The sequence below is a fragment of the Marinococcus sp. LNHM5E3-2.1 genome, assembly GCF_056034365.1.
Genome location: NZ_JBQLIB010000009.1, coordinates 55,141 through 112,811 on the forward strand (window position 1 = coordinate 55,141; position 57,671 = coordinate 112,811).

55 protein-coding genes and 2 riboswitches (2 of these 57 only partly in view) are annotated in these 57,671 nt (G+C 48.6%); of the genes, 43 read left to right on the plus strand and 12 right to left on the minus strand.

Translation table 11 applies throughout. From position 1 onward, the window contains the following. The 4 genes from ACTRXH_RS11220 to ACTRXH_RS11235 form a co-directional block, all read left to right on the plus strand. Positions 1-349, plus strand: the end of a protein-coding gene (locus ACTRXH_RS11220) for a glycosyltransferase family 4 protein (protein WP_474261450.1). Its footprint begins 812 nt before the window's first position; 349 of the gene's 1,161 nt are visible here — the last part of the coding sequence; its start codon lies beyond the left edge, outside the window; its stop codon occupies positions 347-349. 31 nt (positions 350-380) lie between these two features. Then, complete coding sequence (locus ACTRXH_RS11225) at positions 381-863, plus strand: GtrA family protein (RefSeq protein ID WP_474261449.1); 483 nt, start codon at positions 381-383, stop codon at positions 861-863. Positions 864-959: 96 nt separating this feature from the next. Continuing rightward, positions 960-1,409: a hypothetical protein gene (locus tag ACTRXH_RS11230; RefSeq protein ID WP_474261447.1), complete on the plus strand. Its 450-nt coding sequence runs from the start codon at positions 960-962 to the stop codon at positions 1,407-1,409. A gap of 21 nt (positions 1,410-1,430) precedes the next feature. After that, positions 1,431-2,564, plus strand: a complete 1,134-nt coding sequence (locus ACTRXH_RS11235) for a glycerate kinase family protein (protein WP_474261446.1) — start codon at positions 1,431-1,433, stop codon at positions 2,562-2,564. Between the two features lie 45 nt (positions 2,565-2,609). On the opposite strand, the gene cls is transcribed toward ACTRXH_RS11235, so the two are convergent. Then, positions 2,610-4,067 (minus strand): cardiolipin synthase, encoded by a 1,458-nt coding sequence (gene cls, locus ACTRXH_RS11240; protein ID WP_474261445.1) that lies wholly within the window; start codon positions 4,065-4,067, stop codon positions 2,610-2,612. 244 nt (positions 4,068-4,311) lie between these two features. On the opposite strand from cls, the gene coaW reads away from it, so the two are divergent. The 6 genes from coaW (at position 4,312) to thiE (ending at position 11,665) form a co-directional block, all read left to right on the plus strand. Then, positions 4,312-5,172, plus strand: a complete 861-nt coding sequence (coaW, locus tag ACTRXH_RS11245; protein WP_474261444.1) for a type II pantothenate kinase — start codon at positions 4,312-4,314, stop codon at positions 5,170-5,172. 5 nt (positions 5,173-5,177) lie between these two features. Further along, entirely contained in the window at positions 5,178-5,636 is a 459-nt protein-coding gene (locus ACTRXH_RS11250) for a MarR family winged helix-turn-helix transcriptional regulator (RefSeq protein ID WP_474282152.1), read from the plus strand. Between the two features lie 131 nt (positions 5,637-5,767). After that, positions 5,768-9,127, plus strand: coding sequence for an efflux RND transporter permease subunit (locus ACTRXH_RS11255; RefSeq protein WP_474261442.1), 3,360 nt, complete (start codon positions 5,768-5,770; stop codon positions 9,125-9,127). 41 nt (positions 9,128-9,168) lie between these two features. Further along, positions 9,169-9,268, plus strand: a riboswitch (TPP riboswitch). Between the two features lie 100 nt (positions 9,269-9,368). Beyond that, the gene (thiD, locus tag ACTRXH_RS11260; protein WP_474282154.1) at positions 9,369-10,181 is read left to right on the plus strand and encodes a bifunctional hydroxymethylpyrimidine kinase/phosphomethylpyrimidine kinase; all 813 of its coding nucleotides are present in this window, start codon (positions 9,369-9,371) and stop codon (positions 10,179-10,181) included. 17 nt (positions 10,182-10,198) lie between these two features. Next, on the plus strand, positions 10,199-11,002 hold the full coding sequence (gene thiM, locus ACTRXH_RS11265) for a hydroxyethylthiazole kinase (protein ID WP_474261440.1): 804 nt from the start codon (positions 10,199-10,201) through the stop codon (positions 11,000-11,002). 12 nt (positions 11,003-11,014) lie between these two features. Continuing rightward, a complete protein-coding gene (thiE, locus tag ACTRXH_RS11270) occupies positions 11,015-11,665 on the plus strand; it encodes a thiamine phosphate synthase (protein ID WP_474282156.1) in 651 nt (216 codons plus the stop codon). A gap of 52 nt (positions 11,666-11,717) precedes the next feature. Here thiE and ACTRXH_RS11275 read toward each other — a convergent pair whose 3' ends face one another. Together ACTRXH_RS11275 and ACTRXH_RS11280 are read right to left on the minus strand one after the other, a co-directional pair. Further along, positions 11,718-13,145 carry a four-carbon acid sugar kinase family protein gene (locus ACTRXH_RS11275; protein WP_474282158.1) on the minus strand — a complete coding sequence of 476 codons (1,428 nt, stop codon included), beginning with the start codon at positions 13,143-13,145 and terminating at the stop codon, positions 11,718-11,720. Then, on the minus strand, positions 13,142-14,035 hold the full coding sequence (locus ACTRXH_RS11280) for an NAD(P)-binding domain-containing protein (protein ID WP_474282160.1): 894 nt from the start codon (positions 14,033-14,035) through the stop codon (positions 13,142-13,144). Before ACTRXH_RS11280 ends, ACTRXH_RS11275 begins: the two co-directional genes overlap by 4 nt. A gap of 193 nt (positions 14,036-14,228) precedes the next feature. Between ACTRXH_RS11280 and ACTRXH_RS11285 the strand changes: the two genes are divergently transcribed. After that, positions 14,229-14,834, plus strand: a complete 606-nt coding sequence (locus ACTRXH_RS11285; protein WP_474261436.1) for a GntR family transcriptional regulator — start codon at positions 14,229-14,231, stop codon at positions 14,832-14,834. A gap of 106 nt (positions 14,835-14,940) precedes the next feature. Here ACTRXH_RS11285 and ACTRXH_RS11290 read toward each other — a convergent pair whose 3' ends face one another. Together ACTRXH_RS11290 and thiT are read right to left on the minus strand one after the other, a co-directional pair. Beyond that, a complete protein-coding gene (locus tag ACTRXH_RS11290; protein ID WP_474261435.1) occupies positions 14,941-15,984 on the minus strand; it encodes an oxidoreductase in 1,044 nt (347 codons plus the stop codon). Between the two features lie 122 nt (positions 15,985-16,106). Further along, positions 16,107-16,667, minus strand: coding sequence for an energy-coupled thiamine transporter ThiT (gene thiT / locus ACTRXH_RS11295; RefSeq protein ID WP_244897352.1), 561 nt, complete (start codon positions 16,665-16,667; stop codon positions 16,107-16,109). Between the two features lie 124 nt (positions 16,668-16,791). Here thiT and ACTRXH_RS11300 point away from each other — a divergent pair, with 124 nt between their 5' ends. The 7 genes from ACTRXH_RS11300 (at position 16,792) to ACTRXH_RS11330 (ending at position 24,458) form a co-directional block, all read left to right on the plus strand. Continuing rightward, the gene (locus ACTRXH_RS11300; protein WP_474261434.1) at positions 16,792-17,247 is read left to right on the plus strand and encodes a hypothetical protein; all 456 of its coding nucleotides are present in this window, start codon (positions 16,792-16,794) and stop codon (positions 17,245-17,247) included. A gap of 13 nt (positions 17,248-17,260) precedes the next feature. Beyond that, a complete protein-coding gene (locus ACTRXH_RS11305) occupies positions 17,261-17,611 on the plus strand; it encodes an avidin-fold protein (protein ID WP_474261433.1) in 351 nt (116 codons plus the stop codon). A gap of 60 nt (positions 17,612-17,671) precedes the next feature. Beyond that, positions 17,672-18,658, plus strand: coding sequence for an aldo/keto reductase (locus ACTRXH_RS11310; protein WP_474261432.1), 987 nt, complete (start codon positions 17,672-17,674; stop codon positions 18,656-18,658). 313 nt (positions 18,659-18,971) lie between these two features. Next, positions 18,972-20,753 (plus strand): PTS mannitol transporter subunit IIBC, encoded by a 1,782-nt coding sequence (locus tag ACTRXH_RS11315; protein WP_474261431.1) that lies wholly within the window; start codon positions 18,972-18,974, stop codon positions 20,751-20,753. 12 nt (positions 20,754-20,765) lie between these two features. Next, positions 20,766-22,856: a BglG family transcription antiterminator gene (locus ACTRXH_RS11320; RefSeq protein WP_474261430.1), complete on the plus strand. Its 2,091-nt coding sequence runs from the start codon at positions 20,766-20,768 to the stop codon at positions 22,854-22,856. Positions 22,857-22,875: 19 nt separating this feature from the next. Continuing rightward, the gene (locus tag ACTRXH_RS11325) at positions 22,876-23,316 is read left to right on the plus strand and encodes a PTS mannitol transporter subunit IIA (protein WP_322527037.1); all 441 of its coding nucleotides are present in this window, start codon (positions 22,876-22,878) and stop codon (positions 23,314-23,316) included. Then, the gene (locus ACTRXH_RS11330; protein ID WP_474261429.1) at positions 23,313-24,458 is read left to right on the plus strand and encodes a mannitol-1-phosphate 5-dehydrogenase; all 1,146 of its coding nucleotides are present in this window, start codon (positions 23,313-23,315) and stop codon (positions 24,456-24,458) included. The genes ACTRXH_RS11325 and ACTRXH_RS11330 overlap by 4 nt, the downstream gene beginning before the upstream one ends. Before the next feature lie 89 nt (positions 24,459-24,547). On the opposite strand, the gene ACTRXH_RS11335 is transcribed toward ACTRXH_RS11330, so the two are convergent. Then, positions 24,548-27,781, minus strand: coding sequence for a DEAD/DEAH box helicase (locus tag ACTRXH_RS11335; RefSeq protein ID WP_474261428.1), 3,234 nt, complete (start codon positions 27,779-27,781; stop codon positions 24,548-24,550). 159 nt (positions 27,782-27,940) lie between these two features. Here ACTRXH_RS11335 and ACTRXH_RS11340 point away from each other — a divergent pair, with 159 nt between their 5' ends. Then, the gene (locus tag ACTRXH_RS11340; RefSeq protein WP_474261427.1) at positions 27,941-28,561 is read left to right on the plus strand and encodes an HD domain-containing protein; all 621 of its coding nucleotides are present in this window, start codon (positions 27,941-27,943) and stop codon (positions 28,559-28,561) included. 43 nt (positions 28,562-28,604) lie between these two features. Here the strand turns inward: ACTRXH_RS11340 and ACTRXH_RS11345 are convergent, their stop codons facing one another. After that, the gene (locus ACTRXH_RS11345; protein ID WP_474261426.1) at positions 28,605-29,246 is read right to left on the minus strand and encodes an HAD family hydrolase; all 642 of its coding nucleotides are present in this window, start codon (positions 29,244-29,246) and stop codon (positions 28,605-28,607) included. A gap of 277 nt (positions 29,247-29,523) precedes the next feature. Here ACTRXH_RS11345 and ACTRXH_RS11350 point away from each other — a divergent pair, with 277 nt between their 5' ends. Continuing rightward, complete coding sequence (locus ACTRXH_RS11350) at positions 29,524-30,975, plus strand: SulP family inorganic anion transporter (RefSeq protein WP_474261425.1); 1,452 nt, start codon at positions 29,524-29,526, stop codon at positions 30,973-30,975. 40 nt (positions 30,976-31,015) lie between these two features. Next, positions 31,016-31,441: a universal stress protein gene (locus ACTRXH_RS11355; RefSeq protein WP_474278623.1), complete on the plus strand. Its 426-nt coding sequence runs from the start codon at positions 31,016-31,018 to the stop codon at positions 31,439-31,441. Between the two features lie 52 nt (positions 31,442-31,493). Here ACTRXH_RS11355 and ACTRXH_RS11360 read toward each other — a convergent pair whose 3' ends face one another. Beyond that, positions 31,494-32,384, minus strand: a complete 891-nt coding sequence (locus ACTRXH_RS11360) for a Cof-type HAD-IIB family hydrolase (protein WP_474261424.1) — start codon at positions 32,382-32,384, stop codon at positions 31,494-31,496. A 129-nt stretch (positions 32,385-32,513) separates the two neighbouring features. Continuing rightward, positions 32,514-32,611: riboswitch (purine riboswitch) on the plus strand. A 61-nt stretch (positions 32,612-32,672) separates the two neighbouring features. On the opposite strand from ACTRXH_RS11360, the gene ACTRXH_RS11365 reads away from it, so the two are divergent. The 12 genes from ACTRXH_RS11365 (at position 32,673) to ACTRXH_RS11420 (ending at position 44,774) form a co-directional block, all read left to right on the plus strand. After that, positions 32,673-33,950 (plus strand): NCS2 family permease, encoded by a 1,278-nt coding sequence (locus ACTRXH_RS11365; protein ID WP_474261422.1) that lies wholly within the window; start codon positions 32,673-32,675, stop codon positions 33,948-33,950. 188 nt (positions 33,951-34,138) lie between these two features. Next, positions 34,139-34,702, plus strand: coding sequence for an RNA polymerase sigma factor (locus tag ACTRXH_RS11370; protein ID WP_474261421.1), 564 nt, complete (start codon positions 34,139-34,141; stop codon positions 34,700-34,702). Next, positions 34,692-35,465: an anti-sigma factor gene (locus ACTRXH_RS11375; RefSeq protein ID WP_474261420.1), complete on the plus strand. Its 774-nt coding sequence runs from the start codon at positions 34,692-34,694 to the stop codon at positions 35,463-35,465. The genes ACTRXH_RS11370 and ACTRXH_RS11375 overlap by 11 nt, the downstream gene beginning before the upstream one ends. Before the next feature lie 175 nt (positions 35,466-35,640). After that, positions 35,641-37,032 (plus strand): copper amine oxidase, encoded by a 1,392-nt coding sequence (locus ACTRXH_RS11380; protein ID WP_474261419.1) that lies wholly within the window; start codon positions 35,641-35,643, stop codon positions 37,030-37,032. Positions 37,033-37,170: 138 nt separating this feature from the next. Continuing rightward, positions 37,171-38,397 (plus strand): ABC transporter substrate-binding protein, encoded by a 1,227-nt coding sequence (locus tag ACTRXH_RS11385; protein WP_474261418.1) that lies wholly within the window; start codon positions 37,171-37,173, stop codon positions 38,395-38,397. Further along, entirely contained in the window at positions 38,378-39,232 is an 855-nt protein-coding gene (locus ACTRXH_RS11390) for an ABC transporter permease subunit (protein ID WP_474282162.1), read from the plus strand. The genes ACTRXH_RS11385 and ACTRXH_RS11390 overlap by 20 nt, the downstream gene beginning before the upstream one ends. Position 39,233: 1 nt before the next feature. Beyond that, positions 39,234-40,016, plus strand: a complete 783-nt coding sequence (locus ACTRXH_RS11395) for an ABC transporter permease (protein WP_474278636.1) — start codon at positions 39,234-39,236, stop codon at positions 40,014-40,016. A gap of 12 nt (positions 40,017-40,028) precedes the next feature. Then, positions 40,029-40,949 (plus strand): ABC transporter ATP-binding protein, encoded by a 921-nt coding sequence (locus ACTRXH_RS11400; RefSeq protein WP_474282164.1) that lies wholly within the window; start codon positions 40,029-40,031, stop codon positions 40,947-40,949. A gap of 14 nt (positions 40,950-40,963) precedes the next feature. Continuing rightward, positions 40,964-41,629 (plus strand): TVP38/TMEM64 family protein, encoded by a 666-nt coding sequence (locus ACTRXH_RS11405; protein ID WP_474282166.1) that lies wholly within the window; start codon positions 40,964-40,966, stop codon positions 41,627-41,629. Further along, positions 41,626-42,231, plus strand: a complete 606-nt coding sequence (locus tag ACTRXH_RS11410; protein WP_474261413.1) for a CDP-alcohol phosphatidyltransferase family protein — start codon at positions 41,626-41,628, stop codon at positions 42,229-42,231. Before ACTRXH_RS11405 ends, ACTRXH_RS11410 begins: the two co-directional genes overlap by 4 nt. Further along, complete coding sequence (locus ACTRXH_RS11415; RefSeq protein ID WP_474282168.1) at positions 42,218-43,651, plus strand: dihydrolipoyl dehydrogenase family protein; 1,434 nt, start codon at positions 42,218-42,220, stop codon at positions 43,649-43,651. Before ACTRXH_RS11410 ends, ACTRXH_RS11415 begins: the two co-directional genes overlap by 14 nt. Positions 43,652-43,676: 25 nt before the next feature. Next, positions 43,677-44,774, plus strand: coding sequence for an NAD(P)/FAD-dependent oxidoreductase (locus ACTRXH_RS11420; RefSeq protein WP_474282172.1), 1,098 nt, complete (start codon positions 43,677-43,679; stop codon positions 44,772-44,774). 339 nt (positions 44,775-45,113) lie between these two features. On the opposite strand, the gene ACTRXH_RS11425 is transcribed toward ACTRXH_RS11420, so the two are convergent. Next, positions 45,114-46,712 (minus strand): peptide chain release factor 3, encoded by a 1,599-nt coding sequence (locus tag ACTRXH_RS11425; protein ID WP_474261410.1) that lies wholly within the window; start codon positions 46,710-46,712, stop codon positions 45,114-45,116. Positions 46,713-47,007: 295 nt separating this feature from the next. Here ACTRXH_RS11425 and ACTRXH_RS11430 point away from each other — a divergent pair, with 295 nt between their 5' ends. Continuing rightward, positions 47,008-47,679 (plus strand): CAP domain-containing protein, encoded by a 672-nt coding sequence (locus ACTRXH_RS11430; protein ID WP_474261409.1) that lies wholly within the window; start codon positions 47,008-47,010, stop codon positions 47,677-47,679. A gap of 98 nt (positions 47,680-47,777) precedes the next feature. On the opposite strand, the gene ACTRXH_RS11435 is transcribed toward ACTRXH_RS11430, so the two are convergent. Continuing rightward, the gene (locus ACTRXH_RS11435; RefSeq protein ID WP_474261408.1) at positions 47,778-48,086 is read right to left on the minus strand and encodes a winged helix-turn-helix transcriptional regulator; all 309 of its coding nucleotides are present in this window, start codon (positions 48,084-48,086) and stop codon (positions 47,778-47,780) included. A gap of 158 nt (positions 48,087-48,244) precedes the next feature. Between ACTRXH_RS11435 and wrbA the strand changes: the two genes are divergently transcribed. Next, a complete protein-coding gene (gene wrbA / locus ACTRXH_RS11440) occupies positions 48,245-48,862 on the plus strand; it encodes an NAD(P)H:quinone oxidoreductase (protein ID WP_474261407.1) in 618 nt (205 codons plus the stop codon). 54 nt (positions 48,863-48,916) lie between these two features. Here wrbA and ACTRXH_RS11445 read toward each other — a convergent pair whose 3' ends face one another. Beyond that, positions 48,917-49,843 carry a hypothetical protein gene (locus ACTRXH_RS11445; RefSeq protein ID WP_474282174.1) on the minus strand — a complete coding sequence of 309 codons (927 nt, stop codon included), beginning with the start codon at positions 49,841-49,843 and terminating at the stop codon, positions 48,917-48,919. 361 nt (positions 49,844-50,204) lie between these two features. Here ACTRXH_RS11445 and ACTRXH_RS11450 point away from each other — a divergent pair, with 361 nt between their 5' ends. From ACTRXH_RS11450 to ACTRXH_RS11460, 3 genes are all read left to right on the plus strand, one after another. Further along, on the plus strand, positions 50,205-50,744 hold the full coding sequence (locus ACTRXH_RS11450) for an RNA polymerase sigma factor SigX (protein WP_474261405.1): 540 nt from the start codon (positions 50,205-50,207) through the stop codon (positions 50,742-50,744). Next, positions 50,741-51,997, plus strand: coding sequence for a hypothetical protein (locus tag ACTRXH_RS11455; RefSeq protein WP_474282176.1), 1,257 nt, complete (start codon positions 50,741-50,743; stop codon positions 51,995-51,997). Before ACTRXH_RS11450 ends, ACTRXH_RS11455 begins: the two co-directional genes overlap by 4 nt. 91 nt (positions 51,998-52,088) lie before the next feature. Continuing rightward, positions 52,089-52,349, plus strand: coding sequence for a metal-sensitive transcriptional regulator (locus ACTRXH_RS11460; protein WP_462867255.1), 261 nt, complete (start codon positions 52,089-52,091; stop codon positions 52,347-52,349). 215 nt (positions 52,350-52,564) lie between these two features. On the opposite strand, the gene ACTRXH_RS11465 is transcribed toward ACTRXH_RS11460, so the two are convergent. After that, positions 52,565-53,266, minus strand: a complete 702-nt coding sequence (locus tag ACTRXH_RS11465) for a rhomboid family intramembrane serine protease (protein ID WP_474282178.1) — start codon at positions 53,264-53,266, stop codon at positions 52,565-52,567. Positions 53,267-53,462: 196 nt separating this feature from the next. On the opposite strand from ACTRXH_RS11465, the gene acpS reads away from it, so the two are divergent. From acpS to ACTRXH_RS11490, 5 genes are all read left to right on the plus strand, one after another. Continuing rightward, on the plus strand, positions 53,463-53,828 hold the full coding sequence (gene acpS, locus ACTRXH_RS11470) for a holo-ACP synthase (protein WP_474282180.1): 366 nt from the start codon (positions 53,463-53,465) through the stop codon (positions 53,826-53,828). 1 nt (position 53,829) lies between these two features. Further along, a complete protein-coding gene (locus ACTRXH_RS11475) occupies positions 53,830-55,371 on the plus strand; it encodes an NAD(P)H-hydrate dehydratase (protein ID WP_474282182.1) in 1,542 nt (513 codons plus the stop codon). A 15-nt stretch (positions 55,372-55,386) separates the two neighbouring features. Next, the gene (alr, locus tag ACTRXH_RS11480) at positions 55,387-56,538 is read left to right on the plus strand and encodes an alanine racemase (RefSeq protein ID WP_474282184.1); all 1,152 of its coding nucleotides are present in this window, start codon (positions 55,387-55,389) and stop codon (positions 56,536-56,538) included. Positions 56,539-56,643: 105 nt separating this feature from the next. Continuing rightward, positions 56,644-56,931: a CopG family ribbon-helix-helix protein gene (locus ACTRXH_RS11485; protein WP_322527004.1), complete on the plus strand. Its 288-nt coding sequence runs from the start codon at positions 56,644-56,646 to the stop codon at positions 56,929-56,931. Between the two features lie 316 nt (positions 56,932-57,247). Further along, positions 57,248-57,671, plus strand: partial view of an STAS domain-containing protein gene (locus tag ACTRXH_RS11490; protein WP_474282186.1) — the 5' portion only. 422 nt of this gene lie beyond the right edge of the window; the window shows 424 of its 846 coding nt (coding positions 1-424); its start codon is at positions 57,248-57,250; its stop codon lies off the right edge, out of view.

Consider the following 57,671-nt stretch of genomic DNA (forward strand, 5'->3'; position numbering starts at 1 on the left):
TGTCTTTCCTTCCACGACGGAGACGCTGGGGCTTGTGATTATGGAGGCAATGGCCTCCGGCCTGCCTCTTGTTGCTGCAGAAAGCGGGCCCACAAAGGAACAGCTGACCTCGGAACGAAATGGCCTTTTGTATGATCCGCATACGAAAGATGACTTTAAAAACACGGTCTGCCGTTTCGAAGATGAAACCCTCCGTAAACGTCTGGCCGACCAGGCCTTTACAGATGTTGCTACCTTTGGATGGGAAGCGGCAGCAGAGCAGATCCGGGATTTATACAAAGAAGCAGCCGGTGTGAAGGTTTCAAAATCGGCGGAAGATAGTGACACAGTTTCAGAAGAACGCCAGTAAGCGTAGATTTCATCAAGAACAGAGGGGTTCTATGGGTAAGAATCAAAAGCGGCGTGGTCCTCTTCAGGCGCTTCAGTTTAGTGCGATTGGTGTAACGAATGCTGTAGTCGATATAGGGGCGTTGAATCTGCTTCTATTTCTTTTTCCAAGTGAAGAGCGGATGACTTTAACGCTTTTTAATACGATCGCTTACGCGCTGGCGGTAACAAACAGCTACATCTGGAACGTGTTTATTACGTTCCGGGATTCTGCGAAAGGAAGTACCCGCCAGCGGTTAGTGTTTATTATTCAGGGACTGATCAGTCTCGGTATTAATAACGCTGTATTTTTAGGATTTAATGCTTTGTTTCAGGCACTTGGAGTACCGACTTGGATCCGCCAGAACCTGGCTAAGGGACTGGCCATGCTGGCTTCGTTCACGGCGAGTTTCTTTATGATGAAATACTTTGTGTTTAAAGACTTTAACCGCCGGTATCCCAACCGTGAACAATCTTCACGGGAAGAAAACCAGTAGAAGAACATCTCAGAGCCGCTGCTGTAGCGGAGCGGGGTGTTCTTTTATTATGTCAAAAGAATACGCATGCTATACTGAAAAAAGGGGGGAGACGAATTGGAGCCTATCCATTTGTATTTATCGAGATATAAGGAGCATATGAACTACCTGCGTCAGACAGGACAGGAGACCCCGTCCTTCCGGGAGCTGCGGGAAAATGAAATTCCCCGCCTGCTTCAGGTGTCGGATTCCTACGTACAGATGGCAGCTGCAGACGGAGAAGAAGGGGAGAAAGCGTACAAGCTTCTTGCTTCTGTCCAGTTAGCCGATGGAACCGGCTGGAATATGAGCGGCGAATTTGTGCCTTCGGCAAACGACTGGTTCCCGGATGAGCAGCCGCTGACTCACCAAACATCCTATTGCGGTTTTTGCCAGGGGACGCTCGGTTTTTTTAAAAACGAAGATATGACAAACTTTGACTGCATGCTGCCGCTGCCGGAAAAAAAGTGGCTGTTTGAAAAAATGCTGGAGCAGCACGCATCTTCTATTTATCCCAACCAGTCGTAGAGCGTAAAGGAGGAGAAACAATTGAAAGTAGTGATCGCACCGGATTCATTCAAGGAAAGCATGACAGCTATGGAGGCCGCCCAGGCAATCGAAAGGGGATTCCGCCAGGGTATTGGAAACTCGGAGGGTCTTGTTACAGAGCTGATACCGATGGCCGATGGGGGTGAAGGAACCACGCAGTCGCTACGCGACGGCCTTGGCGGAGAGCTTCATACAGTGGACGTACTCGGGCCGGACGGAAGTACCGTGAAGGCTGAATTTGTTTACATTGAGCAATCCCGCACAGCTGTTATTGAAATGGCCGAAGCTTCAGGAATTGGCCTCGTGGCTAAAGAGAGCAGGGACCCGCTGACGGCTACCTCCTACGGTACAGGACAGATGATTTTGAAAGCGCTCAACCATGGAGCGGAGCGGATTATTTTAGGGCTTGGCGGCAGTGCCACAAATGACGGCGGGGCCGGGATGGCTGCTGCGCTGGGCGTTCGTTTTCTGGACCGGAATGGAAATGATCTTGAGTCCGGCGGAAGGGCACTTAAGCATCTGGACCGCATTGATACGGCTGGGCTCGACAAAAGAGTTCATGAAGTAACCGTGCGTGCTGCCTGCGATGTCACGAATCCACTGACGGGGCCGGAGGGAGCAAGTGCTGTCTATGGCCCGCAGAAGGGGGCAGGGACTGAAGCTGTTCAGGAGCTGGACGAAGCGCTGCGTGTGCTTGGAGAAGTAATTGAACGGGATCTGGATAAACCAGTGCTTCAGGAAAAGGGAGCTGGGGCAGCGGGAGGCCTGGGGGCCGGTGCGATAGCTTTTTTAAATGCTGCGCTTGAGCCGGGCATAGACATTGTGCTTGAAGAGAGCCGCTTCGCTGAACGAAGTGCCGGGGCGTCGCTTGTTATTACCGGCGAAGGAAAAATCGATGCTCAGACCGTATTTGGCAAAACGCCGGTTGGAGTAGCGAAAGCATCCCCTCAAGGAAGTACGGTCGTTGCGGTTGCCGGCCAGCTCGGCGATGGTTATGAAAAGGTGTATGAAGCGGGCATTGATGCTGCTTTCAGTATGGTGCCGGGCATCGTTTCCCTGGAGCAGGCAATGCAGGAAAGCACCCGTTACATCGAAAACTGGGCCCGGAGTCTCGCCGGTTTGTGGAAAACATAAAAAATCCGCTGCTTCTTAACGAGAAGCAGCGGATTTTTGCATCGTTTATAAAATCGGGGATAGAAGGTGGGATACTGCTTCCTTGATACGGATCCAGAGCGAGCGCTGCCGGTACGCCTCAAGGGTGAGCTCGGAGGAGTGCGTATTCATATCGTACAAGAAGGTATCGGTCAACTGTTTCGTCGTTTCCGCATGGTAGATAAAAGCGTTCACTTCGAAGTTCAGCCGGAAGCTGCGCACGTCGATATTGGCTGTGCCCACCGAACTGATTTCATCATCCACCATAATCGTTTTGGCATGAATAAAGCCGTTGTTGTAAATATAAACACGGGCGCCGGCACGAAGAACAATGCCCACGTGAGAATACGTGGCCCAGTAAACAAACGGATGATCGGGCATGCTCGGGATCATGATGCGGACGTCGACCCCCGATAAAGAAGCGATCCGGATGGCATCCATCAGACTCTCGTCCGGAATAAAATAGGGAGTCTGGATATACACTGAATGCTTGGCGGAGTTGATCATTTTTATATATCCATTTTTAATTTGCTCCCATTCGGAGTCCGGGCCGCTTGAGACAATCTGCATGCTGCATTCCCCGGGCTCGGCAAGAGTGGGAAAATAACGTTCTTCGTAATGGATGGGATTTCTGGAATTAGCCTGGTTCCAGTCGAGAATGAACCGTGTCTGCGCTGTTTTGACAGACTGCCCTTCCAGACGCAGGTGGGTGTCCCGCCAGTAACCGAACTTTTTGCTGAGACCAAGGTATTCATCGCCAATATTAAATCCGCCAACATAGGAGGTTTTTCCGTCTATCACAACAATTTTCCGGTGGTTGCGGTAATTGAGGCGTAAATTAATAATCGGCAAACGCTTCGGGAAGAAGACCGCTGCTTCTCCGCCGGCTGCCTCAAGGCCCTGGAGTGCTTTTTTACGCATCTTTCTTGAGCCCATGTCATCGTAGAGCAGCCGGACGACCACTCCCTCTTCTGCTTTTTTCCTTAGTGCTTCGATAACCCGTCGTCCGAGGTTGTCGCTTCGAAGAATGTAGTACTGCAGGTGAATATGATCCTGAGCCTTCTCGATATCCTTAATCAGATTATCGAACTTTTCGTGGCCGTCCGTATACACCCGGACATCGTTTTCCTTCGTAAGCACCGACCCGTCGTTTGCAAGCTGCATATAGATTAGGTCCCGGTGCTTGGAGGAAACGGAATCTGAAAACTGAAAAGTGCCATTACGCAGTGTATGCATCTGCTCCTGAATCAGCTCTTCAATTCCGATTTTTTCGATATCCGCCCAGTCAAACAGCCGTTTTCTAGTCAGGTTCTGCCCGAAAATTAAATAAAGCACGAATCCCAGAAAAGGGATAAAAAACAGCACCATAATCCAGGCCCAGATGGCGGTGGCGTTTCTTTTTTCAATAAAGATAATGACAAAGGCGAAAAATAAATTAAAAATCGATAATATTGCTAAGAAAATGGATAATATCTCGAAGCCCATCTGCTTTCCCCATTCTTCCTCTATGTTGAAACGGAGGACCTTGTTAAATTTATAGATACCTGCGTATTAGGCAGTAGTATTATTTTAACAAAATTTAAGCCGTTGCGAAGCAGGAAACCTATAATTTTGAGAAAAACAGGAAGAAGCGGCGTGCTGCATCGTTTTCAATTATTCAGGAAGTAGGATAAAATACGAAGAGACGACAGAAGATATAACTATTTGAACGCGGGACAGGGGGAAAAGAATGAAAAATGAAGTAGTCGGTATTGATGCAGGCGGTACGCTGATTAAAATTGCTTACCGTGTGAACGATGAATGGGAGCTGAAAAAAATACCCCTCACCGACATGGAGCAGGTGCAGACATGGATTGAAGAGCGGGTCGATAATCCAGTTATTCATATTACGGGAGGGAAGGCGGAAACGCTGAGGAAGTCCCTGCCCTGGGCTGCAGAGCCTATCAGTGAGTTTGAAGCCACATGTAGGGGCGTTTCGTATTTGCGGAAACGTTTTAATGAAGACGATACCTACGGGGACACGTATATTATTACAAACGTCGGGACCGGGACCTCAATACACTTCGCTGGCCCGGAAGAATACGAACGCGTTGGCGGCAGCGGGATGGGAGGGGGAACGCTTATCGGTCTTTCCTACCTTCTCACCGGCATTGAAGCGTATGAAGAAATACTGCGTCTTGGAAAAGAAGGGGACGGACGGTCGCTGAACGTCAAGGTAAAGGATATTTATACTGATGAAGAGCCGCCGATTTCCGGGGATCTTACGGCCAGCAACTTCGGAAATATTATGAATATGAAAAACAATGAGTATGAAAATAAAGACTACATTGCTGCTGTTGTACGGATGATCGGTGAAACGATTACGACGATGAGCGTTCAGATGGCCGACCGGCTGAACACCGATTCCATAGTATATATTGGTTCAACCTTTGATAAGCACGACAATTTAAAAGAAATTATTGGCGGCTACACGAAGCTCCGGGGAAAAGAACCATGCTTTCTTCCTTACGGAGAATTCAGTGGAGCTGTAGGGGCTTATATGCACGAACAGCCGCAGATTGCTGCAAAGAAAGCTGAAGGAAAAGGATGAATAAGATGAGCGAAATGGAACCATATACACACAGAGAGCTGTTTGAACAGGCGGTAAATACACTTGAAAATATTAGTACACTGCTGCAGCCGGAGGTTCCGATGCTTGGGGAGCTGCAATTAACGACCCGCCAGGAAGCGCTGTTCTTTATGAACCTGCGGCACGAGGGTCTGACGCTCACAGAGATGGCTCACCGGCTGCGCATTTCAAAAAGTGCGGTAAGCCAGGCGATGAAGCGTCTCGAAGAAGAAGATCTTCTTTACCGCGCTTCCAATAAAGAAAACAAAAGAGAAACCCAGCTTGTATATGGGGTGAAAGGCCGGAGGCTGAAAGAAGAATTGACAATTTTTCAACAAAATATTGTGGATCAGTATATTGCCAAAATACCGCTTGAAGAATTAAAGCAGGCAACCCAGGTTATACACCGGCTTGAGGAAGAAATTAATAACGCGTATAAAAAATAAAAGAAGCAGGCCGCCCATGCATCTTCATTGACGGAAGCCATCCAGTCGTTTAAGGTTGTTTGTGTAGTTAAGTTACTTAACAGTTTAGACGATGAACTATCGAAATATACATACCAATGGAGGAACGATGCATGAAAATTACCCGCACATCTATCCGGCGGCCGAAACTGACCATTGTCGGCATGATTTTATTTATCATGATGGGTTTCGTATCGCTGACGAATCTGCCTTTGCAGCTGTTTCCAGAGATTGAACCACCGGTCGCAGCTGTAGCGACAAACTATGAGGGCGCCGGCCCGGAAGAAATTGAAAGCAGCGTTACAGAACCGATGGAAGAGCAGCTCTCTACTATCGAAGGACTGGACCGCATGACCTCCCAGTCAGAGGAAGGCACAAGCCTTGTACTGCTTGAACTATCATGGAGCACTTCAGTGGAGGATGTGCAGCAGGAAATCAACAATGCCATGAACAATGCCAACCTGCCGGATGATGCGGGAGATCCTTCGTTTATCGAGTTTGATCCGGATGCGCAGGGTATGATTCAAATGGCTGCTTATTCCGAAGGAAACGGCCTGGCTGAAACCCAGAGCCAGGTGGATGACATCATAACCGAGCTTGAACGCACTGAAGGAGTTGCAAGTGTTGATACAAGCGGTGGACTGGACGAAGTATTCGAAATTTCGCTGGACCAGGAATCGCTTGAAGACAACAACGTGACCCAGTCTGACGTCACTAATGCCGTTCAGGCAAACAATATTACGCAGCCGGGGGGAACGATTACCTCCGGAGAACAAACGTTGACGACCCGTACGGTCAATGAACTTGGCGGAGTCGAGGATTTGGAAGAAGTGGCGGTCGGCCAGGATGAATCCGGGGATACGGTTACTGTCAGTGATGTAGGAGAAGTGGAGCGTACCACTGAGGAACAGACAGCCTACACTGAAGTGAACCAGGAGCCCGGTATTCAAATGACCGTGCTGAAGGAGTCAGATGCCAATACGGCCCAGGTCTCCACGGACTTTAACGATACGCTGGACGATCTGCTTGAGGAAGATCAGTACAATGATCTCGACACGACGATTATTTACGATGAAGGGGATTACGTTCAGCAGTCCATTAACAGCGTAGCTCTTGCATTAATTGCCGGCGGTGTTTTCGCCATGGTTGTTCTTTTCTTCTTCTTAAGAAACTTAACGACACCGCTCATTATTGGTATTGCGATACCATTTTCGGTAATTGTGACATTTGCATTTCTTTACTTTACCGATGTGAGTTTAAACTTAATGACGATGGGCGGTCTGGCTCTTGGGATCGGGATGCTTGTCGATAATGCGATTGTTGTTATTGAAAATATATACAGGCACCTGTCGATGAAAAAACTCCCTAAGCGGGCAGCTCTAGACGGTACAAAGGAAGTGGCCGGAGCGATTACAGCTTCGACCTTGACGACAGTAGCTGTCTTTCTGCCAATCGTCTTTATTTCCGGTATTGTCGGCGAGATTTTCCAGGCCTTTGCTTTATCAGTAGCCTTCAGTCTGCTTGCTTCTCTGCTTGTAGCTGTCACGGTTGTGCCGATGATTGCAAGCCGTGTGCTGAAGCCGCTGCCGGAAGACAGGGAAGTAAAGCGTGAAAAATCCAGGCCGATGAGATTTCTGGACCGTTCGATCCGCTGGGTCCTCGGTCACCGCGCTGTCGCTCTGCTGTTAACACTGCTCCTGCTGCTTGGCGGAGCCGGCGGCATTGCCCAGACCGGGGTGAACTTTATCCCGACGACAGATCAGGGCTTTTTCACGATCAATGTTGAAAAAGAAAATGGCACAAATCTGGAAACGACCGGAGAAACGGTCGACGAAATTGAAAGCGTGCTTGAAAACCAGGATGAGATTGCAAGCTATATGGCGGTAGTCGGCTCGGGCGGCAGTGGAGTTGCAGCCGGAGGCGGTGGAAGCTCGGGATCCAATGAAGCTTCTATTACAGTTACAATGGAGGATCTCGAAGACCGGGACATATCGACCGAGGAAATGATTGAAGAAATTGAGTCCGATGTGGAAAACACGGACGAGCAGGCAGATATTTCGTTATCGTCTTCTGCAGCCATCGGCGGCGGAGAAGCAAATTCCGTGGAATTTACGCTCTCAAACGAAAATGAAGAGCGACTCGCTGAAGATGCAGACGCAGTACAGTCGGAGCTTGAAAGTGAAAACACGATTCGGAATGTAGAAACGTCAGATGAAGAGACTGCTCCGGAAATTCAGGTGCAGATTAACGAAGACGATGCGCAGGATAATGGCCTGACGCCGGCTGAAATCGCGCAGACGGTAAACAGTACTACAAGCGGGGAAGTGGCGTCGACAATCCAGACGGATAATGAAGGCCCGCTGAATGTGAACGTGCAGTATGCAGAGGATTCCCTTGAAAACCAGGAGGACCTTGAAAGTCTGCAGCTCGCTACTCCGGAAGGAGAATACGTCAGCTTAAGCGACGTGGCTGATATTGAAGAAGGAGAGGGGCCGGCGGTTATTAACCGGCTTGACCAGGAGCGGAGTACTGAGTTTACAGTCACATACGGCTCCGGAACGAGTCTGAACGAAACCTCTACGTTAATTGAGGATACGATTGACGATGTAGATACCGGAGCGGCGACTACATTGAACTTCTCCGGCGAACAGGAGCTTCTCGATGACAGCATTCAGAGTCTGGTGTTTGCCTTCCTGCTGGCGGTAGTGTTCATTTATCTCGTAATGGCTGGACAGTTTGAATCATTCAAATATCCGTTTGTGGTAATGTTCAGCGTACCGCTGGTCGTGATCGGTGTTATGCTTGCCTTGTTTGCGACCCAGACACCACTAAGTATCACAGTGTTTATCGGCTTGATTGTACTTGCGGGTATTGTTGTTAACAACGCGATTGTGCTTGTTGATTATACGAATCAGCTGGTGGAACGGGGGCTGCCGGTAAGAGAAGCCGTTATTGAATCTGTGAAAAAGCGGGCACGCCCTATCCTGATGACAGCTTCTACGACTATCCTTGGGGTGCTGCCGCTTGCCCTCGGATTTGGGGAAGGAGCAGAAATTCAGCAGCCGATGGGTATTGCAGTCATCGGCGGTCTCATCAGCAGTACGTTCCTGACGCTGTTTATTATTCCAACGCTCTATACCTTGTTTACCAAAGAAACAAGAAGCATGAATAAAAAATTCGCCATGCCGGACGGGGGCTACATGTACGGCTGGGAAGTAGAAGAACGGCGAAAGGAACGGGAAAAGAGAGAACAGGAAGAACGGAATAATAATGAAGACCAGCAGAATAATGAAGCTGCAGAACAGAGCAAGGAACCTGAGAATGTAGAAGATAAAAAACGCGAAGACTTGTCGCGGGATGAGATTCTGTACCTTCTCGAACGTATCGTCGGTAACTCACAAAATGAGGAACGGGACCGTTCCTCGAAGGATTCAGACAAAAATAAAAAATCCGGCGATGATGAAAAAAATTGACATTAGGACTGTGCGTCACGTACGATTAAGAAAAATAGTAAGGAATCCGCTAGGGGCGCCTGCGCTGAGACAAGAACCATTCTTGGTCCCTTCGAACCTGATCTGGGTAGTACCAGCGTAGGGAAGTGGAGCTTCGTTTTATACAAATACGTACGTATACGCCAAAGCTCACTCTCTACTTTCAGGGAGTGAGCTTTTTTTGAACCTAAAGCAGGATTCCTTCTAAAGGAGGATACAACGAATGCCACAAGTACCTAAAGTATTAACCATAGCCGGAACAGATCCTACCGGCGGGGCTGGGATCCAGGCTGACCTGAAAGCATTTCAGGAATGTGAAGCCTACGGGATGTCTGCTATTACGAGCGTGCTCGCACAAAATACAACCGGGGTCCAAAAGGTGGAGCATATGAGCACCAGTCTGCTTCAGGCCCAGCTGGATTCCGTCTTTGATGATATTATGCCGGATGCGGTAAAAACCGGAATGATCGCAACGCCGGATATGATCCGCACGACGGTGAACATGCTGAAAAAATACGACCTGCCGGTGGTTATTGACCCGGTGATGGTTGCCACAAGCGGCGATTCTCTGTCTGAGAAGGAGACGCTTGAAGTTATGAAAAATGAATTTCTTCCTCTGGCCGCAGTCGTCACGCCGAATATGGCTGAGGCAGCAAGCCTGACGGACTTTCAGGTCCAGACCCTCGAAGAGATGGAAGCAGCTGCTAAAAAAATTGTTGATGAATTAGGGGCCCGGGCAGCGCTTGTTAAGGGTGGCCATATGAAAGAAGACGCAGTCGATATTTTGTACGTCGATGGAGAAATTCATTATTTCCGTTCGCCGCGGACGGATACAAAGCACACGCACGGGACAGGCTGTACACTATCAGCCGCGATTGCCGCAAAGCTTGCACGGGGCAAGTCCATCTATCTGGCAGTGCAGGAAAGCAAAGAATATATTACCAATGCGATTGCACACCCCCTGGAGATCGGTAAAGGCAATGGGCCTGTCAACCATTGGGGAGTGCGCGTTCCACTCGATCAACTACTAAAATAAAGAAATGAGGGATCGGCATGAAAGCAAAGGAAGTTATAGGTCTGCTGGAGGAAGTACGAAAAACACGGCCGCTGATTCATAATATTACGAACACAGTAGTAACCAATTTCACTGCAAATGGACTGCTGTCGATGGGCGCATCCCCGGTTATGGCAAACGCGCCGGAGGAAGCAGCCGAAATGGCAAAAGCAGCGAACGCACTTGTACTCAATATTGGTACGCTGAACCGCGAACAGGTGAAGGCGATGCGGATCGCCGGCAAAGCAGCCAATGAAAAAGGCATTCCCGTTGTACTGGATCCCGTAGGGGCAGGCGCGACGGCTTACCGGACCGAAACGGCGATTGCTCTTCTCGAAGAGCTGGACGTGGCGCTGATCCGGGCAAATGCAGGAGAAATGGCCGCGCTGCTCGGCGAAAGCGGGAATGTACAGGGCGTAGACGCTTCGGGAGAAGCAGATAACCCGGAGCTTGCCAAAGAAGCTGCAAGAAAGTTTGAAGCAATTGCCGCGGTGACCGGAGTGGAAGACGCGGTCGCTCATCAGGGCGAAGTATTTATCGTGCAGAATGGCCATACGCTGCTGACCAAAGTAACCGGCACCGGCTGTCTTCTCAGTTCGATCGCAGCATCCTTTTTAACCGTTCAGCATTCGGCTGGAGCAGTAGCAGCCGCACTTGCTTATTACGGGGCAGCAGCAGAAATCGCAGGCAGTCTAACGACGAGGGAGGGCCCGGGCTCCTTTCAAATTGAATTATTAAATGCCCTCCACGCAACACAGGAAATGGATCTGCGCCACTATATCCGCGTCAAACAGGAATCATAGGGAGCTGAAACCATGGATAAAGAGATTTTGAAGCTGTATTTTATTATGGGAAGCAACAATACAGGTGGACGAAACCCGGAAGAGGTACTGCAGGAAGCTCTTCAGGGCGGTATTACGTGCTTCCAGTTCCGCGAAAAAGGCCAGGGGGCACTGCCTGAAGAGGAAAAATGGAAGCTCGGCCGGAAGATGAAGGCCCAGTGTGCTGCCTTTAATGTTCCGTTTATTGTTAATGACGATGTGGATATGGCGATCCGGCTCGAAGCAGACGGGATTCATATCGGACAGGAGGATGACCCGGCTTCTAAAGTTAAAGAACGCTGCCCTTCCCGCATGGTGATAGGGGTATCCGTGCGCACTATTGAAGAAGCACACCGGGCGGCTGCAGACGGGGCGGATTACCTGGGCGTAGGCCCGATGTTTGCGACTGATACTAAAGAAGATGCCAAAGCTCCAGTCGGACTGGAGGGCATCCGCCGGCTCCGGGCGGAAGGCATTGCTCTTCCGATTGTAGGTATCGGCGGCATTGACGCCACCAACGCTGCTGATATTGTGGAGGCCGGAGCTGACGGAGTGTCATTGATCTCTGCGATCAGTCTGGCAGACGAGCCGGAAGATGCTGCAAGAGAACTTCGCAGCCGTTTGAATGGGCCGGCAGAAAAATAGGAAAAATAGAAGAACCGGCGGGTCAGTACAAACTTCCCGCCGGTTCTTTATGTTATATATGCTTCTGTAAGGTTTGTACGACGTGCTGTAATGTTTCTTTTTCTCCTACATTTCCCGGAAAAATTACATAGGGAATACCAGGAAAGCGGCTTTTCTCATCTGTCTGCCAGACGGGGACACCGGGAGCAATCTGCCCGAGCACTTCTGCTTTTTTTACGAGCAGCCCCTTCGTGCCAACATCGCTTGATGTAATACCGCCTTTCGCAACGACAAATGCCGGCTGTGAAGCAGCATTTTTCACAAAGTTTGTTACTGCATCGGAAATTTTTACGGATAGAGCCAGCTCTTCTTCTTTTCGGTTCGCTCCTAAGTCAATGCGCTCCCGGGAAGTGTAGACGCATACCGTAGTCCCGCCTTCGATAGAGTCATCGACGACCTGCTGAACGCGGCGGGTTTCCTTACGGAAGGCATTCTCATCCATTACTGCAGGACAATAAAATTCCACGAATTGGATATCGGTCAGCTGTTTTAGGGCTTCGAGCTGCTCCGTCGATTTTTGCACATGAGAGCCAATAATAATCAGGCCGCCATTGTCACTTTGGTGCTCGAAGAGGCTCTCCGCGTCTAAATACGGTTTGCGGATAATACCGCCAATTTCTTTAGTCAATGTCGCCGCCGTCCGGAAGAGAAAGTTTTTCCGATTCTGCACGGCGCGGAACAGGGCTGTGCAGAATACTTTTACATCTGTTTCGCTGACAGCGTTAACGATGATCTTTTGAAAGGAAGCAGCCTGTTCAAGTTTAGCCTCGATCGCTTCGAGGTCGAGAGCCCGGAGCTCCTCAAGAGAGATGGAAATAACATTTTCCTTTTTAAATTCCCCGTTTGTTTTTTCTTCAACGTATTCACCCAGGTGGCTCGAAGCAAATCCAAACATCCGGTCGCGGGCAAATTCTGTTTCCGCTACGGGTACAAAGGTTTCCCCCTGCTGAATATAGTGGACGTCGAAAGCGGTCCGCCGGTTGCCCTGTTCAAAAAAGGGAATAAGAATTTCTCCGTCCACTGCTTTGCCTGTCCGGGCCTCGAGCGTATCCTTTAAAACCTCTGTTTCCAGCGGATAGTGACCTCGCAGGGTGGAGTCTCCCCGGCTGATCAGCAGAAATGGCTGATTTTTTTCTTCAGATACGCGGGCTATTCGCTCTGCGATGTCAGTATGGACTTTCGTTGTTTCGGCTTCAGAGAAGGAACGCGAATTTGTGAGGATGAAGATGAGCTGCCGCTCGTCTTCAAAGGCCTCCCGAATAGTCGACTCCTCCCAGTCTGTATACACCGGCACGCCGTGGACAGTCTGAACACCGGTAGGATCGTCGTCGAGGGAGATGATTTTGTGAGGTATATTTTCGGCTGCTTCCGTAAAAAAAGCATCTACTTTCTTCTCATCGTAATCTGGAAGGGAGTTAATGTAACTATTTATCTGTGTCATCCGTGTTTTCCTCCTTTTGGCACTGAATAGTTCGCAAGCATTTCGTAGTGCTGAAGCACGCCGCTGTGATCGTCGGATTGTTTGCCGTGCGCAATCATCGATTCATACATTTCAGCCACATCCGATACAAGCGGCAGGGGGACCCCGAGGGATTTGCCGGTTTGAAGCACGTTAGAGAGATCCTTTAAATTAATGTCAATGCGTCCGCCTGCAGTAAAGTCCCGTTCGAGAATTTTTGGGATTTTTGCATCGAGTACACTGCTGCCGGCCAGGCCGTTGCGGATGGCTTCATATACTTTATCAATGTCCGCTCCTGCTTTGGAAGCGAGAAGAACGGCTTCCGACATGGCTGCCATCGTGACATTTACTAATATTTGATTGGCAAGCTTCGTAGTGGATCCGGCTCCCACTTCACCAACATGTGTGACGTCTGTGCCAACAGCCCGCAGCACTGGATAAGCAGCAGCAAAAGCGTAATCGCTGCCGCCAGCCATGATGGAAAGCGTACCGTCTATCGCTTTCGGTTCACCGCCGCTTACCGGCGCATCCAAAAAGGCTGCTTCTTTTTCCTGAAGCCTCTCTGCCCAACGCTTGGAGTCCACGGGGGAGACAGAGCTCATATCAATTACGATGGCTCCCTTTTTTACGACTGGCAGAATGTCATTAATTATTACTTCATCGAGTATGGCTGTGGTGGGGAGCATTGTGATAATAATGTCGCTGTGTTCAGCAGCTTCCCCTGCCGAATCAGCAGCTTTCCCGCCTGCTTCCGTTACCCGCTCTCTGGCTGTAGGGTGGATATCAAATCCCTTCAGTGCAAAACCGGCCTTCAGAAGATTTTCGGCCATCGGCCCTCCCATAATGCCTAAACCAATTTGTCCGATATTCATATCGTTTCACTCCTTCATTTCGTAAAGTGGAAATTTTTTATTATCATTGATAAGGCTTTCAATGAAGATAATTGTACACAATTTTATGTTTATTGTATACATTGAATAGCGAGTTGGTTTAATTTCTATTAGATAGGTATAATAAGAATAAGAAATGAAATCAGAGGATTGCAGCAGAAGGGATGACGGCACGATGAAGCAACAGCACTCTGCTTCGGATACGGCATACGAAAAAATTCGGGATGCCATATTTGAGGAAAAATATGGACGCGGGGAAAAATTAACGGAAGTAAAACTGGCAGACGAACTTGGGGTCAGCCGGACACCTGTAAGGGATGCAATGCGCAAGCTTGAAGAGGAGGGCTTGATTAAAGACAAACGGGTGATTAATCCAACTATTAAAGATTTAATGAATACGTTTGATGTGCGGATACTGCTCGAAGGGTTTGCTGTCCGCCAGGCTGCCCGTTACATGGGTCCTGACCGGATAGAAGGCCTGCAGAGGTGTATAGAGACGGCAAAGCAGGGAACAACAGAGGAAATAATGGAAGCAAATAAGGAATTTCACGATATTATTGTCAGTGCGAGCAATAACGATGTACTAATTGATACCATTGAACGGATGCAGTCAGTTATTTTTTTGTTCCGGAGAACAGTGGTGTATCACCAGAGGCCGCGTCTGATTGAAGAGCACGAAGCAATACTTGAAGCGATCCGGCATCACGATGAGGACGAGGCAGAAGCGCTGATGAAGAGCCACTTAAAGAAGGACCTGGATTTCTCCGTTCATTCGTGGTGAGACCGGTGACATACTTCTACTGTCCCAATCCTGGAAATAAAAATCCCCCATGCAGACAGGGGTAATAAAAACCCATAAGCACGGAGGGAATCCGGGAAAAGCATTATTATTTATTAAAGGAGACTGGAATGACACGTTTTTCCCAATCACTTTTTTCGGCGAGCTCGAGCAGCCGGATGACTCTGCTTGCTTCAATGGCGGTCACCGGATTTTTACCATCCTCCTGGATGGCCTGGGCGATCCTTTCGTAATAGGATTCGTACGATCCCTGATGCGTAGGGATTTTTTCAGTGCCTCCATACGCATCGGTATACGTCCCGTAGTAAGTTTCGTCTTCCAGGCCCCATCCCTGATCCCCGGGTGTTTTCCCGTTAATCAGCATATCCTCCTGGGGATCAAAGCCGTATTTTACAAAGCTGCCTTTCGTTCCATGCACAATATATCTCGGAACTTCTCCGACAGCAAGAAAGCTGGATTGTAAAATAACCCGCTGGTTCGGATACCCAAGAATCGCATGAAAATAATCGGTATTATTCGTTTTCGGACGCTGCATTTCAAGGTCAGCGAAAATGGTTTCCGGCATACCGAACAGTTCAAGCGCCTGATCAATGAAATGGGCTCCTAAATCAAACCAGCTTCCCGAGCCTGGCAGGTCCTGCTCACGCCAGAGCCCCTCCACCTCCGGAGCATAGTCGTTCCACGTACCCTGAAAGGTGTGAACGTCGCCAAGCGCCCCTACTTCCAGCAAGGAACGGATCGTCAAAAAATCACCGTCCCAGCGGCGATTGTGATATACGCTTAAAACGACATCATTTGCTTCGGCGAGCTCTGTCAGCTCTACGGCTTCCTCATATGTAGGAACAAATGGTTTTTCCAAAACAACATGCTTGCCGTTTTCAATTGCAGCTTTAGCCAGAGGGTAATGCGTCGTGTTTGGGCTCGTAATGACCACAAGATCAATATCCTCCCGCCGGCAGGCTTCCTCTGCTTCAGTGGTAACTTCAACATCCGGAAGCCGTTCATGTACTTTTTCCGGACTCGAGGATGAAACGAGACGGATGTTAAAGTGATCGCTTTTTTCAATAATAGGTGTATGAAACACAGACCCTGAAAAACCAAAAGCGATAATAGCAGTATTGATTGGCTGCATGACTGACGACCTCCTCAAAAGTTGTTAATAAACTTTTCCCCCGGGACCGGAAAAGGAAACGTCTCCATCATAGAAAAAAGCGGCAGGACGACTGCCGCTTTAAAGTGTTTTGCATTAACATGCTATTTCCATTTCGGCTGATCAAAAAATTTCGGACGGTATTTTGCGATAACAAACAGAATAATAACGGTAATAATGGTTTGCGGAATTAAATACGAAGCGTTGTAAAGTGCCGAATACGCTACCACAGGTGTACCTTCCGGAGCGTAGCTTCCAAACCAGATAACGCCTGAGACAAAATGGTCGATATAGCGAAGCAGTGCCCCGAAAACAATACCGATAAGCATCAGGAGATAAGGAATCCGTTCCCGGAATACAGCATGTGTCGTAAAAATCGCAGCAAATCCGAGCACCGTGTAAGCGATCGGGTATTCAAGAACGAGCTGAACAGGGTGAACGATAGTTGCGCCCTGCAGAAGCTGGAGCATTCCTGCCAAAAACCCTGTGGCAAGTCCCGCTTTCCATCCGCGGCGAAAAGCCATTAGAAAAATAGGAACCATAATAAAAGAAATCGAACCGCCGGCGAGCCACGGTCCGCCGAATTCAAGAAATCCTAAAATAAAAGAGAGAGCAGCCATGAATGCTGTTTCTATCATAATTGCTAAACGTTTACCCCTCTCCAACGATGAACACCTCCCTGGAATTTACCGATACTATCTTAGCATAATAGGAAAAAGAAAGAAACGCCAAGGAGAGGGGTTTGTCTGATATAATATGAAAAGAAGGAAGAAACAGGGAGAGGATTGCATGGATACATCGACAGATATGCTGAGAGAGTATTTAAAGGGCAGCGGAGCCGCCTGTACGGTTACCCTGCTGTTATTTATATTTTATACAATTATACTGGGGGAGGTGCAGCTTTTTCCCAATCTGGCTTTTCTTTTAGCGGTATGCACGTACCTTGGTTCGATTGTCGGAGTGCTTCTTCTTAAGCTCGTAGAGCCGTATCAGTATCATATTCTGTATCCAATTCTGGGTACGTTTTTTTTCGGTTTTCTTGGCATTTTTTACGGCGTATCGATTATCTACGCCTATCAGCTCGATGGCTTTTTCGTCATTGTGACGATGGCGTCCTCCATGTCATTTTTTATTACCCAGTTTGTGCAGGCACAGACCGTTGCCTGGATCATGGCAGGCTCCGGTCCGTTTTTTCTGGCGGTCATCATGTTTTCAAACCAATTAGCCCGTTCGCTTGGGCAGTGAAGGAGGAAAAGCAGTGAATTATCATGGCAGACAGTTTGCAGGTATAGAGAACAGCGCAGGCGGAGAGGTATCAGGGCAGACTGTTTTTTATTACGAGCAGGAGGGATCAGTGCTTCGGGCCCGCTATTCGGGTGGTGAAGTCGTTTCCGGTGTTCTAATTGGAAAAGTGTATGCAAATGGAGATCCGGAATTCCGCTACAATCATGTAAACGAGGACTGGAGCCTCCGGGGCGGCAGGTGCTATTCGGTTCCGGAAGTGCTGGAAGACGGGAGAATCCGCCTGCATGAACATTGGCAGTGGCAGGATGAAAGCAGTGAGAAGGGGACATCTATCGTAGAGGAATTAAAAAGCGACACGGTTTAAAATGCTGGCATTGGAGGAAAAGTATGTTCAACTACGCATCATACAAAGGAGACTTTCAGCATGGAACATACTTCAATTGCCGGCACGAATCTTCGCCCGTCCCGCATAGGGCTCGGAACGTGGGCTATTGGCGGCACGCAGTGGGGCGGTACAGATGAAAAACAGTCGATTGAAACGATACATGCAGCACTTGATAAAGGCATCACCCTTGTGGATACTGCTCCTGCTTACGGGTTCGGAGAATCAGAAAAAATTGTCGGAAAAGCGTTAAAACATGATAATAAACGGCAAAACGTTGTACTTTCGAGCAAGTGCGGCATGAACTGGAACGATGAAGGTGCCTTCCGGGACGGTACGGCTGCCCGGATCCACCGGGAAATTGATGATTCCCTGCAGCGGCTTCAGACTGACCATATCGATATTTATCATGTGCACTGGCCGGATCCTAAAGCAGATATGGCCGAAACGGCAGGAGCCATGAAGGAAGTGCTCGATGCTGGTAAAATCCGTGCAATAGCGGTCAGTAATTTCACTGTGGAGCAGCTCGAAGAATTTCAAAAAACGGCACCGGTTCACGTTATACAGCCGCCGTATAACATTTTTGAACGGGGCATCGAAAAAGACATTCTGCCTTATGCTGAAAAGCAGGGAATTTCCACGCTGCTGTATGGTTCACTGTGCCGCGGGCTGTTAAGCGGCAAAATGACGGAAAATACGACATTTGAAGGTGATGATCTCCGCAACGGGGATCCAAAGTTTCAGGCAGACCGTTTTCCACAGTATATTGCGGCGGTAAATGAACTCGATCAATACGTGAAAAATAAATATGACAAGCGCGTGATTCATTTAGCTGTCCGCTGGGTGCTGGACCAGCCGGGTACAAGCACAGCCCTTTGGGGCGGCCGCCGCCCGGATCAGATGAACGGCATTGAGGAAATTATGAACTGGCAGCTCGATCAGACGGATATGAAAGCCGTGAACGAAATTGTAAATAAGCATGTAAAAGACCCGGTTGGACCTGAATTCATGGCCCCGCCGACCAGATAAAGAAATAAAAATGCTGCGCTAAGCGCGGTATTTTTTTATGAAATAAAGGATGCTGGAGAGAGATCAGCGAATAGTTATACATAAATGAAAAAGTCTGCGTGCGCTGGAGGTGCTTTACAGCATTTGGATCTGTTTGTTTAATCGTGTCAACATCGCTCCTGTCGTATTTGTATTTTCCTTTAATTGTGTTCGTGCAGGAATCCCCATAAAATAAAGATGTAAGCGAATACTAAAAATGAACGGTCCATACTTCATCAAGAAATCATTTCATTATTGTCATCAATATATTTGGACCAAAAAAGGGGGAACCACAATGAGTGCATCAACAGAAAATGCACCGCAGAAGAAAAGCATCCGTTCAAGAATTCAAAAGTTCGGAAGCTTTTTAAGCAGCATGATCATGCCGAATATCGGTGCTTTTATTGCATGGGGACTGATTACGGCATTATTTATCGAATCCGGCTGGCTGCCGAACGAAACTCTGGCAACACTGGTAGACCCGATGATCATTTACCTGCTTCCGCTTTTAATTGGTTATACGGGCGGAAAGATTGTCCATGACGTTCGCGGCGGGGTCGTTGGCGCAGTCGCCACAATAGGCGTTGTGGCCGGTGCTGACATTCCAATGTTCCTCGGAGCTATGGCAATGGGGCCGCTCGGCGGTATTGCCGTTAAAGGATTCGACAGACTGGTTGAAGGGAAAATCCGCCAGGGCTTTGAAATGCTCGTAAACAACTTTTCCGCAGGAATTATCGGCTTCATTCTGGCTATCTTCGGCCTTCTTGCCATCGGGCCGATCGTGGAATGGTTAACGAACGTTTTAAGCGGAGCGGTGGACTTTCTGGTCAACACAGGCCTGCTGCCGTTAACGAGTATTATTATTGAACCGGCGAAGGTGCTGTTTTTAAACAACGCTATTAACCACGGAGTTCTTAGTCCTATCGCAGCAGAACAGGTTGCTTCCGCCGGAAAATCAATTCTGTATCTGCTCGAGCCAAACCCAGGTCCCGGTGTAGGGATTCTGCTTGCATTTGCAATATTTGGCACAGGAATTTCGAAAGCTTCCGCTCCGGGCGCCATGATTATTCAATTCCTGGGCGGTATTCATGAAATTTACTTCCCGTATGTATTGTCAAAACCTCTCACAATTCTTGCAGCTATCGCAGGCGGCATGACCGGGGTATTCACGTTCTCCCTGTTCAACGTTGGCCTTACAAGCGTTCCGTCACCAGGAAGTATTTTCCCGGTACTCGGCCTTGCAGCCCCTGGAGATTTCATTGGAGTCTTACTGGGCGTAGTGCTTTCAGCTGCCGTATCCTTTATTATCGCTTCCCTGATTCTAAAGTTCAGCTCCAATGAAGGAGAAACACTTGAAGAATCCACAGCGAAGATGGAAAGCATGAAAGGGAAGAAAAGCTCTGCAGCTTCTGCGCTTCATTCCAATGCAGGTACGGCTGAAGCAGACACCGGTGCTTATTTGGATAAAGACGTTAACAAAATTGTCTTTGCCTGCGATGCCGGTATGGGCTCAAGCGCCATGGGCGCATCGGTGATGAAGGACAAGGTGAAAAAGGCCGGGCTCGATATCAGCGTGACAAACACGTCGATTTCGAACATTCCGGATGACGCGGACCTGATCATTACGCACAAGGATTTAACCGAACGGGCACGGCAGAAACGGCCGGACGCAGAACATGTTTCGGTGGAAAACTTCCTCGGCAGCGACAAGTACGACGAAGTGGTTGAAGATCTGAAGCAGAAAAAAGGTGTGGAAGAAAGCTCTTCTGCTGGAACAGCGGCAGCGGCAAAGCCGCCGGTTAACAAAATCATTTTTGCCTGCGATGCCGGTATGGGCTCAAGTGCCATGGGAGCGTCGGTGATGAAGGACAAGGTGAAAAAGGCCGGACTCGATATCAGTGTATCGAACACATCTATCTCGAACATTCCGGACGACGCGGATCTGATCATTACGCACAAGGATTTAACCGAACGGGCACGGCAGAAACGGCCGGACGCAGAACATGTTTCGGTGGAAAATTTCCTCGGCAGCGACAAGTACGATGAAGTGGTTGAAGATCTAAAAACAAGAGAATAAGGAGGGAAACCGATGGAATACCTCACAGGCCGGGAGCGCGAACTACTGCTGCATCTTCTGCATCATCAGGAACTAAAGCCAGTGGCTGAAATAGCTGAAGAAATTAATGTAAGCTCCCGGACCATCCATCGGGACCTTGATAAGCTGGCAGGTTGGCTTGCCGGCGAACAGGTTGAACTCGAAAGACGGACAGGAAGCGGAGTGCGGCTTAAGGGGACGGAAGAAGATATCGAAGAAATCAAACTCCGTCTCCAGCGTCCCGCCGTTATTGAATATACGCCGGATGAACGCCGTACCCTGCTGATTTGTCTCATTCTTGAATCGGACGGCCCCGTGAAATTAACGGCGCTCGGTGCAGAATTAAAAGTAACTATAGCAACGATCAGCCAGGATTTGGATAAACTCAAAGACTGGCTTGAGCTATTTTCACTAACACTTGTGAGACGCAGAGGCTACGGGGTGGAAGTGCAGGGAGCGGAAGCAGCTAAACGACGGGCGATGAGCAGCCTGATTGCAGAAAATGTGGAAGAAAAGGAGCTGCTCAGCTCGATCCGCCACCACATTTACGAGCGAAATGTGCAGACTGAACAGGGCCGGGTAGCTGAACGTCTGCTCGATATGGTTGGAGAAAACCACTGGTCGACGGTGGAGCAGGTGCTTTCAAACATGCAGGATCAGCTTCCGAAGAATTTTGCCGACAGTGCTTATATCGGACTGATCGTCCATTTAACTTTAGCGATTGAGCGGATCTCTGTAGGAGAAAGCATAGATATTAATGCGAACTACATGGAGAACCTGCGTGACACAAAAGAGTTCGCGATTGCAGAGGCCATCATTCGAAAGCTTGAGCGTGTGCTTGAACTGTCCATTCCTGAGGCGGAAATTGGCTATATTACAATGCATCTGCGGGGGGCAAAGCTCCGGACGCCGGTGGAAAACCAGCTGGAGGTGGATCACCTCCCGGTAGCCTTAAAAGCAAAAGCGCTGATTCGCGAGATGGAAAAATTAACGGGAGAACCGCTTGAGAAAAACCATTCCCTGTATGAAGGGCTGGTTGCCCATCTCGAGCCGGCATTGTACCGGCTTAGTGAAAACATGAGAATCCATAATCCACTGATGGAATCTATTAAAGAAAATTATGCTGATTTGTTCGCAAATCTTCGTCAGGCAGCGGACACCGTATTTACGGAAAGCTATCTTCCGGATGCCGAGGTTGGTTTTCTGGTCCTGCATTTCGGAACGGCAATAGAGCGGGAAGAGGCTGCCGCTCCCCTGCATGCGCTTGTCGTATGCTCGAGCGGCATCGGCTCCTCGAAGCTGCTTGAAAGCCGGCTGCGAAAAGAAATTCCCGTGCTCGGAGATCTCGAAAATGTGAGTCTGCTCGATCTCGAGGAAATGAATATGGATGGCTACGATTTAATTATCTCTACGATCCCCCTGGATCCGCAGCCGCTTCCACATTTAGTGGTTCATCCTTTTCTAAATGAAGAAGATACGAGAGCAATCCTTCGGTCAGCGGACTCGATCTACCGTCAGCAGAGCAGAGCCGGGGTGTCAGTGAAGCGGAAGGAAGCACATGAAACAACGCTCAGTTTATATGAAATACAGCTTTGCGTAGATTTAACCGTACAGATGTATCACCGCTTTTATATGAGAAAAGTAGAGGGCGGACAGAACGCAGAACAGGCAGTTCATTGGATCATGGACGAGCTGAAGAAAGAAAATATCGTACAGGATGCGGGAAGTATCGCAGAAGAAATCTGGGAAAAGCAGGCGAAGGGCTTTGCGATTCCCGAAACCAATGTGGCATTATTTCATACAAGAAGCGCTCTGGTGAGTGAACCGTCTCTGACGCTGTGGGAGCTCGAAGCACCACAGGCGCTGACAGCCATGGATGGTAAAACAACGGACGTTGACCGTGTTTTGGTCATGCTTGCACCGGAACAGGAACGAAAAGAAGTATTTGAGCTGATGAGTACCATCAGTGAAGAGATGCTGATGAACCCCGATCGGCTGGATGTCCTCAGGAGTGGGGAAGAAAATGACATTCAAAAGCATATTGATGAAGTTTTTCGGGAATGGTTGAAACGGAAAATAAATTAAGGAGAAGGAGAGAAATCATATGACTAAACCAGTACTGCAGCAGGAAAATGTAAAATTGAACGTATCGCTCGGAGGAAAGGAAGAAGCCATCCGTGAAGCGGGAGGCGTTCTTGTCGATAATGGATATGTGCAGCAAAACTACATTGACAGTATGCTCGAGCGCGAAAAAGTAACATCAACCTTCATGGGGAACGGCGTTGCGATTCCGCACGGTACGGAAGACTCGCGCGAATGGGTGGACCATTCCGGTTTGTCAGTCATTCAGGTGCCGGACGGGGTGGACTTTGACGGCAACAATGTACGAATTCTGATAGGTATTGCTGGCAAAGGCGATGAACATCTGAACATTTTATCGAAGATTGCGATTGTATGCTCCGATGAAGATAACATTGAGAAAATGGTCCAGGCTTCATCCAAAGAAGAGCTGCTCGAGGTGATTGGTGAGGTTGAACTCTCATGATAGCAGTACAAATAGGCGCTGGTAACATTGGCCGTGGCTTTATTGGGCAGGTGCTCTCTGATGCCGGGTATGAGCTGTATTTTGCAGATGTAAATGATACTTTGATCGATCAGCTGAAGGCCGAAGGGGAATATGTGGTAGAGCTCGCCGAAGACGGTGCTTCTGCGCAAACCATTTCGGGAGTTCAGGCTTTTCACAGTGCGAAAGAGGAAGAGGCTCTCGTACAGAAGCTGGCGGAAGCGGATTTGATTACAACGGCCGTCGGGCCGGCAGTATTAAAGCATGTAGCTCCCGTTATTGCAAAAGCATTAAAACAAAAAGCTGCTGAAGGGCACGCCAGCCCGGTTAATATTATAGCCTGCGAAAATATGGTGGCCGGAACGGCGGAATTGAAAAAATATATCTGGGAGCAGCTGACGGAGGAAGAAAAAGCAGAAGCCGCTAATTTTGCCGGATTTGCCAATGCTGCAGTAGACCGCATTGTTCCGAACCAGCCTGAGGGCCAGGGACTGAAGGTGGTCGTCGAGCCATTTTTGGAATGGGCGGTGGAAGCCCCTTCGCTGAAGGGAAAAACTCCGGATATACCAGCGGTTACGTATGTGGATGACCTGACCCCGTATATTGAGCGGAAGCTGTTTACGGTAAATACCGGCCATGCAGCCCTTGCTTATGTCGGTTTTTTATACGGGTGTGAAACGACGAAGGAAGCGATGGATCACCCGGAGGTGGCTGGTGCATTTGAAGCGGCGATTCGGGAAACTGGCCGCCTGCTGCAAATTAAGCATGGCTTCGGTGAAAAAGAACAGAACGAGTACCAGGCAAAAATCAAAGGAAGATTTTCAAACGAATATCTTTCCGATCCCGTGACCCGGGTAGGCCGCGGGCCGATCCGGAAGCTTGGTCCGAAGGATCGTTTAGTCCGTCCTGCGGTGGAGCTGCAGGAAGCAGGGGAACGCCCGGAAGCACTGGCTTTTGTTATCGCCGCCGCTCTTCAGTTTAACGTAACTGAAGACGGGGAGGCCGTAGAGCTTCAGAACACGATCGACCGGGAAGGGTACAAAGGAGCTTTAAGCCATTACGCTGAGCTTCCTGCTCATCACCCGCTGGTCGAATTGGTAGCCGGATATCTTCCGGAACAATAACAGTAAATAAAGAAGCAGAAGCGTCCGATCAGGCGCCTCTGCTTCTTTAATTTATATGGGCCAATCTCCTCCAGAGCATCCACCGCTAATCAGGTTTCCTGCGCTTTTCCGGTTAACAGCAGGCGGATATCATTTTCGCTTAGCGTGTTCAGGCTGTTCTGTTCATCAGTGATGACCTGGTCATACAGGTGTCGTTTTTCCTCCTGCATGTGCTGAATTTTTTCTTCGATGGTTTCATGAGTGATAAGCCGGATTACCTGAACTGTCTTAGTCTGGCCGAGACGGTGGGCGCGGTCAGCTGCCTGCATTTCCACCGCCGGATTCCACCATAGGTCATACAGTACTACGGTGTCCGCTCCGGTAAGGTTAAGACCGGTGCCGCCAGCGCGCAATGAAATCAAGAAGACGTCCGGGCCTTCTTCTTCGTTGAAGGTTTCAGCAAGTCGTACCCGTTCCTCTCCTGGAGTGCTCCCATCAAGATAATAGTAATCGATGCCTTCTTCTGCCAGACGGTTTTTAATAAGAGCCAGCATAGAAGTGAACTGGGAAAAAACGAGTACCCGCTGGCCGTTGGCCGTGCCCTCATGAAGGATACGCACGAGTTCTTCAAGCTTTCCGGATGAGCTTTGATATTCGGGCTCCACAAGCGAAGGGTGGCAGCAGATCTGGCGCAGGCGGGTTAAAAGGGAAAGAAGGTGCATCCGGTTGGAGTCCGCTCCTTCTTCAAGGAGAGCGCCTGCCTCCTGCTGCACGTTCTGCAGCGTTTTTTTGTATATGTCCGCCTGACTCGTTAACAGATCACAGTAAGTGGTCGTTTCAACCTTTTCAGGGAGCTCCTGGAGCACTTCTTTTTTCGTGCGGCGCATAATAAAAGGAGATGCTCTGTCTCTCACCTCTTCGGGACTCCAGGAAGAAAACAGCTTTTTGTTTGGAAAGAGCCCGGGCATCACGACGCTGAATATCGATCTCAGCTCATCAAGCCTGTTTTCCACCGGGGTACCGCTCAGCGCAAAGCAGTATTTACTCCGGAGCTGCTTTACGGCCTTTGCTGTTTTAGATCCGGCATTTTTGACCGCCTGGGCCTCATCGAGCAGAATGCCGCGGAAAAATGTTTCTCCGTACCATTCAACGTCCCGGCGGATCAGAGGATAGGAGGTGATGAAAATATCGCTCTGCTGCTGGATCAGCTGCTCCCGTTCTTTTTTGCTTCCGGAAACAACTGTGGTGTTTAAAGATGGAAAAAAGCGTTCCGTTTCTTTTTTCCAATTATATAAAAGTGAGGAGGGAGCGATAATAACAAATGGTTCTCCTCCGGGGTTCTCTTTGCATTCTGTCGCAATAAAGCCCAGCGCCTGCAGCGTTTTTCCAAGGCCCATGTCGTCTGCCAGAATGCCGCCAAAGCGGTAGGCGGCCAGCTGCTTCATCCACTGGATCCCTTCACGCTGATACGTCCGCAGCTTTACGCCGGCCGGCTCGGCAAGTAATTTATGGTTTTCAGCAGCCCGCCGGATGTTTTCAAGCATGTCATCGACCTCAAGGGTCGTCTGCCAGCGGGGAGTGCCGGAAAGGTGTTTATCCAGATTGAACGCCTGATGGGCCGGATAACGCACTGCACCGCCTTCTTTGGACTGGTCCGGCTTCGGCATTTGCTGTAGGGCGCGGGCGAGGCGCTGCAGCAGCTCATCATCGAGAGGCAGGTACCGGTCGTCATCTGTTTTATAGAAGTCCTGTCCTTCCTGGATTGCCTTCCAGACCCCGGGTGTTTCTAAAGCGTCTGTTACAGACGAGGCAAGCGACAGCTCCATCCATCCCTCATCGGCATGAATGTCAGAAAGTAACGACAGGCTGTCCCCTGGAATAAGCATATTTTCAACTTCTTCACTCATGAAGATGTCCATATAAGGCCGCAGCGCTGCCAGCTCCTTCGATAAAAAACCAATAATATTTTTTGGGGAAGAAAGGACGAAACGGTCATTTTCCTGAAGGAATCCTTTCTTTTGCAGCCGTTGGAGCTGCAGGTGTTCCTGCTGCCGGTCCCGGGGCATAAGATAAGAATCTTCGACAGACGGCACAGGGTCCGGCCGGAAGGCACTGTACTCTTTAAATCCGTAACGGTAAATTAACTCTCCGGTAATTTTACCTCCGGTACCTTTTGAAAGGTAAAGGGCTGTCTGCAGCGGCTCTATGTGAAGATTTTCCTCCAGCTTCTCATTCATTTCCAGGCAGTGGTGATTCATTAACGGAGCGCCCCAGTGTAAAAAGGTATCGAGAAACTCCTGTCGGGAAAAAACGAGGCGCTGCCCTTCTGCCTGTATGAGCATTCGCTGGGCGGCAGCTGCGGTTCGCGCCAGTTCCTTTTCCGGGCAGTACAGCTGTCCGTTCCACAAACAATATATGCTCTCGCTGATAAAAGACGGCGTTTCCTGTTGTGGGGTGGAGAAAATCAGCGTATCCGATTCCTTTTCATAACTGAGAAAAAAAGAATACGGCCAATTGTCTTTCACGTTCCAGGGCCTTTCACCGTATGTATCTGTGATATAGGCATTCGGGCAGAGGTCGAGCAGGCTGAAAAGCTTTTCGACTGCATAAGGCGGCACCGCGATTTCCCTCTTCGTTCCGCTTCTTGCTATCCACTGCTCCTGAAAGGAAGACCCCGATTCCTCATGCCGAAGCACAGAAGCAAGCAGCTGAAGGACATGAAGATCTTCCTCTGAAAAATAGTGGGAGACAGGATCAAATGTTAAAGAAGGAGCCAGGCGGAAGGGGGTCTCGTTTTTCATTGCTTCAATAAACTGATAAATGTTTTTCACAGCGTATCGCTGGTTTTCTCCAATCTTCACCTGGACGACTGGAAATAAAACGTCGGGCCTCCGGTTATCCACAGGAAAAGATAGTAAAAAATCAGCATGTATCTGCGTGCCTATGTCCTCCACCTTTGACTGAAAGGGCGAAAAGTATTCCAGGAACTGATCTTTCACTGTATCTTTTCCGGCCGATGCAGCTGAAACAGGCGAAGCCGGAGGGCTGGTGAAGGCAGGAGCTTCGAGCAGCAGGGCAACAAGATGGCGGCATGGAGCAGACGAGGAATGATAAAAACGGTCGCAGGAACAGTACATTTCCTGAATGGTATGGCTCCCGTCAACGGCAATAAAAACGTCTTCCGGAAAAGGAGTGTCCTTTACGACTGCTTCCACATGCCGGGTCTGCATCAGGGTTTCTTCTGTCATATGGGCGATTTTATATAAATCATACAGGCGTTTGCCTTCTAAATATGTAGTTTCATCGGTCATCTGGCGTATAGCGTCCGGAACAAATAAAGCCAATCCTCATCCTCCTTGCAACGCTGGAAATACTATCTTCCGTACGTTTTCCATGCCCGTATTTTAGCATATTACTCCTGAAATAAGGGAATAAAAGTACATACAATAACGATTGCAAAAGGTATAATATAAAGAAAGAGATAGTCGGAAGGAGAGGTTCTTATGGATATCAGGCAGCTGATTCATGAAGCGAAGCAGGAGGCATGGGCGTTCTTTGCCCATACAGATCCCGCACATGACTATTGGCACACTGAGCGGGTGGCGGCGCTTGCAGGGGACATCGCTGAAAAAGAAGGGGCCGACCCTGATGTATGTATTCTCGCAGCCTGGCTTCATGACATAGGGGATGAAAAGCTTCTCGAAGAGGGGGAAGACGGAGAAGAAAAAATCATGCGCTGGCTTGAGCAAAATGAAGCCGATGAAGAATTGAAGCATCATATTATGCAGATTATTTCTTCGATTTCCTTCCGGCACCATAAAGAACGGGCACCGGAGACTCTGGAAGGAAAAGTAGTGCAGGATGCGGACCGCCTGGATGCCCTCGGTGCGATCGGGATTGCCCGTACATTTGCATATACTGGACACATCCATCAGCCGCTTCATGATCCGCGTCCGGAGTACCGGAACGAACGGAACAGCGCGATTCAGCACTTTTTCGATAAACTGCTGAGGCTGAAAGGAATGATGAATACAGATACGGGCCTATCGATCGCTACAAAACGCCAGCGGTTTATGGTCAGTTATCTGGAGGAGTTTTACAGTGAATGGGAAAGAAAGGCATAAAAATGGGGCTGTCCGGTCATCCGGGCAGCCCTTTCTATATTTATCAGGATGACGGTGCGTTTGTGACATATTCCAAAATTTCTTCGGGACGTTCGAAACGCAGCGTCGGTGACGTATTTTCCGGGTGGACTGCACCCCAGCCGGCTAAACCGAAAGCAGTGCCTGCTTTTTCGGCACTTTCACTGTCATGCTGCGTGTCCCCAATATAAATGGTGTTGGAGGCCTCTGCTCCGCTTTTTTCCATGAATGCCCGGAGCGGTTCTGGAGAAGGCTTATGATGGGTAGTGTCGTCGGCACTGATAATGTAAGAAGCAAACTGCTGCAGGCCAAAGGGTTTCATTTCATGGTCAAATGCCTCGCGTGTTTTGGAGGTAACGATTCCAACCTGGTAGCCCTGAATGTTAAGTCCTTCGAGCAGCTCCTGGATGCCGGGGAATATATCAATCAAAAACCGGTTGTCCTCGAGGTATGCGCTCCATTTTTCCTGTACCGTGCGGCGTTCGTCATCCTGCAGACCCAGCCGGTTTAAGACGTCTGCCTCCGGCATGCCAAGAAGCGGACGCAGATTTTCATTCTCAATAACTTCTCCCGTGGTTTCCTCCACAGCGCGCCTCAGTGATTTAATAATGGCGTCCTCTGTATTAATAAGCGTTCCGTCTACATCAAAAACAAAAGTACCGTACATATTGACTCCTCCTAATAGATATCTCGCTATTTGGTTTTCCCGAGTTTTCCGTTTTTCAATCAGGGAAAAAAGCCCGGTATGAGAGAGCGTTTACATTAAAAACTTTCATGTAATCTATTGAAAAATTGATGTGATATGCTACACTTTGATGGTTCGTGACGTTGGTTTTCATACAGATGAAAGCCTGAAAAAAGAAAGCATGTGAGGCGCGCAACAGGCCGGAATGCCCGCATGCACCAAGGATAAAGAGTATAAAAAAAGAGAGGAGAAAAAAGGTTTGGATTTTTCAAAACTGAAAATGGAGTGGCTCGGAAATATTAGGGGTGACGTGCTGGCAGGAATTGTAGTAGCACTTGCGCTGATTCCGGAAGCAATCGCATTTTCCATCGTGGCAGGTGTAGACCCTCAAGTAGGGCTTTATGCTTCTTTCAGCATGGCGGTAATGATTGCGATTGTGGGAGGACGACCGGGTATGATTTCAGCCGCTACAGGGGCGATGGCATTATTGATGGTCACCCTGGTGGCTGAGCATGGACTGCAGTATCTGCTCGCAGCAACAATTTTGACTGGTATTATCCAATTAATCGTAGGCTTCAGCGGCCTTGCCCGCTGGATGAAGTTTATTCCCAGATCGGTAATGGTGGGCTTCGTCAACGCCCTGGCGATTATGATTTTCACCTCCCAATTAGAGTACTTCCAGGGTAACGGTTACTGGCCGTTTATATTGGCAGGGATTACTCTTATTATTATCTATTTATTTCCGAAGCTTACAGGAGCTGTGCCTTCCACATTAGTAGCAATCATTATTGTAAGTTTAGTTGCTGTATTTGGAGGCATCAATGCTCAGACAGTTGGAGATATGGGGACCCTTCCATCATCTTTGCCGGTATTTTTATTTCCTGATATCCCGCTAAACTTTGAAACGCTTCTGATTATCCTTCCATACGCCTTATCGCTTTCTGTCGTAGGTTTGCTTGAGTCATTGCTGACCGCTACAATTGTCGATGATATGACGGATACGGAAAGTGATAAAAATACGGAGTCCCGCGGTCAGGGAATCGCCAACGTGGTGACTGGCTTCTTTGGCGGCATGGCTTCGTGTGCTATGCTTGGCCAGTCTGTCATTAACGTTAAATCCGGTGGTACAGGCAGGCTTTCTGCCTTCACCGCCGGGGTTGTACTGCTTTTTCTGATAATTGTCCTTCAAAGTCTGGTAGTGCAGATTCCAATGGCGGCATTAGCAGGAGTCATGATCATGGTATCGATCAGTACATTTGACTGGGGCTCCCTGCCGACTATAGCCAAAGCGCCGAAAACGGACTCGACAGTTATGATTCTCGTAGTAGTTACAGTCGTTTATACGCATAACCTTGCGATCGGCGTAGTGGCCGGAGTTATTTTGAGTGCTATTTTCTTCGCGGCTAAAATTTCAAAGGTTCACGTGAGTAAAACTGTTAAGGATGAAACCACACGGGTGTACCATGTGGACGGGCCATTGTTTTTCGCTTCGGTAACTGACTTTGTGAAGAGCTTTGATTACAAAGAGAAATTCGATAGAGTGGAAATTGATTTATCACGAACCCACCTTTGGGATGACTCGGCGGTCGAAGCGATTGAAAAAGTCAGACTGAAGTTTAAACAGGAAGGCACCAAAGTACACTTTACAAGTATTAACGAGGAAAGCTCGGAATTAATGCGCAAGCTTGAAGGAATGTCTTCCGGACATTAAGAAGTAAGTACAGGAGAAAGAATTGTTAATGGAGAGGGGAATGTCTGTGTACCAAAAAGTGTTACTCGCAGCAGATGGGTCCGACCATGCCCGCCGTGCTTCAGGGCATGCGGTAAAGCTATTAAAAAATGTGCCGGACGGGCATTTGGACGTCATTTATATTATTGATAAGGATCAGTCCAAATCGGACGTGCTGCATTACGGAAACAAAGAAATTATTCAGATGAAGCGCCGGGAGCAGCTTGAAGATCTCGAAAACGACCTGAAAGAAGCAGGTATTTCTTACGAGGTTCATATTGAACACGGCGAGCCTGGGCCGACCATCGTATCTTTCGCAAATAGCGGAGCGTATGACTGCCTTGTGATCGGGAGCCGGGGACTTAACCAGCTGCAGACGATGGTGCTTGGCAGCGTGAGCCACAAAGTGGTAAAGCGCGTGCAATGTCCGGTGCTTGTTGTAAAATAAAACCGCCTGCTGTGGCAAAAGCCGCAGCAGACGGTTTTTTTATTGAATGTTTTTAGCGCGGCTCTGCTTTTCGTTTCGTGGAAGAGAGTACGTAGTCATATACAGCCTGAGCGACTCCGTGATCATCATTATGGCTCGTCTCTTCATCGGCGAGCAGTTTTACATCCTGTTCGGAATTTTCCATAGCGATAGCAGTATCAGCGTAGCGGAACATGGATACGTCGTTAAAGTTGTCACCGATCGCAAACGTAACTGCATCCTCCCACCCTGCCTGAATGCGCAGGTGATGGAGACCGGCTCCTTTTTCGGTATTTGGGTGCATAAATTCCAGGTTGTCCCGGCCTGAGGACGTAATGGAAACGTCCTGGCGGATTTTCCACGCGCTTCGGACAGCAGCAAGCTTATCCTCGAGCGGGGAAAGCATCAAAAATTTGTAAATATGCACGTCTTCGCCCTCAATCTCTTCGAGGGAGCGGAGCTGGTGCATATGAAAGCGCCCCGTATTGTATTCCTCCTTGCGCTTGAATTCTGCCATACGATCCTCATAATCGTTCTCTTCTTTTGCGAACACATGGGCGTCCTCCATAAAATACTGCCAGCCCTTCGGCATATAAAACATGCCTTTGTTCGTGTAAACATGAAAATAAACGCCAAAGTCTTCAAGCGACTGTACAACGCGGAGCGCTGTGTCCTTTTCCATTACGTTTTCATACACGACGGATCGCCCCTGGTTTACGATTGCTCCGTTCAGCGAAACGATGCCATCAGCTTCAAGGCCGGCATCCTCGAGCAGATGCTCCACGTCTTCAATGCCCCTGCCGGTTGCAATGACGAGCTTATGTCCTTCCACCCGCATCCGTTTTAATGCTTTGGCATTCTGTTCAGATATATATTTTTTTGAATGGAGAAGAGTGCCGTCCATATCAATTGCTACTACATTCATTCCCGTCACCTCTTATGTAACGCCCGTGGCGTCCGAATTATACATTCAGAATAACATGAATTGACAAACGGAAGTTAATAATAGTTGACGAAATGGTCCGAAGAAGCTATACTCCATAATTGGAAGAAAAACTGACAAACAAAAATGACTCGTATAATCGGACGAACTGGGTCCGATGTTTCTACCGGGAGCCGATTTTCCCGACTACGTGTCTCTGCGTGATCCTTCACGCGGGGGCACTTTTTTATGGTTAAAAATCATATACGGGAAGATAAAGGAGAATGAATGATGCTAAAAAAATTGTTTCAGCTGGAGGACCATCAGACGACAGTAAAAAAAGAATGGACGGCAGGCTTAACGTCCTTCTTTACCATTGCTTATATATTAATTGTTAATCCGGCTATTTTATCTGATACAGGAATGCCGTACGAATTTGCCCTTCTCGCTACGGCACTCGTGACAGCCTTCGGGTGTCTGCTCATCGGGCTGTGGGGTAATGCCCCGATCATTTTGACTCCGGGCATGGGAGTAAACGCCTTTTTCGCGTATACGCTTGTGATTGGAATGGGCTGGACATGGCAGCAGGGACTTGCGATTGTCCTTCTTTCAGGCGTGTTGTTTTTAATAACGGCGTTGACACCGATTGCAGGAAAGCTGGCAAAAGCGGTGCCGCTGTCGCTCAAGCAGGGCATTACAGTCGGTATCGGGGTATTTTTAACCTTTATCGGCCTGCAGAAGGGCGGGCTCGTGCAGGGAGATGCGGAAACTTTTGTGGCTCTTGGCAATCTGGCAGATCCAGCTGCGATGCTGACGCTTTTTGGTCTTTTAATCATGCTGATGCTTGTCGTCCGTAAAGTGAAGGGTGCTTTTCTTATTGGCATTGCGGTTATTTCTATTGCCGCAGGACTGTTTGGGATCAGCAGCGGCAGCGCAGGAGAAACGGCGGAAACTACCGGCGCCTATGCCTCGGTATTTACTGCAGCTGACTTCTCCGCATGGTCGTCTATTCCGTTTTGGACAGCAGTCTTTTCTCTGACTATGATTATCGTGTTTGAAAGTATGGGGCTCTTACACGGCCTGCTGGAGCGTAAAGAAAAATTTGGCCGTTCCTATCAGGCAGCAGCAGTCACGGCGTTTGGCAGCGGCTTTCTCGGCACGTCGCCGACCATTCCAGCTGCAGAAAGTGCTGCGGGAGTGGCAGAAGGAGGAAAAACAGGGCTGACGGCGGTCGTAACCGGCCTGCTGTTTTTGGTGGCTCTCCTGTTCACCCCGCTCTTAGGATTTATTCCTGAAAGTGCGATTGCTCCTGTTTTAATTATTGTTGGAGGGATGATGGTGCAGGAAATCCGCCATATCTCCTTTGATGATGCCTCCGAATGGTTCCCGGCCTATCTGGTCATCGGAATCATTCCGCTCACGTACTCCATTGCCGACGGCATTGCCTTTGGCTTTATAGCCTATCCGCTTTTGAAGATGGCACTTGGAAGTCCGCGGGCCGTTTCGCCGGTCATGTACGCTATTTCGTTTCTCTTTTTCCTTCATTATGTATTTACCTACATGGTGTAATTCCCGCCTTTCGGGCGGGATTTTTTTATTGGCAGAATTGATTTAAACGCTTACGATAGATAAAGGAGATGTATACACCATAGAATTACACAAATTTTTTCGAGGAAAAGAGATCCAATACCGGGGTACGTTGCGTAAGCTGAGTACATACCTCTTTTCCCACGCATTTTGAAAAAAGGAGAAGACCTATGTCGAAGTTATCGGATAACGATTTGTATGAGCGCATACGCGAGCGCGACAGAGAAGCGCTCGAACTTCTGTATGATCGTTACGAACGGCTGCTTTATTCATTCGCCTACCGAATGACCAGGGATCAGCAAATAGCCGAAGAGATCATGCAGGATGTTTTTATGAAAATATGGCAGGGGAAGGGAAGCGCCGTCTACCAGAAAGATAAAGGGTCGCTTTCTTCCTGGCTGCTTACGATTACACGCAACGCCTCGATTGATGCCATCCGGAGAAGAAAGCCGGAAGTGGAATGGGATCCGAGGGATTCAAAAGAGGAAACGACAGGGGTGGAAGAGCAGGTGGAGCTGAAGGAAAGCAACGAAGAGCTCGAACAGGCAATCGCGCTTCTTTCAGAGGAACAACAAAAAATTGTCCGCCTGTTTTATTTTCAGGGGCTTTCCCAGCGTAAGATTGCAGAGTCCTGCGATATACCGCTCGGTACTGTTAAGGGCCGCATAAGGCTAGCCCTAAAGAAATTAAAAGAACACCTCTCCAGGGAACGGAGGGTTGATTATGGCGAGTAATAAACAAGACTGGTTGTTTGATTATATAAATGGTCTTTTGACCACAGAAGAAGAGCGGGAGTTTGAAGCCTGGCTCGAAACGGACGAGGAGACGAGACAGGAGCTTGAGGAAATGCAGGCGATTATGGGAGAGCTTCCCCAGCATATCGAACCGCAGGACCCGCCGGCCGGTATGAAAAACCGGGTTATGGAGCATGTCGTCGGAAGAGAGCCGGAAGAGAAAATCACGGCGGCAAAACCAAAAAGAAAATGGAGCGCTGTAGCAGGCGCACTGGCCGCTGTACTGCTTGCTTCCATAGGCACGAACGTTTACCTTGGCACGCAGTGGCAGCAGGCAGCTGAAGAACGCGAAGAACTCGCCGGAGACCTTGGAGAAATGCAAACGGCTCTTTCCGAGCTTGAAGATTCTTCGCAGGAAACGGGCGAAGTGATTGCGTCCCAGGAGTTTGCCGCTACAGAAAACTCCCAGGGAAGCGGAACGGTCACGCTTCTTAATACAGAGCAGCAGGGAGAAATGGCTGTACACGTAGAAGGACTCGAAAATCTTAATAATAGTGAAGTCTATCAGGTATGGATGGTTGGTGACGGTAACCAGATGGTTCCGGCCGGATCATTTACAACCAATGAAGACGGAAGCGGTTCGCTTGTCTTCCCATCGGATGCAGTGAACGAAGATTGGAACGCCGTAGCGATTACGAGAGAACCAGAGCCGGATAATGAAGCACCTGAAGGTGAAGTAGTGCTCGAAGCTCCGTTTTCCTAAAGCTGCGAAAGGACCGGAAAAAATTTCCGGTCTTTTTTTATATGAAATTGTTTTCATACCGTGGGGGCATGGGAAATTATATCAAATGAAAATTAACAAAAAATTCACAAAATATGATCCAACTGTATATTTGTTTCGTTAGCTGACTGAAACCAAATATAAGGGGGATTCATTCATGTACATCAACTGGAAACGTACCGTCATAGCCCTGCCGTTATCTGCCGCCGTTATTATCCCGGCAGCACCGGGAGTCGCTTCAGCCGACAGTCATGACAGCCACGACGATATGGAAATGTCAGAGGAAATGATGGCTTCTGTAGCCACGCCGGCCGGGGACCTCCGGGCCCAGCTGGACCACTATCTTTCAGAGCACGCCTATCTGGCAGTAACGACGATGCAGAAGGGAGCGGACGGAGCAGATGATTTTGAAGAATCCGCCGCGGCATTAGAAGCAAATACACAGGATCTCACAAGCACTATCACATCCGTTTACGGAGAAGAAGCAGGTGCACAGTTTGAAGAAATGTGGAGCGAACACATCGGCTACTTTGTTGATTACGTGGAAGCGACAGGTGCAGAAGACGAGGAAGCAAAGCAGGAAGCGCTCGACAACCTCGGAAACTATCAGACAGAGTTTTCAGAGTTTCTTGACAGTGCTACTGAAGGCGGACTTGAAGCCGATGCAGCTGCAGAAGGTCTCGGCATGCACGTGGATCAGCTGATCGGCGCTTTTGATAGCTACGTTGCAGGCGATTACGACCAGGCCTACAGCATGTCAAGCGATGCCATTGAGCACATGTACGGAGTCAGCGAAGGCTTATCAGGTGCTATTGCCGCCCAGTTCCCGGAAGAGTATGACAACACCACCCCGGACACCCCGGCGGTTGATCTTCGTTCGGACCTGAACTTCCTGCTTTCAGAACACGCAGCGCTCGCTGTAACGACGATGCAGAAGGGTGGAGCCGGAGCAGAGGATTTTGGGGCAGCGGCAGGAATTCTGAATCAGAATACACAGGAGCTCTCTGATACAATTGCTTCCGTGTACGGGGAAGAAGCAGGAGAACAGTTTGAAGAAATGTGGAGCGAGCACATCGGCTACTTTGTTGATTATGTGGAAGCGACAGGTGCAGAAGACGAGGAAGCAAAGCAGGAAGCACTCGACAACCTCGGAAACTATCAGACAGAGTTCTCTGAATTCCTGGCAGGGGCTACCGAAGGTGAACTGGAAGCAGAAGGACTTTCTGAAGGTCTCGGCATGCACGTGGATCAGCTGATCGGAGCTTTTGACAGCTATACAATGGGAGAGTACGACAGTGCCTATGAAGATACACGCGAAGCTTACGGCCATATGTTCGGCGTGAGTGAAGGTCTTTCCGGCGCCATTGTAGCTCAGTATCCGGAGAATTTTGAAGAAAGCTCTTCTGACGAAGCAATGCCGGAAGAAATGCCTCAGACCGGCCTTGGCGGCTCAGAGCAGAATGTGAGCCCATGGGGAATTGCTGCCGGCAGCATGGCGCTCATTCTTGCAGGGATTGCTGTAACGAAACGTCGCCGCGAAGAAGCGTAGTATTTATTTTTAAAAAGGCTGTCCTGCAGAGGGCAGTCTTTTTGTGTGCAGGCGATAAACATGGTATGTATGAGATACTGATAAAAGGGAAAAGAAAAAGCATGGAATAAGCACAAATGAAGGGAGAAATTGAAGCAGATGAATTGGAAAATAATCGCAGCCACGGGAACGATGCTTATCGCTGCAGGATGCTCCGGAGATTCAGAGGAAGGCGGGACGTCCTGGGAGGAAGAGGATTGGGAGGATATTGAGGAAGAAGCCGCTGGAACGACCGTGGAATTACATATGTGGGGCGGGGACCAGGGAACCAACGAATACATAGATGAATGGGTGGCCCCGCGTCTGGAGGAGCAGTATGACATTACGCTGAACCGGAATCCAATTGAAACCGAAGATGCGCTGCAAAATCTTTATTCTGAAAAAGAAGCGGGCACAGAAGAAGGGACGATGGATATCGTCTGGCTGAACGGGGAGAATTTCCGCAACGCAAAGGAAAACGAGCTTTTATACGGTTCCTTTGCAGACGCTCTCCCTAACGTTGAAAATCATATTGATATGGAAGCCGATACAAACGCGTATGATTTCGGTACGCCGGTTGAAGGGATGGAAGTGCCGTGGGGGTCGGTACAGTTTACCTTTATGTATGATACGGAAAAGGTTGAGACGCCTCCGGACAGTATTGAAGAGCTGGCTGCATGGGTGAAGGAGAATCCGGGAGAGTTTACGTATCCGGAAGCGACCGATTTTACCGGTAACGCGTTTCTGCGTCATTTTATTTATAACAATGTCGAAGCCGAACAGGTTATTGAACAGGGCTATGATGAAGAATGGATCGATGAGCAAAGCGGCAGTATGTGGGAGACCCTGCGGGAAATGGAGCCGGATTTATGGAGAAACGGAGAGACATATCCATCGTCGCTCAGCCAGCTGGACCGGCTGTACCGGGACGGCGAAGTGTCTATGACCATGGGCTACAATGAAGCTCGGGCGGAAAGCCTGATCCAGGACGGCACGTTTCCGGAAACAACAGACACGTTTGTATTTGATAACAATTCGATAGGGAACACCCATTATCTGTCTATACCTTTTAACAGCACTAATGTACCGGGAGCGATGGCTGCGATTAATTACCTGGTGTCTCCGGAAGCCCAGCTGCAGAAACAGGCGCCGTCAATGTGGGGGGACAGCACCGTTCTTGATCTGGATACGCTCTCCGGGGAGATGCGCCAGAAGTTTATTGAACAGGACCGCGGGGATTCCGTGCTGGATACGGAAGTGCTGAACAACGCCTATCAGCCGGAAATGGATGCGGGCTATGTAGAGTGGACCGAAGACCGGTGGGAAAATGAAATTGTTCAAAGGTAAAAGCATGATAGTTATGCTTTTGCCGGCTCTTCTCGTTACGGCAGGGCTTTCATTTTACGCGGTCGCAGTACTGTGGACGCGGCTGGGCGCAGAAGGAAGTCCGTTAGTCATCCTTAATGAGATAGCTTCGCTGCCTGCTTTTTGGGAAAGCCTCAGCTTCAGTTTTGGAGTGACGGCCGTTTCCACCGTGCTTTCTTTAGGGATCGGAGTGATCGCATCTAAATTATTGTTTGGTAAAAAGCGGAGTGCCGGAGCTGGTTCGCTGTTCTGGGTCCCAATGGCTGTACCCCATTTTGTGGGGGCTTATCTTGTCATCTGGTTTTTTTCGCAAAGCGGATGGGCAGCCTCTCTGACGCAGCAGATGGGCTGGATCGACAATAGAACAGAGTTCCCTATCCTGACAAATGATACTGGCGGCATCGGTATTATTTTATCCTACGTATGGAAAGAGGTGCCTTTCGTGGTGCTGATGACAGCACCGGTATACCTTGAGATGAACAATTCGGTAAAACATGCAGTGGCGACGCTTGGCGGTGGGTCGTTCCGTCAATTTAAAGACGCGGAATGGCCTTATTTAAAAGCAGTAACCCTGGAAACAGGAGTAATCCTGTTTGCGTTTGTTTTCGGTGCCTTTGAAGTGCCGGGGCTGATAGGGGCAACCCGTCCGGAAATGATTGGTGTTACTATTTTTGAATGGTACAGTGGCGGAAACTGGGAGGAGCGTCCCTATGCCTACGCGGTATCGGCCTGGATCGGCGTGATATTCATTACTCTCAGCGCACTTCTGATGTGGTATACTCGCCGGCTGCGTATACGGATATGGAGGGGGGAGTAGCATGAAAAGAAAAGCAGCAGCAGCCGCTTTTGCACTTTGCTTTGCAGTCCCTTTGCTTGCGCTCATGGTGCAAAGCTTCGCTTCGGAATGGCCGTTTGGGGAGGTTTGGCCGACGGCTTGGACGCTCGACGGCTGGGGAGTGCCATTTGGCGACCCGCTGCTTGCCGAGGCCTGGGGACAGACGATTCTTATTGCCCTCTGCGTGGCGGCTCTGAACCTTGTGATCGGCATTCCGGCAGCCAAAGCGCTTGTTGTCCGGGAATTCAGGGGGAAAGAACTGATAGATGCCATGCTTTTAGTCCCTGTGCTTCTTCCGATTACCGCCCTTGCTGTCGGTCTGCACATTTTTGCTCTGCAAAGTGGTACCGCAAATACATGGTACGGGGTCGCTTTTTTTCATCTGCTTCCGACACTTCCATACACGATTCGTATCATTCGTGCCGGCTACGAGCGGATAGGAAGAAGTCAGTATGAACAATCGCGAAGCCTCGGTGGCGGGGCAGCCGCCAGGTTTTTGCTGATTGAGCTTCCCCAGATGACTGCTTCTGTGCGCACAGCTGTCTTTTTCGCCGTCGTAATTTCTGTCAGCCAATTTGCCCTGACTGTTATTATAGGAGGAGGAACGGTTACGACCATGGCGGTATTGTATTATCCGTATACAAACAGTGCGCCGCCGTCAGCAGTCAGTGCCTTTTCATTAATGACAGCCGCCCTGCCAGCGGCGGCTGCGCTTGCTGCTGACGGAGTACTCAGAATAAGTACGAAAATTTTAAAATCGTGGTAGGGGTAGGGAAATATGTCGTATGTGTCAGTTCAGAACGGAAGCAAGGTCTATCAGGACAATCAGGTGCTCCGGAACATAAACCTCGAGCTTAAAGAGGGGGAAAACCGAAGCCTGGTCGGTAAATCCGGCACGGGAAAATCAACACTTTTACGCTGTATTGCGGGTATTGATACGTTTTCAGGCGGTACGGTGATGATTGACGGGGCAAGTGTAAACGAAAGTCCCGCGGAGAAGCGTCCTGTCGTGTTAATGTTTCAGCAGCCGCTGCTTTTTCCGCATTTAACGATTCTGCAAAACGTTACGTACGGTTTGAAGATGAAACGAATACCTAGAAAAGAACGCACGAAAGCCGGCAGGCAGCTGCTCGAAAAAATGGAGATAGGGGAGCTTGGGGCACTGTATCCGTATCAATGCTCCGGAGGCCAGCAGCAGCGTGCAGCTCTTGCACGGGCGATAGCTGCAACACCGAAAGTATTACTGCTTGATGAGCCGTTTTCGAGTCTGGACGCCTCTTTACGTAAAACAATGCGCCACTGGGTGAAGGGAATACTGGAGCAGGAAAACATCACCTCAATGTTTGTTACGCATGACCGCGAGGAGGCATTCGATATGGGAGAGAGTGTCAGTGTGATGGCCGGCGGAGAAGTTATAGAAACAGGTAATAGAGACAAACTGATGAGGGCGCCGGAGCGACAAGAGACTGCTTCTCTGCTAGCAGATGGATGGTGGTTTCCGGAGAAAGGCTTTGTCCCGGCCGAAGCTTTGCGGGTCACAAAGGAGGCGGGAAAGGGTTATGTCGCAGCTGAAGCAGGACCTGTAAAAAAACAGTATGGCCTGTGGATTCAGACATTTTATGGAGTTGGGGGAGCCCAGTCCGTTACCCTTGCTGTGAATGAACCGTTTCAAGGAAAAACATTTATAACCTGGATTTAAAAAGGGGGCAGCGGATGAGTATTAAAAGCATTATAAAATATGTGGTTTTTTTGACAGCTGTCGTGACCATTGCCTGGCTGAACGCCGAAGTATTCCGGTTCTCGCCGCAGGCGGTACGGGATGAAATTTTATTACTCGGCGCATGGGCTCCAGTTATTTACATAGCGGCCTGTATGCTCCGGCCGCTTATTTTATTTCCAGCTTCGATCATGTCGCTTGCCGGCGGTCTTGCCTTCGGTCCGACTGCAGGCGTGATATACATTATGATTGGCGGGACCACCGGGGCCCTGCTAGCTTATGGACTCGGACGCCTTCTCGGGAAAGAATTGTTTCAGCCAAAAATTAAAGGGCGGATGGAAGTGTGGCGGAGGAAGCTCGAAGCGGAAGGCTTTCGGGCCACGCTTTTGATGAGGCTTCTGCCCGTCCTGAATTTTGACCTTGTCAGCTACGTATGCGGGCTGTCCCGGGTGCGCCTGTCCTCTTATACAGCAGCGACTGTTATTGGACTGCTGCCGGGGGCGGTCGGCTACAGCTTTTTGGGGTCGGGGCTGTTAACCGGGGAATGGAGATATATATTGAGCGCTGTCAGCGTTTTTGCCGCTCTTTTGATCGTGGTTGTCATTTTAAGGAAAAAAGGGTATGAAAATAATATAAATAACATAAATGGGGAACTGCAATGATTGATACACACGCCCGGAAATGGGCAGACCCGGTTATAGACAAAACAGCCGATTGGTTTCTGAACCGGAGTTGGACCGCCAACCAGGTAACGGTTCTGGCATTTGGAATCGGCGTGCTTACAGGGCCGCTCATTTATTTTGACGCTGCATGGGCAGCCTTTATCTGTCTTTGGATATCAGGGTTTTTAGACACCGTAGACGGGGCAATGGCGAGAAAAACCAGGCCTTCTGCGTTTGGGACGGTGCTTGATATTACGTTTGATCGTCTTGTGGAAGCGAGCGTTCTGCTTGGACTTGCCTTCCGGTATCCGGATTTAATGTGGCTGCTTCTTCTGTTAAGTGTCTCCATATTGTTTTCGATTACCGTGTTTTTAACAGTGGGAAATATGTCGGAACGAAGCGGAGTCAAATCGTTTTACTATCAGGCGGGGCTCGCTGAGCGGACCGAAGGATTTATTTTGTTTTCCCTAATGATGCTTTTTCCAGCTTTTTTATTGTATTCCACTGCTTTATTTTTATTTGTCGAAACATTTACCGGCCTGCAGAGGCTGCTGGAAGCAAAACGATTATTAAAGGAGCAGGATGAGAATGCCGCAGATTGATTACGATTTAATAGTACTTGGGGGCGGGTCCGGCGGACTGACCGTCGCGTCGGGAGCAGCGCAGTTTGGCATGAAGACCGCTCTGGTCGATGACCGGGAAAATCTTGGAGGCGAATGCCTGCATGCCGGCTGCATACCTTCGAAAGCATTTGTGACTGTCGGACGGGAAATCCAGAACGCAAGAAGGGCAGCGGAAGAATTTGGTCTTCAGCTGGATGGAAATGCCAATTTTGAACAAGTGAAAAAAAGAGTGCGGGACGCTGTCGCTGAGGTGCAGGAGCTTGATGACGTAAGCGAGTTCGAAGCGCTCGGGATTGATGTGTACATGCGGCGCGGGGAATTTATGGATTCCCATCATTTATATCTTGAAGATGGAAGTGTCATTGGAGGAAAAAGAATCGTCATTGCCACCGGCTCGAGTCCGAATGTGCCTCCAATTGAAAATCTGGAGCTTCTGCCTTACTACACGAATGAAACAATTTTCGAGGCTGAGAAGCTGCCGGAAAAGCTGGTGTGTGTCGGAAGCGGGCCGGTAGGTATGGAGCTTGCCCAAACGCTTGCACGAATCGGCTCTTCTGTGACGGCGGTAGATTCGGGGGATCGGATTTTCTCAAAAGAGGAAAAGGAAATTGCTGCACGGGCGCAGAAAGAATTAGAAAAGGAAATCCATTTTATTCCCAACAGCCGGGTGGTAAGACTCGAAGAAGAAAATGGGCGCGTTTATGCTGTCACAGAAGGAGCAGCCGAACAGAAAATTGAAGCGGATGCGCTTTTGCTTGCGGCAGGACGTGTGCCGAACACAAATAACATAGGATTAGAAAAAGCAGGTGTGAGGGTAAAGAAAGATAGGAGCATCGACGTCTCGAATACAATGCAGACGTCTGTGCCGCATATCTACGCTGTTGGTGACGCAAGCGGAGGATATATGTTCACACATGCGGCCGGTATGGAAGGGCAGACTGTGGTTTCCAATGCTGTTTTCGGGCTTCGCCGGAAAATTAATTATAATGCGCTTCCCTGGGCGTATTATACTGAGCCGGAAATTTTTCATCTGGGCGTCACTGAGGAAGAAGCGAAACAGCTTGAAGGCGTAGATGCCCGTATTTACCGCATCGAAGGAAAACAGGTGGACCGTTTTCTGGCTGAAGGGGACCCGGTTCCTTTAGTAAAAATTATTACCGACCAAAAAGGAAACATTATTGGGGCTCATGCTGTCGGACGCCATGCGGCTGACTGGATGCAGCAGGTCACTGCAGCAAAAACGTGGAAGAAGAAGCTGCGGTCATTTTCAAGTATCGTGTATCCGTATCCGGCTCACGGGGACATCGTGAAAAAAGCAGCGGATGAATACTGGCGGGAGGCTTTGTTTAACAGCCCCATCAACAAGGTACTTAAAAAGTATGTAGCATGGTTTCGGTAATTGAAGAGACAGAGGAGGAAATATAGTGACTAAACGAGTAATATTCGTCGGAGCAGGCCACACCAATCTTTCCGTAATAAAAGAATGGAAGAAAAAGAAAAAAAACGTAGAATGGATTCTTATTTCCCCGGGACAGTACCAGTATTATTCAGGTATGTATTCAGGCTATATGGAAGGACGCTACGCCATCGAAGATATTCGTGTTCCGCTTCGGTCGTTCTGTAATGAAAACGGCGGCACGTTTGTTTCAGCCAAGGTTACTTCCATTGATCCAGAGCAGAATATTGTTCTCACCAATGCAGGTAAAGTTATGCATTTTGACTATTTATCCGTAGATATTGGCGCCCAGCCGAAAGGTCTTGAAATTCCACATGTACAAAAGCATGCGGAAATTTTAAAAGCCAATGAAAACTTCTCTGAAGCAATAGAGAGTGTCCGCACAAGTCATCATCCGGTTGTTGTCGGTGGTGGTTATGCTGGAATCGAGATGGCATTTACCGCGCAGGCATGGAGAAGTAAAAACAAGTTCCTATCTCCGGTGAAAATTATTTCCGGGAGTAAGCTGCTTCCGGAAGACACAGAGGAAACGCGTCAGAAGGTGTACGATCTTCTTGATAAAAGAGGGATTGAATACTTTGAAAATGAACAAGTGCACCGGGTGACAGATCGAACGGTGGAAACGGATTCGCTCTCCTTTCCGTATGAAGATCTACTGTGGATGACCGGCCCGAAAGCACCAGCCTGGTTTGAAGCCTCCCGACTGCCGGTCGATAGCGAAGGGTATCTGCTCGTAAACGAACACCTGCAGTCAGTAGCGTATCCGCAAATATTCGGAGTGGGCGACTGCGTTACCATCGCGGGACATGAAGACATTCCGAAAAACGGAATCTCAGCTGTCAAAGAAGCTCCTGTGCTTCTTGAAAACATCAAGCGTTCCCTGAAAGGCAAAAAGCTGACCAAGTATTCGCCACAAAAAAATTATATGGCAATTTTAAATCTTGGAAGTAAGCAGGGGCTGATGATTTACGGTGACAAAACCCGTGCAGGCAAAGCACCGTTTAAAATCAAGCACCGGATCGACAAAAAATTCATCAAAGAACTACAGCCATCAAGAAAAGCGTAGTCCCGCATTTCAGGAGACTTATCCGGCTGGCCTGTTCCCTGGCTGGACTTGGCCAGAGCCAAGGAAGCCAGGATGGCCAACGGAATAAGCGACTGCGGGACGAAGCTAGACAGGAAGAAAAGCGTAGATGCCCGGTCAGCCGCGACAGGCACTTCCCGGCCGCGCAGAGCAGCCTGCTGCTCGGAGTCGGACGGAAAGTGATCCCGAGCGGCTGGGCATCGAAGCTGGACAGAGAGAAAAGCGTAGATGCCCATTGTAGATATGAAATAAAAATCCTTTGTATAACGTAAAAAAACGGACTGCCTCTTGATGGAAAGGCGGTCCGTTTTTGCTATCTTTTTACGTCGTTTGGCTGGAAACGAAATAAGAGTTTTCGTGGAAGGAAATATCGGGATATTTGTCTTTGGCCATGTTTAACTGGAACTCATTTTCAAATAGGGCAACTAGCCGGCCATTCCGGTCGAGAGCCAAATTCTTTTGTTTTCTGGCAAAGGTGTTCATTGCCTCCGTTGGTCCATCGACCCATCTGGCGACTGACAATGGAAGATTTTCCATTTTAATATGGGCGTTATATTCATTATTCAGCCGGTGCTCGAGTACTTCAAACTGAAGCACGCCGACAACGCCGACAATCTGCTGCTCCGGCACCCGCTGATACGTTTTAAACAGCTGGATGGCACCTTCTTCTGTTAACTGCTGCAGTCCTTTTTCAAATGATTTGTGCTTCATTGCATCTTTAACAGAAATGGCAGCAAAGTGTTCAGGAGAAAAGTGTGGCATTTCTTCAAAAGAAAATGTGCCTGATTCTGCAAGCGTGTCGCCGATTCGGAAGGTCCCCGGATCGTACAGGCCGATAATATCGCCGGCGTATGCCTCCTGGACAATACTGCGGTCCTTGGCAAGAAACTGCGTTGGCTGGTGAAGCTTCATGTTTTTGCCGATACGGACATGATTGACCTGCATACCTGGAGAATATTTGCCTGAAGTAATTCTCATAAAGGCGATCCGGTCCCGGTGTTTTGGATTCATGTTCGCCTGAATCTTGAAAATAAACCCGGAGAAATTGTCACTGAGCGGGGAAACAAATCCCTGATCGCTTTCCCTTCCGACAGGAGCCGGCGCCCATTCCATGAAATATTCCAGGAAATTCTGCACCCCAAAGTTCGAAACTGCGCTCCCGAAAAAGACGGGAGTGAGCTCGCCGCTTTTGATGCGTTCTTCATCATACGCATCCCCGGCTACATCGAGAAGTTCAATTTCCTCCTGAAAGGCAGCGAGGAGTTGTGGATCGATACGTTCCTTCAGCTTAGGATCGTCGGTGCCGTTTACGTAAACGACTTCCGTCTGGGACGGGGAATCCGGGTTAAACCATTCTACTTTTTTGGCATGGCGGTCGTAGATGCCGTGAAAGTCCTGGCCCATACCAATCGGCCAGTTGACCGGGTATGAACGGATACCTAAAATGTCTTCCATTTCTTCCATCAGCTCGAACGGGTCCCGCCCCTGGCGGTCCAGCTTATTAATAAATGTGAAGATAGGAATGCCTCTCATGCTGCAGACTTTGAAGAGCTTTTTGGTTTGTGCCTCGACCCCTTTGGCTGCGTCAATAAGCATGGTTGCCGAATCGGCCGCGGTCAGCGTACGGTACGTATCTTCACTGAAGTCTTCGTGGCCGGGAGTGTCGAGAATATTGATGCGGTGCCCTTGATAATTAAACTCCATTACAGAACTTGTGACAGAGATCCCGCGCTGCTTCTCAATTTCCATCCAGTCACTTGTAGCATGACGCTGGTTTTTCTTGCCTTTAACGCTTCCGGCTTCACGGATAGCGCCCCCAAAGTACAGAAGCTTTTCCGTTAAGGTCGTTTTCCCGGCGTCCGGGTGCGAAATAATGGCAAACGTCTTTCGGGATTCGATTTCGTTTTTCCATGTAGCCATTCGTTATATCCATCCTTCGTTTAAATTTGCTGATAATCTGCCCGCGTTCGTAAGCACTCTTCCTATCTTAATAGATAATCTTAGTTTTCGGCAACAACAAGGAGGGTAGAGTACCATAGTAATTATTTTGATAAGGAAAGTTTTAGATTTAATTAATGTAAAATATAGTACAATAGCCGCAAAAATTTGTAAAATTCCTTTGAAATGTTTATTTTCAAGAAATTAATGGTAAAATTTTAATATAACGTTATCATTTATATATTTAGTTATCTATCTTTTATAAGAGGTGAATGAGATGAGATTTAAAAGAACAGCAGTTGTCGGTGCTCTGTCAGCAACACTTATTTTCCCTTTAACTGCTTTGGGGCAGGATACATACACCGTAGAGTCAGGAGATACTTTATATACGATTGCTGAAGATCACGGTGTAAGCGTTGATGCACTTATGGAAGAAAACAGCAGCATTGAAAATCCTGATGTGATTAATGTAGGCCAGAGTATTGCTATTCCGGGAAGTGAAAGTGACTCTTCTTCAGAAAGCAGTTCCGCTGAAACTTCAGATGCAGTTTCTTCCCAGAGCGAGTCCGAATTTGAACAGGAAGTTGTTCGTCTGACGAATGAAGTTCGGGCAGAAAATGGACTTGCACCGGTGGAAGCGGACAGCTCTCTGCAAAGCGTAGCAGATGCGAAGTCCCAGGACATGATTGAGAATGATTATTTTGCCCATGAAAGTCCGACCTACGGCAGTCCTTTTGAAATGATGCAGGAATTCGGCGTAAGCTATGAGGGCGCCGGTGAAAACATTGCAGCCGGGCAGGATACGCCGCAGGACGTTGTTGATGCTTGGATGGATTCCCCGGGTCACCGTGATAACATCCTCAATCCGGACTTCACGCATATTGCGATCGGCTATGAAGAAGGCGGAGAATACGGTCAATACTGGACGCAGATGTTTTTGGAAAAATAAAGAATCAGGGAAAAGCGGCTGCTTGAAGGCAGGCGCTTTTTTGTGTTTAAATCACGAAAAAAGCAGGCTTTTCCTGCATGAAAAGTACCTGCTTTTTATTAAACCCAGGCCTCAGCCCAGTCCTGGATGGCATTAATGACCGGTTCGAGATCCTTACCCTTACTCGTCAGCTGATACTGGACGCGTACAGGCTTTTCCGGAAATACGCTGCGTTCGACAATCCCTTTTTCTTCAAGCTCTTTTAGCCGTTCGGTAATCAGCCGGTCGCTCATATCCGGAATCTCTCTTTTTATATCTTTGAAGCGGAGTGGTCCTTGAAGAAGCACAAGGATTAAGAGGCCCGTCCATTTTTTGCCGAGCAGCTCCGCTGCAAATTCATATTTTGGGCAGATGGAAGTCTTCTGCATAATAGTTCACCTCTTTATGAACATAGTACCACAAAATCATTGTTTCGTAGAGGAGGGGCTGGGGTATAGCTTGAAGGGTGAGTTGACAGTACAAATGTTTTCATGTACTTTCGAAAAGTAAGTAACTTTATAAATATAAGTAATAGGAGTGTTTTTCAATGAGTAAAGTATTGGTACCGTTTTACAGTTCTTATGGACATATACATGAAATGGCAAAGGCAGTAGCGAAAGGCGCAGAAGAAACAGGTGCAGAAGTACGGGTCGTAAGAATTCCCGAATCGCAGATGGCTAAGGAAGGTATGTCCACGCAGGAAGCGTATGTAGAGGCGCAGAATAAACAGGCAGATATTCCTGAGGCTACCACAGACGATCTCGTATGGGCTGACGGCGTTGTTTGGGGTATCCCGACACGCTTTGGCAATATGCCGGCTCAGGTTAAGCAGTTTATGGACGCAGCTGGCGGCCTGTGGGCAAACGGTTCGCTTGAAGGCAAGGTAGCAGGAATCTTCACGAGCACAAACACAGCTCACGGCGGTCAGGAAACAACAATTATAACGTCGATCGTACCGCTGCTTCATTTTGGATTTATTTTTGTTGGTCTTCCATACGGGGAAAACCCGGAAATGACTGAACGTGACTTTGTCGGCGGAACGCCATACGGTGCCTCTACGCTTGCTGGTCCGGACGGTACCCGGATGCCAAGCGAGGGTGAATTGACAATGGGCGGCCGTTTAGGCGCCCGCGTTGCAAAAGTGGCAGAGAAATTGGGCAACTAATAGAAAGCAAAAAAAGCGTCCGCGTGTGCGGGCGCTTTTTTTATATACCTGGCGTTAGTTACTGCCATAAAGCTCCGAAGGATCCGTCGCTTCGATAGGCTGGTTGATTTCCCGGTGCCCGTAAAAGTCCGTGACAACTTCGCCGTCAATAAGAATCTGAGTCTGACCATATCCAAACTGGTCCATTAACACTGCCAGCTGTTCTACAAATGCGAGCTCGAGAGTGCTTCCGACTGTAGTGGCTTCGAGGACAGAAGGTTCAAAGGAAACAAAGGCAGTGTTGTCTTTAAATTCGACAAACTGTACTTCGGTTTCTACTGGAAGCGGACTAACGGCATCTTCTGTTTCAGGGCCGTCGAGCCATGCCTGCACAGCTTCAAACGGCAGATCATTTTCAGACGCTGCTTCAAGGCTGCGGGTTTCAGAAATTGTATTCATCAAATCGCTGTCGAGGTAGTAAACAGTTACTTCTTCTGTTACAGCCTCTTCTTCTTCAGAAGCTGAGGTGCTGTTAGCTTCTGTATCTGTAGTTTCAGCAGTCTCAGTAGATTTTTCGGGAGCTGCTTCTTCACTGTTGGCCGTTTCTTCAGAAGCACTTTCTTCTGCCTCATCATCCTCCGGTAAAGTATCTTCCGATGAAGCATCTTCGCTGGCAGTGTCTTCGGATTCCGTATTTCCTTCTTCATTTTCTGTGGCAGTATCTTCTGTAGAGGCGCTGTCTTCAGCGGAAGCGTCGTCTTCTGCTGCTTCATCAGTTTCGGAAGCCGTATCTTTATCTTTCTGTTCTTCATTCTTTGCACTGTCATTTTCTTCATTGTCTTCATTTTCTTCATTGTCTTCATTTTCTTCTCCGTTAGCTTCAACGGAGGCTGTGTCAGTTGCTTTTTCACTGTTTTCCGCGTTTTCACTACTTTCGGTGCCGCAGGCGCTGAGAGTAATAAGAGCTATGGCAGCAACTGCTAAAAATGAGAACTTTTTCATGGAATCCCCCCAGGTCAAATATTAAATTTAGTTTACAATTAATACAATGTTGTTACATAATTATACCATGTTTCAAAATAAAGAAAGGTTCAAATCCCTCAAATGAACATAAACAGGACTTTACTAATGTTAAATCAGAGTGTGAAAGCGGTGGGGGGTTTTTCGGAAAAAACCGTGGAAATGCTATAATAATGCGAAGTATTTTGCTAATATCTTAGAAAGTATCAGCAGAAAAATTAAATGTTGAATATACATAAACAAAAAATGGATGGAAGCGTAATTTCTTTTCCGTCTTCCATTAATAAAATCATCGGTGTAACTAAAAAAGACAGGGAACGTCTACATTAAGGAAGTGTTCATCATGCATGATGAGTTTGAAAGGCTATATGAACAATATCATCACTCCCTTTTCCAATATTTATTTTATATGGTCCGAGATCGTGAAACTGCCGAGGAGTTGGTCCAGGAAGTTTACATTAAAGTGCTGCATTCCTTTGAAACGTTTGAAGGCAAAAGCAGTGAAAAAACCTGGCTTTATTCTATCGCCAGACATGTCGGCATAGACTGGATCCGCAAGCAAAACAGAAAGAAGCGGAAATGGCTGGGAGTGCTCGGTCCTTTATCAAAAGAGGAAATGCGGGACCCGGCGCCTCTTCCAGATGAGATTCTCACTGCGAAAGACGATGTGCGTGAAATTTATGAATGCATGAAAGCGTGCTCCCCGGATCAGCGGCAGGTGCTTATGCTACGTTATGTGGAATCGCTTTCGATCAAAGAAGCAGCTGAAGTGCTCGGATGGTCAGAGAGTAAGGTGAAAACGACACAGCACCGGGCCGTGAAAAAAATACAGGACTTGATGGAAAACAGGGAAAATTTAGAAGAAAGGAGGGCAGGAGAGTGAAGAAGCATAATCGTTCCATGGAACGGATTGAACATTCATTAAAGCAAATGCCCCGGGTGCAGGATAAACGATCCAAAGATGAAATCTACCATAATATTCAGGATCGGCTGGACTCAAAGAAAAGACACCGTACGCATCGGCGATGGCCAGCCCCTGTTTTTACCTCGGCGGCAGTTCTCCTACTAGCGATACTTATCGTTCCGGGAATATGGTGGACTTCGAATCAGACGGCTTCCCCTTCTCAGGAAGAGAACGCTGAAGATGAGAATGAGGCCGGAGATTCAGAGTCAGCCGAACAGCAGGAAACGGAAAATACAGCTGAAAACGATACAGACAACGGAGTGCCTGAAGAATCTGAGCCGGCGGGTAGTGGTACTGAAGAAGAAAGCCCGCCGACAGTTCATGAAGATACGCAGGAGAACGAAGAAATACCGGAGGGGTATGTATCTGCGCTTACTAAAGAAGAAGGCAGCGGCAGTGTGAATGCTGTGACGATCCCTTTTGAAAGTGTACAGGATTCGGTTATTGTCCCATTAACATTTACAGCAGAAACGGATCTGAAAGAGCTTTTGAATTTTATTACGGAAGAAGTAGACGGAAATGAATTCGGGCTCGGTCCTGCTATGACTGAAAAAGTCTCCTGGGAAGATGCAGAGAACGGCAGGCTTGAAGCAGCAGTATCCTCCGAAGCTACGGCTTTGAAAGCCGGCCGGATCGAGCGTGGCATTGAAGAGCTTGCCCGTTATTTAGGGGAAAAAGGTATAGAAGTATCAAATATCCCTGATGAAGACACCGGAAATGAAGAAGAAATAGACGTCCGGGACATTGATGAGAATCGTGGCTATTATTTATATGATGTAAATGACGCCTCTTATTTAGTGACTGGTGAAGGAGCGGGTGTTTCTACAACAAATGAAAACGGGTCTTTGCTTTCTTTGGAGGAAACGCTGGTGAAAATGAACGAAGGACCTGAAATTTCTGAAGTGAGAGCTCCTATCCCCGGCTCTCTTACTGTAGGAAATGTGGAAGGCGAGGGTGAATCAGTAACTATCAGCCTGGCTGGCTCTCTTGAGGATACGTCTGTGGAAGTGCAGCAGGCGATGATTGACGCGGTGGGACTGGCGGCAGCTGACTTTGGATATGAATCCATAAAGTTTATCTCTGAGAACAGTGACTCACTTGGAGAAGTGCCGCTCAACCAAAAATGGGAAGTCCCTGCAGCTCCTAATACGATCGGGTGGAAAGCAAGCTGATTGAAAATTTATTAGAGGGTGTAGGAAATTACCAATTATTTCATGTATAATTACAATGTACATTTTAAATACATTGGAGGCCGCTTAACTCATGGAATATGATGCCAATATTAAAAACAGACTCCGCCGTGTCGAAGGGCAGGTGCGGGGTGTTCTTCGGATGATGGAAGAAGGACAGGACTGCCGGGATACTGTAGGGCAGATGTCAGCTGCTCGTTCTGCGATGGACCGTGCAATCGGTGTAATTGTCAGTGAAAACCTGGAACAATGCATGCGTGAACAGATGGAACGTGGGGAAGATACCAGTGAATCTGTCCAGGAAGCTGTCAATCTGCTCGTAAAAAGCAGATAAACGAAAAAGAGGCCACTTCTGCGGGAAGGGCCTCTTTTCTATCTGGGGAAAGCAGTTATTATATGGAGAGAATTATGCCGCGCCACTACCAGGCTTCTTGCGCTTTTCTATGCCCAGCCTCTCGGAATTACTTTCCGTCCGACTTCGAGCAGCGGGCTGTTCTGCGCGGCCGGGAAGTATCCTTCGCGGCTCTCGGGGCATTTCCGCTTTTCTTTTTACATCAACGCGGCGATGACGAGCTGGAGCACCCGGAGAAGCACGGCGCCGACAATGACGTAGGCGGCAATTAAAGCGATTCGTCTTCCTACTTTCTGGGCAGTAACCGCGCGTACTTTCCGGCGCGGCCTGCGAATGTCGGAAGAAGGCCCAAATCCCTGGGAGAAGTAAAAGGGAACTGCGTTTTTTAAAAACATAGGAATCAGCCCGAAACCGGCAACGAATCCAAATAGGTGCGCCCATATGTTGACGCCGGAATTCAGAAGGGTGAACACCATGCCTATCACAAGGAGAACAATAACTATCTGGGCGCTTGAAGGGTCGATAAGATGCCGGCGGTTCATCATAATAAATACATAAGCTCCAAAAAGCCCATAAATGGCGCCGGAGGCACCCAAATGTGACAAGTAGAGCGAACCGAAAAACAGTGTAGCAATATTTCCAATAACTCCGGCTGTTAAATAAAATGTCAGAAATTTGAGCCGGCCGAGCATGAATTCAAGCGGCGGTCCGAAAAGCAGCAGCGCAAAGGAGTTAAAAAGCACGTGCCCAAAAGACGTATGTAAAAAAACTGGAGTAAGAAGGCGCCAGTAGTCTCCGCTCTGAATAGCGAAGTTGTTGCCAACCATCAAATAATAAATAACTTCCCCGAACGGAATCAGGCCGTTCGTCCATTCCGAAAGATTTACCCAGAAAAACAATAGCAGGTGGACTGCTAATATAATTGAGATTACGGGGTAGCGTCTTATAAATGTGGAAAAAGTTTCATGGCGGATAAACAAGTGGGTTAGTCCCCTTTCTGGTGACGGGTATACTAAAGTGTATAAGTATTTACGGTCAGTGTAGCATGAATAAATAGAGGAATACACGAAAAGCGCTGCGGGAAGGGAGAAAGTAATGATTAAAGGAATAGGCATTGATATCATTGAGTTAGAGCGGATTGAACGCTCTTTAGAGCAGAAAAAATTTTTGCCGCGAATTTTAAATGAAGATGAATTACATGCCTGCAGACATTTTTCCGGCAAACGGCTGATAGAATTTACAGCAGGAAGGTTTGCTGCCAAGGAGGCATTTGTAAAGGCAGCAGGCACCGGCATTTCTTCGCAGACAGGCTTTCACGATATTACAGTGAGTAATGGAGAGCGGGGGGAGCCGCTGCTCCGCTGCGAAGGCTATGAGGCTTATATTATCCATATTTCCATCAGTCACTCGCGGGACAGTGCGGTGGCTCAGGTTGTTATTGAAGAAAGGGGCGGCGAATAGGATGCAGATCGTAACAAGTAAAGAAATGCAGCAGCTCGATCAATACACCATCGAAACACTTGGAATGAAAGAAGAACTGCTAATGGAAAATGCGGGACGGGCGGCGGCAGCTGCCATACATGATATGTATCCTGAAGCGCGTAAAGCTGTTATCTTTGCAGGGAAGGGAAACAACGGGGGCGATGGTTTCGTTATCGGCAGGACACTCTCCTCTCTCGGTTGGGAGGTTTCTGTGTATCTGCTGGCAGAAGAGGAGGCCCTTTCCGGAGGAGCGCTTTATCATAAAAACTTGTACCGAGCCTGCGGGCTTCCGCTGAAAGCAGGTACCAGCGTGCCTGAACCAGAATTGCCGGAGGAAGGGATTATCTATATTGATGCAATGCTTGGAACCGGAATTTACGGAGAGCTGAAGGAGCCTTTTTATTCTGCAGGAAAGTGGCTGAACAGCATAACAGCACCGGTTGTAGCTGTAGATATTCCCACGGGAGTACCGGCGAATGAGGAAGAACTTCCCGGTATGGCGGTGAATGCAGACACTACAGTAATTCTTGAAGCTCCTACACTGAGCACATATCTGTATCCGGCGAGGCACTATTACGGTGAAATTCGAATTGTACCGATTGGCGTACCGCAAGCTTCCTGGAAGGCATTGGATCAGCAAAGACAGACGTGGGAGCTGACTGACGCAGCCAAAAGTCTGCCGGAACGGACGCAGGAGTCCCACAAAGGCGATAACGGCAAAGGGCTGCTGATAGCAGGGGCCTATAATATGCCCGGTGCTCCGGCCATCGCTTCGAACGCCTGCCTGCATGCCGGCATCGGCCTTCTGACCACAAGCATACCGGAATCTGCATTGAGCGCCGTCGCCTCTCATGTGCTAGAAGCAACCTACTTTCCGCTGCCTGAAACGGAGGACGGTCAGGTCGCCGATTTACAGGAAACGCCGTTCCCATGGGACGGCATGGACGGTGTTGCAGCCGGCTCCGGACTTGGCCGGACAGAAAGCACGAGAGTATTAACGAAGCGGCTCCTGACAGAGACACAAACGCCGCTCGTGCTGGATGCAGATGGACTTTATTTTCTGCCGGAGCTGGAGGAGGAAATGATAAACAGAGAATACCCGCTGATTTTGACCCCGCACCCCGGTGAAATGGGCCGCCTCACGGGCCTTTCGCCAAAGGAGGTCAATGCAGAGCGGTTTACGGTTTCACGCGAATATGCACGTAAATTCGGCTGCTATCTTGTACTGAAGGGGCCAAACACGATTATTACAACCCCTCAAGGCAGGCAGTATGTGAGTACCAGCGGCAGCAGTGCCCTGGCCAAGGGAGGATCCGGGGATGCACTGACCGGCATCGTGCTTGCGATGATGCTTCAGGGTCCAACAGTGGAAGAGGGAGTTTGTAATGCAGTCTACACACACGGCTTGGCTGCAGAAATTGCGATAAATGAAGGGGTATCGGATTATTCTTTTACTGCATCCAATTTGATCGATTATCTGCCGAAAGCCCTGACCTTCATTCAGGCACAAAAGAAACGATAGAAAAGAGGAGTCATCATGGCGTTTTCCAGCGAATCCTACCGGGACACGTGGGTGGAGATCAATACAGAAAACATTAAATACAACATCCGTGAAGTGCGGAAGCTTCATACAGAAAACGTGGCCGTAATGGCCGTAGTGAAAGCGGATGGCTACGGACACGGGGCGGCGGCAACTGCAAAGGCAGCAGCGGAGGCGGGAGCCTCCTATTTTGGGGTGGCGCTGCTTGAAGAAGCGCTTGAACTGCGGGAAGCCGGCATAGAACTGCCTATCCTCGTGCTTGGAAGAACGCGGCCGCAGGACGCCCCAGTGGCCGCCCGCCACGATATCCGGCTCACGGTCTTTCAGGAAGAATGGCTAAAGGAAGCCTCCCGGCATACAGCCGGAGAATCTCTTTTCATTCATATGAAAGTAGATACCGGCATGGGCCGTCTGGGATTGATAAATGACGAAGAAATCTCTTCCTTTTTGGCCGCGGTAAACCGGATTCCCTCTATAGAATTGGAAGGTATGTATACGCATTTCGCTACTGCTGATGAACTAGAGACTGCTTATTTTGAACAGCAGTATGCCCGTTTTTCCCGGGTCGTTGCCCTGGTACAGCAGCTGGGGAGCGCTCCCCGCCTGATTCACTGCGGTAACAGCGCAGCGGCTATGCGTTTTCCGGAGCGCTGCTTTAATATGGTCCGGTTTGGGATTTCAATGTATGGATTGACCCCCGCAGCAGATATTACCGGGCATCTTCCATTTACACTTAAGGAAGCATTCACGCTTCACAGCCGCCTGACTCAGGTGAAAGAAGTGCCACCGGGCACGAGTATTAGCTACGGCGCAACATATACCTCCACGGGAAATGAATGGATAGGTACTGTACCTATCGGTTATGCAGATGGCTGGCTGAGAGCGCACGCTGAAAATCAGGGGGAGGTATTGGCAGGAGGCTTTCGCGTACCTATTGTAGGGCGCATCTGCATGGATCAGATGATGGTTCGGCTGCCGCATGAATTTCCGGTGGACACGGAAGTGACACTGATTGGCAGCCAGAAAGAGGAAACGATCACCGTCACGGAAGTAGCCGGCCGTCTTGGAACGATTACATATGAAGTTCCCTGTACCATCAGTAAACGCGTCCCCCGGGTATATACTCCCGAAAACAGGTTTGAACCCTGATTTTATGAAAAACGCGCTTTGCAAACAGCATATAGAAATGCTATTATGAATTAAGTAATGATTAAGGGATGGGAATCTAAAAGGGTCAACCTGGAGGTGTGTGGAGTGCATCAGAAAAGCACTAAGCAGATTAAGGTCAGCCTGCCTGACTATCTTCTTGACGAACTTGATGGAATGATTGAAGAGGGGCAGCAGAGCTCAAACCGCAACGAATTTATTCATCAAGCCACGGAGATGTATTTAAAAGAACGCCAACGTCTGGAGTTTCAAGAAGCGATGAAGCAAGGGTATGAAGAAATGAGCAGTATCAATTTAAATATTGCTGCTGAGTCATTTGAGGCAGAAACAGAAGTGGATCACTCTTTGAATCGCCGATTGCTTAGCGGAATCTGAAACACTCGAAATTATATTTCTTCTTTTAAAGAAACAGAGATGAATAAAAAAGCTGCTTGCCTGTCTATGAAAGGCGGGCAGCTTTTTTATTGTAATAAATTTTATTCAGGAATATATATGATTGCAGCCATAATTGTTTGCGCTAAAGTATTATACATGGAATAATACTAAATAGAGTATGATAGTGTACAGGTGTGCCATTAACAAACTATGCGGTACAAAACAATACAAAGTATGCACCAGTCCGGGCATTAACATATAAAAATTATCCCCGCCCATAAAACGGAAATGGACAGACTAGATGGAGGAATTCACGATGCATTCATCTGTAGTGCAGGCCATCAATGACCATCAGGAACAGCTGGTTTCCAAATGGAAAGAAGAGATGGCCCGGGTTCAGGAAGAATATTTTAAAAACTCCCTTCCTGATGATTTAGTATTCACAAACAACGAAGAATTTATTGATGTGCTGTACAGCTCAGTCCGTTTAGAGCGGTCGGAAGCCAAAAGTAAAATCAAGAATTTTGCGGAACGGCTTATCCAGACCGACTGGCCGCTGAGCTATTTTACGCAGGGAATGCAGGTGTTTCGGCGCATCGTTACTGCCTACATTGTGCCATATATTAATAACGCAGACGAAGACAGCGTGCGCTTGATTGTAGAAGTGGAAGAATGGGTGGATGCGATCGTGAACCAGCTGGTTGATGATTATTCCGATTCGTGGATAAAAACACTCGAAC

What these genes read in the sequence shown, in the direction of transcription:
- ACTRXH_RS11225 (WP_474261449.1), top strand. Translation starts at nt 381, where the DNA reads ATGGGTAAGAATCAAAAGCGGCGTGGTCCTCTTCAGGCGCTTCAGTTT.
- cls (WP_474261445.1), bottom strand. Translation starts at nt 4,067, where the DNA reads ATGGGCTTCGAGATATTATCCATTTTCTTAGCAATATTATCGATTTTT.
- coaW (WP_474261444.1), top strand. Translation starts at nt 4,312, where the DNA reads ATGAAAAATGAAGTAGTCGGTATTGATGCAGGCGGTACGCTGATTAAA.
- ACTRXH_RS11250 (WP_474282152.1), top strand. Translation starts at nt 5,178, where the DNA reads ATGAGCGAAATGGAACCATATACACACAGAGAGCTGTTTGAACAGGCG.
- ACTRXH_RS11255 (WP_474261442.1), top strand. Translation starts at nt 5,768, where the DNA reads ATGAAAATTACCCGCACATCTATCCGGCGGCCGAAACTGACCATTGTC.
- thiD (WP_474282154.1), top strand. Translation starts at nt 9,369, where the DNA reads ATGCCACAAGTACCTAAAGTATTAACCATAGCCGGAACAGATCCTACC.
- thiM (WP_474261440.1), top strand. Translation starts at nt 10,199, where the DNA reads ATGAAAGCAAAGGAAGTTATAGGTCTGCTGGAGGAAGTACGAAAAACA.
- thiE (WP_474282156.1), top strand. Translation starts at nt 11,015, where the DNA reads ATGGATAAAGAGATTTTGAAGCTGTATTTTATTATGGGAAGCAACAAT.
- ACTRXH_RS11275 (WP_474282158.1), bottom strand. Translation starts at nt 13,145, where the DNA reads ATGACACAGATAAATAGTTACATTAACTCCCTTCCAGATTACGATGAG.
- ACTRXH_RS11280 (WP_474282160.1), bottom strand. Translation starts at nt 14,035, where the DNA reads ATGAATATCGGACAAATTGGTTTAGGCATTATGGGAGGGCCGATGGCC.
- ACTRXH_RS11285 (WP_474261436.1), top strand. Translation starts at nt 14,229, where the DNA reads ATGAAGCAACAGCACTCTGCTTCGGATACGGCATACGAAAAAATTCGG.
- ACTRXH_RS11290 (WP_474261435.1), bottom strand. Translation starts at nt 15,984, where the DNA reads ATGCAGCCAATCAATACTGCTATTATCGCTTTTGGTTTTTCAGGGTCT.
- ACTRXH_RS11300 (WP_474261434.1), top strand. Translation starts at nt 16,792, where the DNA reads ATGGATACATCGACAGATATGCTGAGAGAGTATTTAAAGGGCAGCGGA.
- ACTRXH_RS11310 (WP_474261432.1), top strand. Translation starts at nt 17,672, where the DNA reads ATGGAACATACTTCAATTGCCGGCACGAATCTTCGCCCGTCCCGCATA.
- ACTRXH_RS11315 (WP_474261431.1), top strand. Translation starts at nt 18,972, where the DNA reads ATGAGTGCATCAACAGAAAATGCACCGCAGAAGAAAAGCATCCGTTCA.
- ACTRXH_RS11320 (WP_474261430.1), top strand. Translation starts at nt 20,766, where the DNA reads ATGGAATACCTCACAGGCCGGGAGCGCGAACTACTGCTGCATCTTCTG.
- ACTRXH_RS11325 (WP_322527037.1), top strand. Translation starts at nt 22,876, where the DNA reads ATGACTAAACCAGTACTGCAGCAGGAAAATGTAAAATTGAACGTATCG.
- ACTRXH_RS11330 (WP_474261429.1), top strand. Translation starts at nt 23,313, where the DNA reads ATGATAGCAGTACAAATAGGCGCTGGTAACATTGGCCGTGGCTTTATT.
- ACTRXH_RS11340 (WP_474261427.1), top strand. Translation starts at nt 27,941, where the DNA reads ATGGATATCAGGCAGCTGATTCATGAAGCGAAGCAGGAGGCATGGGCG.
- ACTRXH_RS11345 (WP_474261426.1), bottom strand. Translation starts at nt 29,246, where the DNA reads ATGTACGGTACTTTTGTTTTTGATGTAGACGGAACGCTTATTAATACA.
- ACTRXH_RS11355 (WP_474278623.1), top strand. Translation starts at nt 31,016, where the DNA reads ATGTCTGTGTACCAAAAAGTGTTACTCGCAGCAGATGGGTCCGACCAT.
- ACTRXH_RS11360 (WP_474261424.1), bottom strand. Translation starts at nt 32,384, where the DNA reads ATGAATGTAGTAGCAATTGATATGGACGGCACTCTTCTCCATTCAAAA.
- ACTRXH_RS11365 (WP_474261422.1), top strand. Translation starts at nt 32,673, where the DNA reads ATGCTAAAAAAATTGTTTCAGCTGGAGGACCATCAGACGACAGTAAAA.
- ACTRXH_RS11370 (WP_474261421.1), top strand. Translation starts at nt 34,139, where the DNA reads ATGTCGAAGTTATCGGATAACGATTTGTATGAGCGCATACGCGAGCGC.
- ACTRXH_RS11375 (WP_474261420.1), top strand. Translation starts at nt 34,692, where the DNA reads ATGGCGAGTAATAAACAAGACTGGTTGTTTGATTATATAAATGGTCTT.
- ACTRXH_RS11380 (WP_474261419.1), top strand. Translation starts at nt 35,641, where the DNA reads ATGTACATCAACTGGAAACGTACCGTCATAGCCCTGCCGTTATCTGCC.
- ACTRXH_RS11385 (WP_474261418.1), top strand. Translation starts at nt 37,171, where the DNA reads ATGAATTGGAAAATAATCGCAGCCACGGGAACGATGCTTATCGCTGCA.
- ACTRXH_RS11390 (WP_474282162.1), top strand. Translation starts at nt 38,378, where the DNA reads ATGAAATTGTTCAAAGGTAAAAGCATGATAGTTATGCTTTTGCCGGCT.
- ACTRXH_RS11395 (WP_474278636.1), top strand. Translation starts at nt 39,234, where the DNA reads ATGAAAAGAAAAGCAGCAGCAGCCGCTTTTGCACTTTGCTTTGCAGTC.
- ACTRXH_RS11400 (WP_474282164.1), top strand. Translation starts at nt 40,029, where the DNA reads ATGTCGTATGTGTCAGTTCAGAACGGAAGCAAGGTCTATCAGGACAAT.
- ACTRXH_RS11405 (WP_474282166.1), top strand. Translation starts at nt 40,964, where the DNA reads ATGAGTATTAAAAGCATTATAAAATATGTGGTTTTTTTGACAGCTGTC.
- ACTRXH_RS11410 (WP_474261413.1), top strand. Translation starts at nt 41,626, where the DNA reads ATGATTGATACACACGCCCGGAAATGGGCAGACCCGGTTATAGACAAA.
- ACTRXH_RS11415 (WP_474282168.1), top strand. Translation starts at nt 42,218, where the DNA reads ATGCCGCAGATTGATTACGATTTAATAGTACTTGGGGGCGGGTCCGGC.
- ACTRXH_RS11425 (WP_474261410.1), bottom strand. Translation starts at nt 46,712, where the DNA reads ATGGCTACATGGAAAAACGAAATCGAATCCCGAAAGACGTTTGCCATT.
- ACTRXH_RS11430 (WP_474261409.1), top strand. Translation starts at nt 47,008, where the DNA reads ATGAGATTTAAAAGAACAGCAGTTGTCGGTGCTCTGTCAGCAACACTT.
- ACTRXH_RS11435 (WP_474261408.1), bottom strand. Translation starts at nt 48,086, where the DNA reads ATGCAGAAGACTTCCATCTGCCCAAAATATGAATTTGCAGCGGAGCTG.
- wrbA (WP_474261407.1), top strand. Translation starts at nt 48,245, where the DNA reads ATGAGTAAAGTATTGGTACCGTTTTACAGTTCTTATGGACATATACAT.
- ACTRXH_RS11445 (WP_474282174.1), bottom strand. Translation starts at nt 49,843, where the DNA reads ATGAAAAAGTTCTCATTTTTAGCAGTTGCTGCCATAGCTCTTATTACT.
- ACTRXH_RS11450 (WP_474261405.1), top strand. Translation starts at nt 50,205, where the DNA reads ATGCATGATGAGTTTGAAAGGCTATATGAACAATATCATCACTCCCTT.
- ACTRXH_RS11460 (WP_462867255.1), top strand. Translation starts at nt 52,089, where the DNA reads ATGGAATATGATGCCAATATTAAAAACAGACTCCGCCGTGTCGAAGGG.
- acpS (WP_474282180.1), top strand. Translation starts at nt 53,463, where the DNA reads ATGATTAAAGGAATAGGCATTGATATCATTGAGTTAGAGCGGATTGAA.
- ACTRXH_RS11475 (WP_474282182.1), top strand. Translation starts at nt 53,830, where the DNA reads ATGCAGATCGTAACAAGTAAAGAAATGCAGCAGCTCGATCAATACACC.
- alr (WP_474282184.1), top strand. Translation starts at nt 55,387, where the DNA reads ATGGCGTTTTCCAGCGAATCCTACCGGGACACGTGGGTGGAGATCAAT.